This is a genomic window from Blastococcus sp. TF02A-26, from assembly GCF_003319125.1.
Classification (GTDB): domain Bacteria; phylum Actinomycetota; class Actinomycetes; order Mycobacteriales; family Geodermatophilaceae; genus Trujillonella.
Genome location: NZ_QOHG01000008.1, coordinates 1 through 56001, shown reverse-complemented (window position 1 = coordinate 56001; position 56001 = coordinate 1). Strand labels below are relative to the sequence as shown.

The window sequence follows — 56001 nt, the reverse complement described above, 5'->3', positions numbered from 1 at the left end:
AGGTGTCGCGGCGACGGTGCCGCGACGGGTGGACGGTGCGGGTCAGGCGCTCGCGTCGGCGAGCAGGAGGGCGCGGTGCTCGGGGAGCAGCAGGTCGGCGAGCACCTGGTGGGGGCCGTTCATCTCGCCGAGGTCGACGCCGAGCTGCGCGGCGACCTGCTTGACCACGGCGACGTCCTTGCCGACGAACTCGCCGACCGCCTTGCCGAAGGTGGCGATCGACCCGGCGTGGGCGGCTCCGGCCAGCGCCCTGCTGGTGCCGCTGCCGTTGGTGATGCCGCGCAGCACCGCCGCCTCGTCGAGGCCCAGCTCGCCGGCGAGGCGGACGGCCTCGGCGATGATCCCGATGTTGGCCGCGAAGACGGCGTTGTTCAGCAGCTTCACCTGCTGGCCGGCACCGGTCGTGCCCAGGTGCACGATCGGCTCGCCGTAGGCCGACAGCACCGGACGGGCCCGCTCAAGACCCGCCTCGGTCGCCCCGGTGTACAGGGTCACGGCGCCGGCCTCGATGTCGTGCGGCCCGCCGCTGATGGGGGCGTCCACCACCTCGACGTCCTTGGCCCGGCCGCGTTCGGCGATCGCCGTGGCCGTCAGCGGGCTGCCCGTCGTGTGGACGACGATCAGCGTGCCGGGCTCCAAGTGGTCGACCAGGTCGCCGTCGACGGCGATCTCGCGGACCTGGGTGTCGCTGTAGGGGCACAGCAGGACGGCCTGCGCGCCCCGCGCCACCGCGGCGACGTCCTCGACGGGGGTGGCGCCGAGCGCGGCCACGGCCTCGCGCGCGGCCTCGGACCGGTCCAGGACCTGCACCTGGTGACCGGCGCCGACCAGCCGGCCGATCATGGGCCGGCCGATGCGGCCGGCGCCGATGAAACCGAGCTTCACGCGTGCTCCTCGAAGTGGGGGTGGGTCAGGCGGGGAAGCGGAAGAGGCGGCGGGCGTTGACCTCCGCGATCAGCCGGGCCTCGTGGTCGGGGACGTCGACCAGCTGCTCCGCCAGGACCTTGCGGGTGTGCGGCCAGTTGGAGTCGGCGTGCGGGTAGTCGCCGGCGAAGAGGATCTGCTCGACGCCGATGGCGTACCGCTGGTCGATGCCGGCCTGGTCGGAGGTGAAGCAGCCGTAGACGTGGTCGCGGAAGAGCTCCGACGGCCGGCGCTCGGCGTCCACGCCGCACCAGAAGCGGTGCCGCTCCCAGGAGTAGTCGGTCCGTTCGAGGACGTAGGGGATCCAGCCGATCCCCGCCTCGGACAGCACCACCTGCAGCTGCGGGAACCGGTGGAACACCGGCGACATCAGCAGCTCGACGCACGCGACGACGGAGCTGACCCCGAACAGCGCGATGCTGACGAACGCGTCGGCGTCCCGGGCGACCCCCTGCGGGGCGCCGCAGGAGGCGAGGTTCATCGAGACCGGGAGCCCGGCCTCCTCGCACACGCGCAGCAGCGGGTCCCAGTGGTCGGTGCTGTACGAGGGCAGGCCCAGTCGGTGCGGGGCCTCGGGCAGGCTGACCGAGCGCGCACCCCGCGCCGCCGTCCGCTCGACCTCGGCCACCGCGGCCGGCACGTCCCAGAACGGCGTCAGCACGAGCGGGATCTGCCGGTCGGGGGCGTGGTCGCACCACTCGTCGAGGACGAAGTCGTTGTAGGCGCGCACGCACGCCGCGCCGAGTTCGGGGTCGCGGGCCCGGGAGAAGGTCGTGCCCGCGGCGCCGGCCAGGGTGGGGAAGCACAGCTGCGCCCACACGCCGTCGGCGTCCATGTCCCGGATCCGCTCGGCGATGTCGTGGCAGCCGGGGCGCATGTCCCGGTAGCCGCGCGGGCCGAGGTCGATCTCCCGCGGGTCCTCGCCGGCGACGACGTCCAGGCCGAAGTCGGTGACCGGCTCCCCCTCGAGGAGCCAGACGTCCCGGCCGTCGGCGCCGCGGTCGACCTGCGGGGCCACCTCGCGGTAGCGCAGCGGCAGCCGGTCCAGCCACACACGGGGGTGCTCGACGACGTGGTCGTCGGCGGAGACGACCTTCGTGTCGTCGGGCAGCATCGTCAGTCCCCCAGGATCGAGGAGCGGGTGGAGCGGTGGCGGGGAGCCGGCCGGGCGGACCCGGCCGGCTCCTCCTCCGGGGTCGTGCAGGTCACCGCTGGCAACCCATGGAGTCCAGCGCCGCGTCGGCGGCGACGAGGACCGTGCCGGGCTCCGCCCCCGCGGCCGTGGCGAGGTCGACGACCAGCCGGGCGTCCTTCTGCAGGAGCGGGCCGGCCATCGCGCCCAGCGGGCCGAGGACGAAGTCCGGGGTCCGGAGGACGTTGACCGCGAAGCTGTTGCCGCTGCCGTGGCTCAGCACGGTGCTCAGCTGCCCGGGGTCGACCTCCAGCGCCTTGGCCAGCGCGTACGCGCTCTCCAGGACGCCGAGGTTGGCCGTGAGCATCAGGTTGTTGATCAACTTCGCGCGCTGGCCGGCGCCGACCGGACCCAGGTGCACGATCGGGTCGGCGTAGGTGGCGAACACCGGCCGGACCCGCTCGAGGGTCTCGGCGTCCCCGCCGACCATGACCAGCAGCTTGCGGGCCTCCGCGGCCATGCCACCGCCGCTGACCGGGGCGTCGACGAGCGCGATGCCCCGCGCCCGCGCCTGCTCGGCCAGCCGCCGGCAGGTGTCCGGGTGCACGGTGCTGTGGATGACCACGACCCCGCCGGAGGCCATGGTCGACAGCAGCCCGTCGGGCCCGGCGACGACCTCCTCGACACCGGCGTCGTCCACCACGCAGACGCAGGCCACGTCCACCCGCGAACCGAGCTCGGCCGGGGACGACGCGTACTCGGCGGCGGTGTCGGAGTAGGCGTCCAGCGTCTCCTGCCGGCGGGCCCACAGGACGGTCGGGATGCCGTCCTCGACGATCCGGCGGGCCATCGGGCCGCCCTGGCTGCCCAGGCCGATGAAGCCGACCCGGTCGGCGGTGGGGGCGGTCACGTGACGGCGCCGGCGATCTTCAGCTGCAGGGCCTCCTCGTCGGAGAGCCCCAGCTCGGCCAGGATCTCGTCGGTGTGCTCGGCGAAGAGCGGGCCGCGGGTCAGCTTCGGGGCCTCCCGGTTGAAGTGCACCGGGTTGGTGATCAGCTTGCGCGGGTTGCCCTCGGCGTCGGTGACGTCGGCGACGTTGCCGGTCGCGACCAGCTGCGGGTCGTTGCCGACCTCGTAGGTGTTCTGCACGACCGCCCACTGGCCCTCCATCTGCTGGAAGGCGGGCAGCCACTCGTCCTTGGTCTTCGACGCGATGATCTCGGCGACGATCTCCCCGGCGACCTTCGAGTTCTGCATCAGCTTCTCGGCCGTGTCGAACCGCTCGTCGGTGGCCAGCTCCGGGTGACCGACCTTCGTGACGAAGTCGGGCCAGTACCGACCGGGCTGCAGCATGACCAGGGACAGGTAGCGGTCGTCCTTGGTCTTGTAGGTGCCGGTGAGCGGGTTGGAGATGTTGCCCGCCTTGGGGTCGAACTTCGGCAGCGGGCCGCCCGCCATCAGTGCGAGGCCGATGTTCATCTGGCCCGCCCAGGCGCCGACGCCGAGCAGCGAGATGTCGACCGTGGCCGCCTCGCCGGTGCGCTCGCGGGCGAACAGCGCCGCCGAGATCCCGCCGGCGATCGTCATGCCGCCGATGTTGTCGCCGTAGGCGCCACCGGGCTGCTGGATCAGGCCGTCGTAGCCGGGCGGGGTGCAGGTGTCGGCACCGCCGGCGCGGGCCCAGAAGGCCGTGCCGTCGTAGCCACCCTGCTCGGCCTCGGGGCCGGCGTAGCCGAAGGCCGAGCCGACCGCGTAGATGATCTTGGGGTTGATCTTCCGCACGTCCTCGACGTCGATGCCCAGCTTGCGCCGCGCCTCGGGCAGGAAGTTCGTCAGGAAGACGTCGCTGCTCTTGATGAGCTCCTCGAGCACCGCACGGGCCTCGGGCTTCTCCAGGGAGATGCCGAGGCTGCGCTTGCCGCGGTTGGGACCGTCCATGATCGGCGCGAAGCTGTTCTTGCCGGTGACGTCGTGACCCAGCGCCTTGACCAGGCCGCGCTGCGCGTCACCCCGCTCCGCGTGCTCGATCTTGATGACGTCCGCGCCCCAGTCGGCGAGCACGGCGCCGGCGGAGGGCACGAAGGTGAACTGGGCGACCTCGAGGACCCGGACGCCTTCCATCGGTCTCAACACGCGATGCAACCTCAGCTTCTCGACAGGGGGAACCGCCCGGCAGGACCCGCCGGGCGGTCAGGTGAGTCGGGGCATCCGTCCGGCCCTCGCGAGCCGTGCGTCCGCGCAGGTCATCGAGACCTCCCTCACGCCTGAGTCAAAAGGGAGTATATCCATCGAAGTGTCGAACTCAAGGGCCGGATGCGTCCTGGCTCACAGTTCCCCCGGGTGGGCGTCCGGACCGCGCGACGGCACCCTGACCAGGCCGTACGGGTCCCGCGACGGATGACCGGGAACGACGACCGGCCGGCCCCCGCAGCGCGACCGCGGTGCGGTCGAGCCGCCGGCAGCCGGCCGGTGGCGAGGTCCTCCCTCAGGCGGGCTGAGCGCTCGGCTCGCTCACGAGGGCCACCAGCTCGCGACGGACGACCTTGCCGGTGGGCGTGGTGGGGAACTCGTCGACGAACACCACGCGGTCGGGGGTCTTCGAGCCGCGCAGCCGCTCGCGCACCCACTGGCGCAGCTCGTCCTCGTCGACCTGCGCACCCGGGCGCAGCAGCACGAAGGCACCGATCACCTGGCCCCACTCGACGTCGGGCACCCCAGCGACGACGGCCTCCAGCACCGCCGGGTGCCGGCCCAGGACGTCCTCGATCTCGGCCGGGGCGATGTTCTCCCCGCCGCGGATGATCGTGTCGTCGGAGCGGCCGCGGACGAAGATGAAGCCGGCGTCGTCGACGTAGCCGCGGTCGCGGGTCGGGAACCAGCCGTCGGACTGCACCTTGCTGCCCTGCTCGAGGTACTCGCCGGCGACCTGCGGTCCACGGACGACGATGTCGCCGACCACGCCGGGGGCGCAGACGTTCCCCTCGTCGTCGTGCACCTCGATCTCGACCGACGGCAGCGCCCGGCCGACCGACCCGAGCCGGGCGCGCACCGCCGGGTCGTCGGAGGCGACGGCCTCGCGGTGGTCGTCGGGGCCGAGCACGGCGATGGAGGAGGCGGTCTCGGTCAGGCCGTAGGCGTTGACGAACCCCGTCTGCGGGAACAGGCCGAGCGCCTTCTCGATGATCTCGGCGGCGATCTTGGCCCCGCCGTAGGAGACCGAGCGCAGTGACGCCGGCCCCTCGGTGCCGCGGGACTCCAGCTCGGCCACGATCCGGGCCAGCATGGTGGGCACGACCATGGCGTGCGTGATGCCCTGCTCCTCGACGACGTCGAGCCAGTCGCCGGGGGTGAAGACGTCGAGGTAGACGACCCGGCGGCCGGCGTAGAGGTTCGACAGGCAGTTGGCGACCGCGGCGATGTGGTAGGGCGGGACGCTGACCAGGGTCGCGTCGGTCTCGTCCACGGACGCGAACTCCACCGACCCGAACAGGTAGGCCGTGAGGTTGCTGTGCCGCAGCACCGCGCTCTTCGGCGCGGCCGTCGTCCCGCTGGTCATCAGCAGGACGGCGACGGACTCGGAGTCGATCTCGTACGCCTGCAGCGGCGCGGCGTCCACGGCCGGCAGGGAGGCGAACTCCTCGATGCCGATGGTGCGGGCACCGGGCACGCGCTCGGGGGTGTCGGTGACCACGAGCGGCGCCGTCTGACGGCTCATGACCTCGGTGAGCTGCTCCTCGCCGAGCCGGTAGTTCAGCGGGAGGAACGGCACGCCGGCGAGCGTGGCGGCGAACAGCGCGACCGGGAAGGCCGCACCGTTCGGGCCGAGGTAGACCAGCCGGTCGGCCCCGAGGGAGGCCACGTGGGCGGCACCGGCGGTCGCCTTGGCGCGCAGCGTCGTCCCGGTCAGGCCGTCCTCCCGGTTGCCGATGAGGACGCGGTCGGGCATCCCGTCGGCCACCATGTCGAGGATCATCGCGAGGTTCATCGGGGACTCCGGGTGTTCTGCGGGGACGAGGCTGTCGGATGGGTGCCGGTGCGCGGCGGCGACGTGCCGGTCACGACCGTCCGCGCTTGACCTGGTTGAAGGGGACGTCGCGGTCGGCGGCGGGCTCGCGCGGCATGCCGAGCAGCCGCTCGCTGATCTGGTTGCGCGCCATCTCGCTGCTGCCACCGCCGAGGCTGGCGCCCTGACGGCTGAGGTAGGCCACCCCGGCACGGCCCGTGACGCCCTCCTCGGTGCCGACGCCCGCGGCGACCTGCGCGCCCGCGACGTCCATCGCGAGGTCGGTGCCGCGCTGCATCGCCTCGGCGTGGAACAGCCGCAGCAGTGAGGCGGCCGGCGCCGGGAGGGCACCGGTGCCGATGGCCCGGCTGACCCGGGCGACCATCTGGTTCTGCACGGTCTCCACGGCCAGCCACTCCCCCACCCGCTCGCGGACGCCGGGTTCGGCGGCGCGGCCGGTCGCGCGGGCGATGGTGAACGGCGACTGGCCGCCGAGGGCGCGGGGCCGTCCGGCGAGGCCGCTGACGTACGGGGACCCGCCGCCGACGGCGTTGCGCTCGTGGAACAGCTGCCGGGAGGCGACGGCCCAGCCGTCGTTGACCTCACCGACGACGGCCGACGCGGGGAGCTGCACGTCGGTGAAGAACTCCTCGCAGAACTCGCGGGAGCCGTTGACCATCTTGACCCGGTTCATGTGCAGGCCGGGGGCCGTCGTGGGGACCAGGAACATCGTCAGCCCGCGGTGCTTGGGGACGTCCCAGTTGGTGCGGGCCAGGCACAGGCCCCAGTCCGCGGCGTAGGCCGAGGTGCTCCAGGTCTTCTGCCCGTTGAGGATCCAGGTGTCGCCGTCGAGCTCGGCCCGGGTGAGCAGGCCGGCCAGGTCGGAGCCGCCGCTGGGCTCCGAGAGGAACTGGCAGAAGACCTCGTCACCGCGGATGGCGGCGCTGATCCGCTCGCGCTTCTGCTCCTCGGTGCCCATGTCGAGGATCGTCGCGGCGACGATGCTGAACGTGGGGATGTTGAGCTGCACCGGCATCTCGTAGCCGGCCGTCTCCTGCGTGAACGCCTTCTGGTGCGCCAGGGTCAGGCCCAGGCCGCCGTACTCCTGCGGGAAGCAGATCCCGGCGAAGCCACCGGCGTACAGGATCTTCTGCAACTCCCGGGCGCGCACCCACTCCTCGTCGTCGTCGCCCAGCGCGGGCGGCGGCAGGTCGGGGTCCAGGCGCGGCATGTTCTCGGCGAGCCACGTCCGGGCCCGCGCCCGGAACGACTCGACGCTCTCCGTCTCGGCGGTCGTCATCGGTGTCAGCCCTTCAGAGCGAGGAGAGGTCGGCGAGGCGGCGGCGGTGGTCCTCGGGGGTGCCGTAGAGCGCCCGGTCGGAGGTCGCCCGCCGCAGGTACAGGTGCAGGTCGTGCTCCCAGGTCACGCCGATGCCGCCGTGCAGCTGGACGCAGTCCTGCAGGATCCACTGGGCGCGCTCGGCGACGAAGGACTTGGCGACGCTGACCAGGAGGGGGGCGTCGGGCGAGCCCGACTGGACCGCCGCGGCCGCCGCCTGCGTGGTGGCGTGGCAGGCCTCCAGCCAGGTCCGCATGTCCGCGTACCGGTGCTTGAGCGCCTGGTAGGACGCCAGCGGCCGGCCGAAGGAGTACCGGTCGAAGCCCCACTGCACGGTCAGCGCGAACATCTTCTCCAGCCCGCCGCACATCTCGGCGCACTGGATGAGCAGGGCCACCTGCAGCTGCCGCTCCAGCACCTCCGCGGTCCCGGCGGGCGTGCCCACCAGCGCGTCGGCGCCGACGACGACGCCCTCGAGGCGGACCTCGGCCAGCGGGCGGGAGAGGTCCAGCGCCCACTGCGGCGAGGTGGTCACGCCGGCGGCGGCGGTGGGCACGAGGAACTGCGCGAGCCCCTCCGGTGTCGTCGCCGTGACCAGCAGGAGGTCGGCCTCGAGGCCGGCCTCGACGCGGTCCTTGGTCCCGTCCAGGCGCCAGCCCTCGCCGGTGGGGGTGGCGGTGACCCGGGCCGCCTCGGGCGCCCACTGGCCCCCGGGCTCGTACACCGCCCACGTGGCCACCTGCTCGCCCGCGGCGAGGGACTCGATGGTGGCCGAGTGGTCCGGTCCGGTGCCGTGCGCGGCGACCAGTCCGGCGAGGACGACGTTCACCGGCAGGAAGGGCCCGGGGGCGACGCCCGCACCGAGCTCCTCCGCCAGGAGCACGAGGTCGCGGACGCCCTCGCCGGACACGCTGCCGCCGCCGAGCTCCTCGGGGACGATCGTCGCGGCCCAGCCGAGCTCGGCGCCCCGCTGCCACGAGGCGCGGTCCCACGCGGCCTCGCCCACCTCCAGCCGGCGGAGCCGGTCCAGCGGGGAGTCCTTCTCGAGCAGCGACCGGGCCGAGGCCTGGAAGAGCTTCTGGTCGGCCGTGAGCTCGAGCTCCACCGCTTCTCCTGTTCTGGCGTCGAGTGGCTGGTCCAAGGCGCCGCCGACGGCGGGAGCCGGCGGCGTCCGGACGGAGCCGAGCCGGCACCCGGGCGGGCCCGGGCAGACCTCGCGAGCAGACCACGGTGCGAAGAGACTTGTCAATCTATCGAAGGCCGTGCGTTACTCCTCCTGCTCCACGGGCGCCGGGGCACACGCGTCGACCGCACGCGCACCGCCCTCGCGGCTCCCCGCGCCCTCGCCGACCGAGAACGAGGCTGACCTCTCCGCGATGACGTCCACCGACACGAGAAGCGCCGCCGACCCCGCGGCCGCCGGGGCCCCGGGCTCGCGCCCGCCGACGGTCGTGCGCCGCGACCGCGTGGTGATCCGCTTCGCCGGCGACTCCGGCGACGGCATGCAGCTGACCGGCGACCGCTTCACGTCGGAGACGGCGAGCTTCGGCAACGACCTGTCGACGCTGCCGAACTACCCCGCCGAGATCCGCGCCCCCGCCGGGACGCTGCCGGGCGTCTCCTCGTTCCAGGTGCACTTCGCCGACTTCGACATCCTGACGCCGGGTGACCGGCCGGACGTCCTGGTCGCGATGAACCCGGCGGCCCTGCGCGCCAACATCGGCGACCTGCCCAAGGGCGGCGTCGTCATCGTCAACACCGACGAGTTCACGTCTCGCAACCTCACCAAGGTCGGCTACGCGGCGAACCCGCTCGAGGACGACTCGCTGGCCGACTTCCAGGTCCACGCGATCCCGATGGCGACCCTGACCCGGGGCGCCCTGGAGTCCACGGGCCTGCCCAAGAAGGACGCCGAGCGGGCCAAGAACATGTTCGCCCTCGGCCTGCTGTCGTGGATGTACTCCCGGCCGCAGGAGGGCACCGAGCGGTTCCTGCGGGAGAAGTTCGCCAAGCGCCCGGAGCTGGCCGAGGCGAACGTCCTGGCGTTCCGCGCCGGGCACGCCTACGGCGAGACCACCGAGGCGTTCGCCGTGGTCTACGAGGTGGCGAAGGCGAAGCTGCCGGAGGGCACCTACCGCCAGATCACCGGCAACACGGCCCTGGCCTACGGCATCGTCGCGGCCACGCACGTCACCGGGCTGGAGGTCCTGCTCGGCACCTACCCGATCACCCCGGCGTCGGACATCCTCCACGAGGTCTCCCGGCACAAGGCGTTCGGCGTGACCACCGTCCAGGCCGAGGACGAGATCGCCGGCGTCGGCGCGGCTCTGGGCGCGTCCTTCGGCGGCGCCCTCGGCGTGACGACGACGTCGGGCCCGGGCATCGCGCTCAAGGCCGAGACGATCGGTCTGGCCGTCGCCCTCGAGCTGCCCCTGCTGGTCATCGACGTCCAGCGCGGCGGCCCCTCGACCGGCCTGCCCACGAAGACCGAGCAGGCGGACCTGCTCCAGGCACTGCACGGCCGCAACGGCGAGTCGCCGGTCCCGGTGATCGCGCCGCAGACCCCGGGCGACTGCTTCGACGCCGTCCTGGACGCCGTCCGCATGGCGGTGACCTACCGGACGCCGGTGATGCTGCTGTCCGACGGCGCGCTGGCCAACGGGTCCGAGCCATGGCAGGTGCCCGACGTCGCCGCGCTCCCCACGGTGGACCCCGCGTTCGCGACCGAGCCGAACGCACCGGACGGGTCCGGCGCCTTCTGGCCCTACCTGCGCGACCCCGAGACCCTGGCCCGCCCGTGGGCGGTGCCGGGCACGCCGGGCCTGGAGCACCGGGTCGGCGGTCTGGAGAAGGCCGACGGCTCCGGGGCCATCTCCTACGACCCCGCCAACCACGAGCGGATGGTGCACCTGCGGGCGGCGAAGGTCGCCGGGATCCCGGTGCCCGACCTGGAGGTCGACGACCCGAGCGGGGAGGCGCAGCTGCTCGTCCTCGGCTGGGGCTCCACCTACGGGCCGATCGGCGCCGCGGCCCGCCGCGTCCGGGCGATGGGCACGCCGGTGGCGACGGCGCACCTGCGTCACCTCAACCCCTTCCCCGCCAACCTCGGTGAGGTCCTCGCCCGCTACCCCGCCGTCCTCGTGCCCGAGATGAACCTCGGGCAGCTCGCCTCCCTGCTGCGCTCGCGCCACCTCGTGGACGTGCAGAGCTACACGAAGGTGACCGGCCAGCCGTTCAAGGCCGAGGAGCTGCAGGACGTCTTCCTCACGCACGTCCCGGGAGCCGCCTCGTGACCGCCATCGACCTCGGCATGCCGGCCCTCGGTGGCCTGGACCTCGTCCCGCAGGCGGAGTCGCCGCAGACGGCAAAGGACTTCACCTCCGACCAGGAGGTGCGGTGGTGCCCCGGGTGCGGTGACTACGCCGTGCTGGCCGCCGTCCGCTCCTTCATGCCGACGCTGGGCATCAAGCGGGAGAACACCGTCTTCGTCTCGGGCATCGGGTGCTCGTCGCGCTTCCCGTACTACATGGACACCTACGGGATGCACTCCATCCACGGCCGGGCCCCGGCGATCGCCACCGGCCTGGCCGTGGCCCGTCCGGACCTCTCGGTCTGGGTGGTGACCGGTGACGGCGACTCGCTGTCGATCGGGGGCAACCACCTGATCCACGCGCTGCGCCGCAACGTGAACCTGAAGATCCTGCTGTTCAACAACCGGATCTACGGGCTCACCAAGGGCCAGTACTCCCCCACCAGCGAGACCGGGAAGGTGACCAAGTCCTCCCCGATGGGCTCGGTGGACCACCCGTTCAACCCGGTGTCCCTGGCGCTGGGCGCCGAGGCCACCTTCGTCGGGCGGGCGATCGACTCCGACCGCAAGGGCCTGACCGCGGTCCTCCAGGCCGCCGCCGAGCACCGTGGCACCGCCCTGGTCGAGATCTTCCAGGACTGCCCGATCTTCAACGACGGCTCGTTCGACGTGCTGCGCCGGCCGGAGACCGCGCCCCAGCGGCTGATCCGCCTCACCGCCGGCGAGCCGATCCGCTTCGGGCCGGCCGGCGAGGACGGGCTGGGCGCGTACGCCGTCGTCCGCGAGGGCTTCGGCCTGCGGGTGGCCGAGGCGGCGGAGGTGGACCCGGCCGACGTCGTCGTCCACGACCCGGCCGACGTCCACCTGGCCTTCGCGCTGTCGCGGCTGTCGGACCAGGACCTGACCCACACGGTCACCGGCGTCTTCCGGGACGTGCGCCGCACGACCTACGACGACGCCGTCCGGGCCCAGGTCGGGGAGGCCCGCGCGGCCGCCGACCGGACCGGCGGACCCGACCTCCAGTCGGTGCTCCGCGGCCGGGACACCTGGACCGTCGGCGACTGAGCGTGCACCCGTCCCCGGCCCGGCCCCACGAGATCCCGGACTGTGGGACGGTTCACCGCGCTCCCGGCTGGGCAGAAGGACGTCGAACCGTTAGATTGACGTTCGTTGAACTACTGAGCGTGATCGGAATCCGGAGGGGCCCGCGTCATGACCCGTGAACCCGTCGCTGCGACGGAGGTCTTCAAGGCACTCGGAGACCCCATCCGGTGGAACATCGTGCAGCAGATGGCGCAGCAGGAGGAACTGGCCTGCAGCATCCTCGAGGACACGCTGCCGGTGTCGAAGCCGACCATCAGCTACCACACCAAGATCCTCACCCAGGCCGGGCTGATCGAGGTGCGCAAGCGGGGTCGCAACTACTTCTACTCCTTGCGTCGCGAGGTGCTGCGGTCGCTGATGGACGAGATGTGGCTGCTCGCCCCGGGCCCGCGCCTGGTGGCCGACGGCGGCGAGGAGCCGGCCGAGCGCTCCGAGCGGCCGGCGCTCAAGGCCGCGGTCGGGGACGACTCGTCCCGCTCCGCCGCCCTGCTGACCTGGTAGCCCACTCCTCTCCTCGACGGCGCGTGCCGCCCGCCCGGGTCCTCCCGGGTGGGCCGGCACGCGCCGTCGCCGTTGTGCCGTTGCCGTAGGGTCCACCCGCTCTCGGCAGGAAGGACGACCCATGGCGACCGACTCCGGCGACGCGGTGCTGGTGAGCGAACCGGCGACCGGCGTCCGGCTGATCACGCTCAACCGGCCCGGCGTGCGCAACGCGATGACCGCGGAGATGACCGTGGCGTGGGACCGCGCCCTCGACGAGGTCACCGCCGACCGCGACACCCGCGTCGTCGTCGTGACCGGCGGGGGCAGCTCGTTCTGCTCCGGCGCCGACCTCTCCTGGCTGGACCAGGGGTCCGACGAGGACGTCACCATCGACCGGCTCCGCGACCGGATGCTGCCCTTCTACCGCAGCTGGCTGCGGCCCCGGCAGCTGCCGTTCCCCGTGCTCGCCGCCGTCAACGGCGCCACCGTGGGGGCCGGCGTGTGCCTCGCCCTGGCCTGCGACCTGCGCTTCGCCGCCACCGGCGCACGGTTCAGCACCCCGTTCATCTACCGCGGCACGCACGGCGGGATGGGCGCGACCTGGCTGCTCCCGGAGGCCATCGGCGTCTCCCGTGCCCGCGAGATGCTCTTCACCGGCCGCGAGGTCGCCGCCGCGGAGGCACTGGACTGGGGCCTGGTCACCGAGGTCGCCGACGACGTGCTGCCGCACACCCTCGCCGTCGCCGAGCGACTGGCGCAGGCCGCGCCGATCGCCGCCCGTCTCACCAAGACCGGGCTGGAGCAGTCGGCCGCGGGGCTCGAGGCCTCCCTGCAGTGGGAGGCCATGGCCCAGCCGGTGACGATGACCACCGACGACCTGCACGAGGGCATCGCGGCGTTCCGGCAGAACCGGCCGCCCCGCTTCCTCGGCCGCTGACCCTGCGCCGGGGCGGCGCGCGTCGGCCGCGGCGGCCTCAGCCGACGGAGCGCAGGTGGCCGCGGCGCGGCCGGCCCACGGCGGCGGCCCGACCGGCCCGCCGACCGGCGGCGACCAGCAGCGCACTGTCCTCCGTCGGCACCGGTGCCGGTCCCGTCCGCTCCGCGAGGGCGGCGTAGAGACCCGGCACCTCGCCGGCGTCGCCGACGCACAGCTGGGCGGTGGCCGGGTCCACCCGGAGCTCGGCCAGCGCCTCGACCGAGGTCCCCGCACCGGTCGCGCGAGCGCACCACGCCCGGACCTCGAGCTCCGGAGTGGGAGCGGGCGCCCCGTCCCCGACCAGGCTGAGCCGTCGGCGCGGTCCGACGCCCGAGGGCCGCCGGGCCACCCCGGCGGCCCAGACCGCCGGCCCGACGAAGTCCCAGCCGGCCCGGTCGGTGCCGAGCACCACGGCGGACGCGGTGACGGTGCCGACCTCCGAGGCGTCGTGCCACACCGCCTCGGCGGCCCGGCGCAGCGTGCGGGCCAGCCCGGCCGACCACCGCGGCGTCCAGGAGCTCAGCCGGTCCAGCCACCAGTAGCGGGCACCGGACGCGGTGCACAGGTCCATCGCGGCGTACCCGACCCCGGCGACCCGGCCACCCTCGACGACGAGCTCGTGCACCGCCGTCTGCCGGCGCACCTCCACGCCCGCGGCCACCGCCTCGGCGCGCAGCGTCGACAGCGGGGGGACGGCAGCACCCGGACGCGACCGGAAGCGTCGGCGCACGCGCAGCGCGGGACGGTCGGCGACGGCCGGCACCACCGGTCGGACCCGGAGGCCGCGGCGGTCCAGCACGAGGACGCGAGCCCCGGCCCGGGCCGCCTCGAGCGCGGCGGCCGCACCGGCCACACCGAACCCGACGACCACGACGTCGTAGTCCTCCGTTGCCGACATCGGCCAGCCTCCTCGCCAGCGCGCCACGCCCTCCGGGGGACCCGGCGGTGTGGGCCGGATCACCCGGCACGGCGACCGTACGGAGCCCGGTGACACGTGTCAACGGTCACGTGGCACTTTGTGCCATCGTTACCGGAAAGGTCTCGGTACGGGCCTCGCCACGAGACCGGGCAGGTCAGGTCGTCTCGCCCTGGAGCACCGTGAACGTGCCCTCCGGAACGCTCCCCGCAGGCTCCTCCGCCCCACCGAGGGCGTGCCCGATCGCCTGCCGGATGGAGCTGACGGAGGTGCGGACGTCGAAGGTGACGGTGCTCAGCCGTGGTGTCACCAGCTGCCCGACGCTCCCCCCGCCGACGCCGACCACACCGACGTCGCCCGGGACCGCCGCCCGGAGCGCCAGCGCCGCGAACGCCACGGCGACCGCGACCTCGTCGTTCGAGCACGCGATGCCCACCGGGGCCCCGCGGGTGCGCAGGAGCTCGCACACCGCGGTCTGCGCGCCGGCGGCGTCCAGCGGCACGCTGATCGTGGCCGGCGCGGCCAGCCCGGCATCGGCGCAGACCTCGGCGACCACCGAGGCCCGCATCCGGCCGAACGGGTCGTCGCGCCGGTCGACGAGGTAGGCGTAGGCCAGGGTCGTGTACCCCCGCTCGAGGAGGTGCTCGGCCTGCCCTCGGGCGATGGCGTAGTTCCCCTCGTCGACTCCTCGCACGTTGCGCGGCCGCGGCGACAGCAACGGGCAGCCCTGCTCCTCGAGCGCGTCGAGGGCCGCCGGCGAGAGACTCCCGAGGTCCACCAGGCCGGCCGGCCGCAGCGTGTCGACCAGGTGCTGGAGGCGGGCGAGGTTGTCGGCCGGACCGCCACCGCGGTCGAAGTGGACGACGGTGTTGTAGCCGACGTCGTCGAGGTCGGCGGCGATCGCCTCGATGATGTCCTGCACGTTGGTCAGCGTGGTGTTGGGCACCGCGAGGACGACGAGGTCGCTGCGGCCGAGGACCAGCGAGCGGCCCGCGGCGGACGGCACGTACCCCAGCCGGGCGGCCGTCTCCCGCACCCGCTCGACCGTCTCCTCGGAGAAGCGGGTCACCTGGCCGTTGAGGATGTGGCTGACCGTGGACCGCGACACTCCGGCCACGCGGGCGACGTCCGCACTGGTCGCTCCCGGACGCCGGGACGTCGGGGGCAGCACCGCCAGACGCTCCGACTCGATCGACACCGACGACTCCCGGACGCTCGGGGCTCCCGCCTGGGTTCGCGGCAGCCGTACAGCGGCCCGGCACCGGTCGGGGCCGGCCGCGCGACGGCACAGTGTGACCTACGTCGTCGATTCGAAGTATTTACGACCTTCCACCGCTCGTCTACCTTCGGGGCAGCGTTCCCTCCGGAGCAGGTGGGCGCCTGGGCAGAACTGCGAGGTGAGCCGTGCCGGGACCGAGGCTCCCCGTACCCCAGGACCCCGTCGCGGCGTCCCTCCCCGGACCGCTCCCCGCGCGTGCCGACGCCTCCTCCGCCGTCGCCGCACCCGGCTGAGCCCCGCGTCCCCGCCGACCGGCACGCCGCGGCCCCCCGTCCCCGACCCCGGAACCCGAGGAGCACCGTCATGGCCCAGGGCCTGTTCATCGCCCACAGCAGCGCCGTCCCCGGCCGGGAGGCCGAGTACGAGCAGTGGTACGACGAGATCCACGTCCCGGACGTCCGGGCGGCGATCCCGTCGGTGACCGCGGTGCACCGCTACCGCCGGGTGGACCTGGCCGGCGGCGGGGGCGCTCCGCGCTACGTCGCGGTGTACGAGCTCGCCGACGCCGACGTCGCCACCGCGGCGGCCCAGCTGGGCGCCGCGGGGGCCGAGGGCCGGCTGCGCATGACCGACGCGATGGACGTCTCGGACAACCCGCCGGAGCTCCAGTGGTACGCCGCCACCGGCGCCACCGCGGTCTGAGTCCCGGTGCGGCAGCAGGCCCGGCGGACGGGTGACCACGGCATCGGCCAGATGGTCCACGTCATCCACGTCACCGAGGACGCGCAGGCGCTGCGCGAGTTCTACGAGCGCGTGCTCGGCGGATTCGTCTACAGCGGCGTCGACGGACCGGACTACCTCGACTGGGAGGACCGCTACGCCACGCTGCTCGTGGTCGGCGACCTCTGCGTCGAGACCATGGCGCCGAGGCTCCCGCCGGACCCCCGGTTCTCCGTGGCCCGCTTCCACACGAAGTACGGCCGCCACCTGCACTCGGTGGGCTACAAGGTCGACGACCTGGAGGGCCTGCAGCAGCGCCTCCTGGACCGCGGCATCTCGATCAGCAGTCCCGGTGGCGGGAAGCTCTCGGCGGTCGACCCCGACGCCGCCTACCTCTTCCCGAGCCCCCGTCAGACCGCCGGCCTGCTGGTGGAGCTGACCACCCACGACATGCGCGGCGACCCCCGGCTGCTGGACACCTGGTCGTCCCTGGTCGGCATGTGGCGCACGCACCCGCTCACCCTCGAGTGCCTGAGCTCGGTGGTCCTCGCCGTCGAGGACCTGGCCGCGGCCGTCGGCACCTACGTCGACGCGCTCCAGGCGGTCCCGCTCGCCTCCGGCACCGACGCGGAGCTCGACGCGCAGTTCCAGGTCCTGCAGCTGGGCGACTGCCTGCTGGAGATCGTGCAGCCCCGCTCCCCCGACTCCGACCTGGGCCGGCACGTCGCCCGGTGGGGCAACATGATCTACGGCCTGCGCTTCCTCGTCCGGGACGTCGACGCCGCCGAGCGGTGGCTGGCGCACAACGACGTCCGCACCACCCGGGTCCGCGACGACCTGCTGGTGACCCACCCCGACGACAGCCACGGCGCGCCGCTGTTCTTCGGCACCGCGCACGCGCACGACGGCCGGGCCGCGACGCGACCGGCCCCTCCCACGGACCCGCACACGACAGGGAAGAAGGACCAGCAGTGAAGAAGCAGGTGAAGGTCACCGGGGACTTCGGCCTCGGTCAGATGGTGCACGTCGTCCACATGGCCGACGACGCCCAGAAGCTGCGCGAGTTCTACGAGCGCGTCTTCGGCGGCTTCGTCTACATGGGCATCGAGGAGCCGAACTACCTCCCGGTCGAGGACCGGCACGCCACCCTCCTCATGATCTCCGACCTGTGCATCGAGACCATGTCGCCGGCTCAGCCGGTCAACGCGGAGCTGCCGGTCGGCAAGTTCTTCACGAAGTTCGGCACGCACCTGCACTCGGTCGGCTACAAGGTCGAGGACCTCGGCGGGCTCGTCGACCGGCTGGTCTCGAAGGGCATCTACATCGGCCGGCCCGGCGGTGGCCGGGTCGAGCACGCCGAGCCCGACCTCATCTACTGCTACCCCAGTCCCCGCGACACCTACGGGCTGATGGTCGAGCTGTGCATGCACGACATGCCCAACGACCCCCGTGACCAGGAGACCTGGTCGTCGCTGCACAAGATGTGGCTGTCGCACCCGCTCACCATCGAGCGCTTCTCGTACGTGACCCTGGGCGTGAAGAACCTGGACAAGGCCGTCGAGACCTACGTCGACGAGTTCCAGGCCATCCCCATCGAGCACGGCGTCGACCCGGACCTGCAGGCCCGGTACGCGACCCTGCAGCTCGGCGACTGCCTGCTGCAGATCGCCGAGCCGCAGTCCGCCGACTCCGACCTGGGCCGGCACGTCGCCCAGTGGGGCAACATGATCTACGGCCTGCGGTTCAAGGTCACCGACCTGGACTCCGCCGAAGCGTGGCTCACGACGCAGGGCGTGCGCTCGACCCGGCTCCGCGACACGCTGCTGATGACCGACCCCGAGGACTCCTTCAACGCCCCGATCTTCCTGAGCACCGAGGAGATCCACGGCGACCCCTTCGCCTGAGCGGGCTCGACGGGCCCGGGCGACGCGACGTCGTCCCGGGCCCGTCGCACGCCGGTGGCCGGGCGGACGACGTGCCTAGGATCCGCGGCGTGCAGGAGGATCCGCGGGACGTCGTCGCCCGCTACTGGGACGGGCTGTGGCACCGGCGGGACCTCGCGGTCGTCGACGAACTCATCGGCGACACCTACGTGCGGCACTCCTCGGCGGGCACGCTGACCCTGAGCCGGGCGGAGTTCAAGCGGGAGATCGCCGGCGCCTGGCGGCTGCTGCACGACGCGACCACCACCGTGGACGACCAGATCGCCGAGGGGGACCGCGTCTGGACCCGCGCCACTACCCAGGGGATCAACCTGGACACCGGTGCCATGACGGTGGTGACGTGGTTGACGGTCCACCGCCTGGACGGCGGCCGGATCGTGGAGTCCTGGACCGCGTCGCTGCCGGGGGTCGACTGGCGGCGGTGACCGGTCCGCGGGGTCAGCCGAGGTCGCGCAGCCGGTCGGTCCGCGCCAGGCGGCCCCGGGTCGCGAGCACGAAGACCGCCATCACGAGCAGCGTCACCAGCCCCATCCCGCCGAGCACCCAGCGCAGCCCCACCGCGTCGGCCAGCGCCCCGAGCGGCAGCGCGGCGATGCCGAAGGCGCCGAAGCTCAGCATCACCAGGCCCTGGATCCGGCCGTGGTAGGCCATGTCCGACAGGCCCAGCAACAGGGACTGGTTCGCCGTCTGGAACCCCAGGTTGGACCCGCCCACCACCAGCAGGACGACCACGGCCAGCCAGAACGTGGGAGCCAGGGCCAGCGCGCCCACGCCCGCGCCGAAGACGACGCCGGCGACCACGAAGGTCCGGGTCTGCGACCCGCGGTGCGACCGCCGTCCGAGCAGCAGGCCGGTGACGACGGCCCCCACGGCGGAGGTCGCCGACAGGACGCCGTAGCCGGCCGACCCCATGTCGAACAGCTCGCTGGCCACGGTCGGCAGGAACGCCAGGTAGGGCAGACCGGCCATCGTGACGCCGAAGCCGCACAGCAGCAGGGCGCCGAGCTCGGGCCGCCGGGTGACGTAGCTCAGGCCGTCGGCGAGCTCCCACAGCGGCGTGCCGACCGCGACGTCCCGCTGCCCGCCCGCCTTCGGCAGCGCCGCGGTCAGGACCAGCCCCAGGGCCGCCAGGGCGGCGCTGGCGAGGAAGACCGCCTCGAGCCCGATGCTGACCGAGCCGACCAGCACGCCCGCCGCCGCCGGGCCGACGACGCGGCTCACCTCGCCGTTCACCAGGAGCATGGAGACCGCCCCGGGCAGGGACCCCCGGGGGAGCACCTCGGCGAGGTAGGCCATGCGCGCGGGGCCGAAGAGGGCGAAGGCAGCGGCCTGGATCATCGACGAGCCGAGCAGCATCCAGTACGCGATGACGTCGAACGCCACGGCCAGCCCGATCCAGGCGCTGGAGGCGGCCAGCATCGCGATGGACACCTGGAGCACCAGGCGCTTGGGCAGCCGGTCCGCGGCCACCCCGCCCCACGGCGTGGAGACCAGCATCGCGACACCGAAGGCCAGCAGCACCCCACCCAGGGCGGCGTTCGAACCGGTCAGCTCGTAGGCCAGCCAGCCGCGGGCGATGGTCTGGGCCATGACGCCGAGGAAGATGACGGTGGCGTTGAGGTAGAGGACGGCGAAGGGCCGGATCCGCAGCAGCGCCATCGGCCGCAGCGGCGCCGGCGGCGCCTCGACCGGCTGTGCGGTCTCGCTCATCGCGTCCCTCGCAGGTGGGTGGGCGGGGGCCGCTCCGCGGAACGCCGCCTCGGCGGGAGCCCTTCGATACAGCAGTCATAACATGGTCGAAGGATCGCGGCCGGAGCCCCGGGCGTGCCGAGCGAGGAGGTCCCGTGGCGACAGCGGCCGAGCGAGCCGACGAGGTGCTCCCCGGGGATCCCGACCCGGCCGCCGGCCCCGGCGCTGACACCGTGATCACCGGGTCCCGCGTGGGCGGCGCCGACGGCGCCTCGGTCCGCGACATCCGCCGCCGGGTGGCCCGCCACCTCGTCGGCCGCGACCGCGAGCTCGACCTGCTGCTGGCCAGCGTCTCCGCCGGCCGGGACGTGCTGCTCGAGGGGCCGCCGGGGACGTCGAAGTCCACGCTGCTGCGCTCGATCACCACCGAGTGGGGCATCCCGCTGCTGTTCGTCGAGGGCAACGCCGACCTCACCCCGACCCGGCTGGTCGGCCACCACAGCCCCGCCCGGGTGCTGCGCGAGGACTACACCGCGGACAACTTCGTGCCCGGCCCGCTGGTCGAGGCCATGCGAGCCGGGGGGTTCCTCTACGTCGAGGAGTTCAACCGCGCGCCGGAGGACACCCTCAACACGCTGCTCACGGCGATGGCCGAGCGGCGCATCACCGTCCCCCGGGTCGGCACGGTCGAGGCGCTCCCGTCGTTCCGCGTGGTCGCCTCGATGAACCCCTACGACAACATCGGGACGACGCGGCTGTCGACGTCGGTGTACGACCGGCTGTGCCGCCTGGCCATCGACTACCAGGACGCCGAGGCCGAGCGCGGCATCGTCGGCCGGCGCACCGGTGTGGAGTCGCCCCGGCTGATCGCCGACGCCGTGGCCCTGACCCGGGCCACCCGGGAACGGGACGACGTCCGCCAGGGCAGCAGCGTGCGCGGGGCGATCGACCTCGCCCTGGTCGCCGCCCAGCTGGCCACCATGCGCGCGGTGGCCCTGCCCGACGAGCCGTCGGTCGCGCCGCCCCGCGGGCTGCCCGAGGCGTACACCGCGGTGGTCCTCGACGCGCTGATGCTGGCGCTGTCCGGCCGGATCTTCCTCGACGAGGCGCTGGAGTCCACCCCGGAGACCGTCCTGCGCGAGATCTGGGAGGACCACTTCCTCCTCCGGCCGTCGGCGGCAGAGCCCGGTTGAAGGACGATCGCCGCCGACTCCCCCGTCGAGCGGCGCACCGGCAACCGGCGTGAGGGGCCGGGCCGTACCCGGCCGCTGAAGCGCAAGCCGAAGCAGCTGACCGAGCAGCCGTCGCTGTTCACCCCGAGCTCGGGCGGCGGTGGCCTCACGTTGACCGGCGGGGACCGCCGCCGGACCAGGCAGGGCGCCACTCCCCCGGGTCGGACCGCCCGCGGCGCCACCGACGACGACGGCACGGTCATCGCCCTGGCCGACCTCGCCGCGGCCGACGCCGCGGAGGCGCGGGTGCGGCAGCGCGCGCGGGAGATCGCCCGCCGGCTGGCGGTGGCCCGGCCCCCACGGGAGCGCCGTCCCCGCCGCGGTGTCGGCGAGCTCACCAGCCTGCCGTGGAGCGGCGGCTCCGACGAGCTCGACCTCGAGCGCACCCTGGACGCGCTGGTCACCAAGCCCCTGCCCGACGACGACGACGTGGTCGTGCGCGAGCGGGTGCGCCGCCGGCGGTCGGTCGTCCTCGTGGTCGACGTCTCCGGGTCGATGCGCGGCGAGCGGATCCGCACCGCGGCCGCCACCGTCGGTGCGCTGGCCGGGGAGCTCGCCCGCGACCGGCTGTCCGTCGTCGCCTTCTGGTCCGACGCCGCGGTGCTGGTGCGGATGGGCGAGCCGGCCGATCCCGCCACGGTCCTCGACCTGCTGGTCCGGATGCCGGCGCAGGGGCTGACCAACGTCTCCTTCGCGCTGGAGACCGCCGCGGCCCAGCTGGCCGGCGTCCCGGCCCGCGACGGCCGGGTGCTGCTGCTGTCGGACTGCGTGCACAACGCCGGGCCCGATCCGCGGCTGGTCGCCGCCCGGCTGCCGCGGCTCGACGTCCTGCTGGACACCACCGGCGAGGACGACGTCGACCTGGGCCGCGATCTCGCGCGGGCCGGTCGCGGCCGGTGCCGGCTGGTCGCCGGTCACCGGGAGGTCGCCGCGGCGCTCACCTCGGTCTTCGCGCCCTGAAGAAGGACCTCCTCTCCCCCCACGCCTCGCACGCTCGGCGCGGGCCCCTGAGAGGAGGCCGTTCCATCCTCACGTGGCCCGAGGCGTCCCGAGCTTGCGGAAGTCCCAGCTGACCAGCTTCTCCGGGGTGATCCGCAACCACGCGTGCCGCCCGTCGGGGACGTAGGTGTCGGTGCCCCCGTACTTGCGGGCGAAGGCCTGCTCCACCGGGGCCAGCTCCGGGTCCTCGGCCTCGCTCCGGGGGACGTCGCCGACGACCTCGGCGCGGCCGGTGACCTCCACGCCGCGCAGCTCGGTGTACTCGACCCCGGCGTCGACGACCACGGCCACGCGGGGGTCGCGCGCCAGGTCGGTCCACCGCTGGCTGCGGGTGAGGGAGTTCAGCCACAGCGCGGCGCCGTCCCAGACGAACCACAGCGGGGCGACGTGCGGCCGGCCGTCGCCGCCCACGGTGGCCACGCGGCAGGTGCGCTCGGCGCCCAGGAAGTCGTCGACCTCCGCGGCGGTCATGGCGATGGCCCGGCCGCGGCGCTGCCCCTCCGGCGCGCTCATCGGCCCAGCACCAGCGACATGGCCTCGGCCCGGGTGGCGGCGCTCTCGCGGAACAGGCCGCGGACGGCCGAGGTGGTGGTCACCGCTCCCGGCTTGCGGATGCCGCGCATCCCCATGCACAGGTGCTCGGCCTGGATCACGACCAGCACGCCGCGCGGCTTGAGCACGTCGTGCAGCGCGTCGGCGATCTGCCGGGTCATCCGCTCCTGCACCTGCGGCCGGCGGGCGTAGACGTCGACCAGCCGGGCGAGCTTCGACAGGCCCGTCACCCGCCCGTCCTCGGACGGGATGTACGCGATGTGCGCCACGCCGTGGAAGGGGACCAGGTGGTGCTCGCAGGTGGAGTACATCGGGATGTCCTTCACCAGGACGAGCTCGTCGTGGTCCTCCTCGAACGTCGTCGCCAGGACCTCGGCCGGGTCCTGGGCGAGGCCGCCGAAGGTCTCCGCGTAGGCGCGGGCGACGCGTCCGGGGGTGTCCCGGAGCCCCGGGCGGTCGGGGTCCTCCCCCACGGCCAGCAGCAGCTCACGGACGGCCGCCTCGGCCCGGGCGGCGTCGAACGGGGGCCGCTCCCGGCGGTCGGGCCCGACGGTCGAGCGGTCGATCGCGGTCATGGGCGCCTCCTCGGCGTCGTGGCGCCGGCCGTGGGGCCCGGCGCTGGTTCGGCGTACGGCTTACCAGAGCCCGGGGGTGCGACAGGGCGCTCGCCGCGGACGACGACGGCCCGCCGGGAGGGATCCCGGCGGGCCGTCGTCGGAGGCGGTCGGCGGTCAGGCCGCCGTCGCGCCGCCCAGGTAGGCGTGCAGCAGTTCCTCGCCGGCCTCGTCGGCGCGGCCGGCCCAGGTCACGCTGCCGCGCTGCAGGATGATCGCCTGGTCGGCGAACCCGAGTGCCCGGCTCGCGAACTGCTCGATCATGACCACCGCGATGCCGGCGTCGCGCATCTTGCCGAGGCTGTCGAACACCACGTCGACGAGCTTGGGCGCCAGGCCCAGCGACATCTCGTCGGCGATCACGAGCTTCGGCGACACCATCAGCGCGCGGGCGAGGGAGAGCATCTGCTGCTCACCGCCGGACAGCGTGCCGGCGAGCTGCTTGCGCCGCTGGCCGAGCACCGGGAAGAGCTCGAAGGCGTGCTCGAGGCTCTCCTCCTTGCCGCTGCGCTGGGTGGTCAGCGCCATCCGCAGGTTCTCCAGGACGGTGAGCCCCGGGAAGACGCCGCGCCCCTCCGGCAGGTGCACCAGGCCGGCCCGGCGGATCTTCGTCGGCGACCACTTGGTGACGTCCTTGCCGTCGAACCAGATCTTCCCGCCGCACGACGGCACCAGGCCCGACAGCGCCCGGGCGAGCGTGCTCTTTCCGGCGCCGTTGGACCCCAGCACCGCGAGGGCGCTGTTGACCGGCACGTCGATGCTGACGTCGAACAGCGACTGGGCCGCGCCGTAGCGGACGGCCAGGTTCTCCACCCGCAGCAGCGACCCCGACCCGGTCCCCGACTCGTTCGTGGTCACGCCAGCTCCCCCTGCTCGATCTCGGCCTCGGCCCGCTGGACGGCGGGCTTCTCGATCTCCTCGCCGAGGTAGGCGGCCCGGACGGCGGGGTCCCGGCGGACCTCGGCCGGCGTGCCCCCGGCGATCTTGACGCCGAAGTCCAGGACGTGGACGGCGTCGGACATGCCGAGCACCAGCTCGACGTCGTGCTCGACCATCAGCAGCGAGACACCGTGGTCCCGGACGACGGACTTGAGCACCTCGGCGACCTCCTCGGTCTCCCGGACGTCGAGGCCCGAGGAGGGCTCGTCCAGGAGCAGCACCCGCGGCTCCCGCGCGAGGGCACGGGCGATCTCCAGCAGCCGGGCCGACCCCAGTGGCAGGCCCGCCGCCGGCCGGTGCTGGATCGCGCCCAGCTGCAGCGACTCGACGAGCTCGTCGACCCGCTGGTCCTCCGCCTTCGGGGAGCTCGCGAAGCCGCGGAAGTTGAGCAGGTCGGTCCAGATCCGGCTCTTGGCGTTCTTCATCCGGTAGGCCAGCACGAGGTGCTCGCGGACCGAGAGGGACGAGAACAGCTCCGGGTGCTGGAAGGTCCGCGCCAGGCCACGGGCGGCCCGCTTCTGCGGCGACGTCCCGGTGACGTCCTCGCCGTCCATGAAGACCCGGCCCGACGTCGGCCGCAGCAGCCCGGAGAGGACGGCGAAGAGCGTGCTCTTGCCGGCGCCGTTCGGGCCGACGAGACCGACGATCTGCTGGCTGCCGACCGCGAGGTCGACGTCCTTGTTCGCCACCAGGCCACCGAACCGGACGGTCACGCCGCGGGCCTCGAGACGCGGGGCCTCGGTGCCCGGGGTGGCCGCCTGGGGCGCGTGCAGTGCGGTGCTCATGCCTGTCCTCCGGCGGTGATCGTGGCGGCCTCACCGCGGGTGGCGGGCGTCAGCAGGGGGTCGTCGGTCTCGCTGCGGACCGGCCCGGAGGCGCCCGGGGTGCCCGGCGGGACGGGGGTCTCGCCGTCCGAGCCGCGGCGGCCGGTGATCTTCCGGACCAGGCTCATGATGTTGTTGCCGGTCTGGGCGACGACGCCCTCCGGGTGCAGGGCCAGGCCGAGGGCGCCGAGACCGAACAGGATGATCGGGATGTCGGCGTAGTCGTGGTCGACGTAGGTCTGGAAGACCTGCGGCATCATGATGAACATGACGCCCGCGATCAGCGCGGCGATGTTGGACCGGGCGCCCATGGTCACCAGGACCGCGAGCCACACCAGCCCACCGGCCGGGTCGAACGAGTCGGGCAGCGTGGACCCGTTGCTCATCGCGATGAACCCGCCGCCGACCGCGGCGGTGAAGGTGGCCAGGCCCGAGACCAGCACCTTCGTCTGGACGACGCTGATGCCGAGGGTCTTGGCGCCGTTCTCGCTGAAGCGGACCGCGCTCATCGCCAGGCCCGCCGTCGAGCGGCGGACGTTGACGATGAGGATCGCCAGGATCACGAAGACCGCCAGCGCCAGGTAGGCGAAGTCGTCGTTCGTCGTCGAGTACTCCGGCCGCGGCATCGGCTGCCCGGACCCGAAGTTGTAGTACGGGTCGCGGCGGAAGACGAGGGTCGTGATCAGCGACCCGAAGGTGAGCGTCACGAGGGCGACGTACAGGTTGCCCAGTCGGATGGTGAGCAGACCCAGGATGACGCCGACCGGCACGATGAAGACCGCCGCGACGAGCACCGCGACGAGCGGCTCCCAGCCCCAGTTGCGGACCAGCTCGGCCGACAGGACGGCGCCACCGCCGGCGAAGGTGATCTGGCTCAGCCACACCATGCCGCCCTCACCGGTGACGAGCGTGTAGGACAGCAGCGCGATCGCGATCGCGATGCCGGTGGCGAGCAGGCCCGACCAGAACTTGTCGAGCATGCCGGGCATCAGGAAGACGATGCCGACGATCACGACCCCGGCGAGGACCGACGGGTTGAGGATCCGGCGGTTGGAGCCACCGGTCACCGCCGAGACGACGCTCGGATCGCCGCCCTGCGTGGCGATCGCCCGGTCGAGGGCGCCACCGGCGACGAGGTCACCGGCCTGCCCGCGGAGGGCGTAGAAGAGCAGGAACAGCAGCATGAAGATGAACGGGATGGCGGGCTTGATGACCGCGCCGAACTCGCTCGAGGGGTCGATGAACTTCTCGAGGACGTTCGTCGTGACGCCCATGACCAGCGCGACGGCCACGGCCAGCGGCAGGCTGCGCAGCTTCGCGGCGACGACCGCGGCGAAGGCGGCCGACATCAGGAAGGTCATCGACTGGACCGAGAGGCCCTGCGTCGGCGCGAGCAGGATGCCGGCGAGCCCGGCGAGGGTGGCGCTGGCCGCCCAGACGCCCAGCGACACCCGGCCGGGGCTGGTCCCGCTCAGGCTGGTGAGCGCCTCGGAGTCGACGAGGGCCCGGACCTTGAGGCCCACGTTGGTGAACCGCAGCAGACCGACCCCGACGACGAGGACGACGACCAGGCCGATGTAGGTCGCCAGCTGGTCGGCGTTGATGGTCGAGCCGAAGACCTTGAAGACGTCCAGCGGACGCGGGGCCAGACCGGGCGCCTGCGTGTTGGTCGGCTGCTCCAGGACCAACTGCACGAGCGGCGGGAGGGCCACCGAGAGACCGACGGTGGCCATCAGCTTCACCAGCGTCGAGCGCAGCCGCAGGTGCCGGAACAGCACCGCGTACAGGAACATCCCGAGCGCCGGCGCGAAGACGAACAGCGACACGAGCGCCGAGGGGACGATCCCCCAGCCCTCCTCGACGAGGAGCCAGTAGTAGAAGCGCGCGACCGAGTAGGCCATGGCCGCGAACGCGAGGTTGAAGATGCCGGAGGCGACGTAGGTGATGACCAGGGAGCCGGCCGCTATCGCGTAGATGGACCCGAGGCCCAGGCCGGCGAGGACGTACGAGAGCACATCGACTCCATAGAACCGGGAGCAGCGGTGTGCCGGCACGACCTACGCCCCGCCGACATCACACAGGATGTGGGGCAGGGTGCTGGACTGTTCGATGCACGTCAACACCTCTACGCGTGTTGGGTGCCGACGCCGCCGATCCGAGACCCGACAGGTCCGACCGGCGCAGGTCGCTCAGCAGGTCAGATGGGACGTCACCTCACGTGGAACGGCGCTCGGCCGGGTCGCCCGGGCGGCGCCGCGGGACCGCGTCTCCATCACGACGAGATAACGATCTGGCAGTAACTGCCGCGTGGAACGGCCCCCCGGCGGTGACACCCACCACAGGGTCGTGCATGGTGCCGGGGGCGATCCTGCGATCGTTCGACAACTTTCATCGGATGGAGGCACCGAGGTATGCGCAGAAGAGGCGTGGCGCTGGTGGGCATGGCGTGTGCGACCGCCCTCGTCCTGTCGGCTTGCGGCAGCGACGACGAGGAGACCGGCGGCGGGGGCGGGGGCGGCGGTGGCGGCACCCTGAAGGTGGGCGTCCTCACCTCGCTCAGCGGCCCCGCGGCGACCGCGGCCGCGGGCTCGATCCGTGGGGCGGAGGCCCGCTTCGCCGCCTACGAGGAGGCCGGCGAGGGCTGCGCCGGTGACCTGGACTTCGAGCTGGTCCAGGCCGACGACACCACGAGCGCGCAGGGTGCCCTCGCCGGTGCCCAGAAGCTGGTCCAGCAGGACGAGGTCTTCTCGATCCTGACCATCAGCCCGTTCTTCGCCGGTGCCGCGCCGTACCTCACGACGCAGGCCAGCGACGTGCCGGTGTTCGGTGGGGCCTGGGACGGCGCGGAGCAGTGGACCGGTGAGGACAACAACCTCTTCAACTCCGGTCCCGTGCCCGACTACGAGACCGTGTACAGCTCCTACGGCGAGTTCTTCTCGGAGCAGGGTGCGACCAAGGTCGCCGGCATCGCGTACGTGAGCCCGAGCTCGCAGGCCGGCCTCGAGGCGGGTCTGGCCTCCATCGAGGACGCGGGCCTGGAGATCGGCTACACGAACAACAGCGTCCAGTTCGGCAGCACCGACGTGGGCCCGCTGGTGCTCGGGATCCTCGACTCCGGGGCCGACGCGGTCTACACGACCATCAACTTCGACACGTCGCTGGCGCTGGTCGCGGGCCTGAAGCAGGCCGGCTGGGACGGGACCTTCGTCTCCCCCACCGGCTACGGCGCCGACCTGCTGTCGTCCGAGCCGGCCGTCGAGATCGGCCAGGGCGTCATCTTCTCCAACGCCTTCACGCCGGTCGAGGTGGGCAGCGAGGCCACCCAGGCCATGCAGAGCGCGCTGCAGGCGGAGGGCAACGAGTCCGGCATCCCCGGCTTCTACGAGAGCCAGGGCTGGTTCGGCGCCGACCTCTTCCTGCACGGCCTCGAGGAGGCCGGCTGCGACACCGACCAGGCCGGCCTGATCTCCACCCTGCAGGGCGTCGACGACTGGGACGCCAACGGCCTGTACCCGCGCCCGGTCAAGCAGAGCACCACCGAGGTCGACGAGCAGTGCTCGTACTACGTGACGCTCGAGGGTGACTCGTTCGTGCCGCTCAGCGACGAGCCGCTCTGCGGGACCCCGGTCGACTGACCGACACTGGCACTCCCGGACGGCCCGGCACGCTCCCCGCGGAGCGGCCGGGCCGTTCGTCGTCAGCTGACACTCTCTGCCACGAGAAGTGGGCCAGATCACAGCGCTGTAACGATCCGCGGAGCAGACGTTAGGGAGATCACGGCACCTAGTGACACGCACCACACGAGGGGGCATCGTGCGCCAGGCGGTCCTGCGATCGTTCGACAACCTTCGTTCCGATGGGAGCTCTGGGGAATGCGCAGAAGAGGTATGGCAGCGATCGGCATCGCGTGCTCGGTCGCGCTGGTGCTGTCGGCGTGCGGCAGCGACGACGAGGAGGGCGGCGGCGGTGGCGGGGGCGGCGGGGGTGGCGGCGGGACGCGCGCCGAGGGGCCGGTCAAGGTCGGCATCCTGACCGCGCTCAGCGGCCCGGGGGCCACCGCGGCCCAGGGCGCGATCCGTGGGGCGGAGGCGCGGTTCGCGTCCTACGACGGCGAGTGCAGCGACGTGGAGATCGAGCTCGTCGAGGCCGACGACACCTCCAACCCGCAGGGCGCACTGGCCGGCGCGCAGAAGCTCGTCCAGCAGGACGAGGTGTTCGCGTTGATCAACGTCAGCGCGTTCTTCTACGGCGCCTCGCAGTGGCTCACCACGCAGGGCAGCGACGTGCCGGTGATCGGCGGCGCCTGGGACGGCGCGCAGGAGTGGGAGGCGACCGACGACAACCTCTTCACCTCCGGTTTCGTGCCGAACTACGACGTCGTCTACTCCGGCGCGGGCGAGTTCCTCGCCGAGCAGGGCGCGACGAAGGTCGCGGGCGTGGGTCTGTCCAGCCCCAGCTCGCAGGCCGGCCTCGAGGCCGGCATGGCCTCTGTCGACGCCGCCGGTCTGGAGCGCGGCTACGTCAACGACAGCGTGCCGTTCGGCAGCACCGACGTCGGCCCGCTGGTGCTGGGCATCCTCGAGTCGGGTGACGACGCGGTCTACACCACGATCAACTTCGACACCGGGCTCGCGCTCGTCGCGGGCCTGCGCCAGGGCGGCTGGGACGGCACGTTCATCTCGCCCACCGGCTACGGCGCCGACATCCTGCAGTCGGAGCCCGCGGTCGCCATCGGCCAGGGCGTGATCTTCTCCAACGCCTTCACCCCGGTCGAGGCCGAGACCGAGGCCACCGAGGCCCTCCGGACGGCGCTGCAGGAGAACACCGACAACGAGTCCGGCATCCCCGGCTTCTACGAGAGCCAGGGCTGGTTCGGTGCCGACCTGTTCCTGCACGGTCTCGAGGAGGCCGGCTGCGACGCCGACCAGGCGTCGTTCATCTCCACGATGCAGCAGGACGAGGACTGGGACGCGAACGGCCTCTACCCGCGGCCGATCCCGCAGACCACCACGGAGTACGACGAGCAGTGCTCGTTCTACGTGACCCTCGAGGGCGACGGCTTCGTGCCGCTCAACGACGGCGAGCCCTTCTGCGGCACGCCCGTCGAGTGACGCCGGTCCGCCGGCGTCCCGGGCACCCCTGACCGGACGCCGGCGGACTCCCGGCTCCCGCCGGCCGGCCCGGTCGGTCCCCCGTGGACCGGCCGGGCCGGCCGGGCGCCCGGGCCCGGCCGACGCGCCGCGGCGCGTACGGGGTCGGGCGGGGAGCATGGGTGGTCCTCCGGATGGGGCAGGGGTTCCGTCCGTTCGTGGCAGTTTCTGCCACACGGCAGACTATGCCATGTTTTGATGAGCTTCGACAGACCGGCTGAGGCCGGTCCGACACGACGAGGTGGCCGGCCATGGAGGGACTCCGCGAGCGCAAGCGCGCCCACGCGCGCGCCGCGACGGTGGACGCGGCGCTCCAGCTGTTCGCCGAGCACGGGTACGAGAAGGTCACGGTCGCCGACATCTGCGCCGCGGCGGCCATCGCCCCCCGCACCTTCTTCCGCTACTTCCCCTCCAAGAGCGACGTGCTCGCCGCGCCCGTCCAGGACCTCGCCGACCGGCTGGTGGAGACGGTGATGGCGGCACCGGCGGAGCTGGACGACATGGAGGTCCTGCGCCGGGCCCTGCGCGAGGTCGGTGAGCGCATCGTCGCGCAGGAGGGCCCGATGGGGGTGCTCTTCCGCCTGGTGCGCAACGCCGAGGAGGTCCGCACCTCCCCCTGGATGTCGCTCGAGGACCACGAGCTCCGGATCGCCGGCTACCTCACCTCACGCCGCCGGGAGGAGGGCACGCCCGACTGGCGCACCCGCGTGGACGTCGCCCGGCTGCTGGCCTCGTTCCGGGTCTGGCTGCACGACTTCGCAGAGCAGCGCACCCGGGATCCGCTCGGCTACCTCGACGAGGTGCTCGCCCACCGCTGAGGGGCTCACCCGGCGTCGCCGGTCGCGCGGCGGGCGACGCACTGCTCGGCGAAGGCGAGCACGCGCAGGTGGTAGGCCCGGGCCGTCCACCCGAGGCTGATGTTGTGGCCGGCGCCGGTCTCGATCGCGGTCTCGACGACCGGCGCGGCGGTGAACAGGGCGGCCACCTCGGCCAGCGCCCCGCGCCCGGGTGCCCACCACGCCTCGTGCTCGGCCAGCGCGTACCGGGTCGGGATCCGGACGTCGGCGGCCAGCCGCGGCAGCTCCTCGCCCCAGCCGTCGATGTCGGTGCCCTCGCTGGGCGTGCCCGGGACGGCCCGCCGCACGGCCCGGTGGCTGCCCGCCGGGTACAGCTCCTCGTGGCCCCAGATGAGCTGCCGCAGCGAGGACCCGCCCAGCCGGCCGTCCCCGGCCGCGGTGGCCTCGTGCACCGCGGGCGACCAGTGCAGGCCGGTGCCGGAGAAGTCCAGGCCGAGCAGCTCGCGCCCGCGGAGGTCGGCCGCCATCCGGATCCCGGAGATGCAGCCCATCGAGTGGGCCAGCACCAGGACGCCGGCGCCGCGGTCCCCGGTCCCGAGGACGCCGTCCAGCAGGGCGTAGAGCAGGTCGGTCCGCTCCGCCGCGGGCATCGCGCCCGCCCCGTCCCCCGGCACGTAGCCCGGCCGGTCGGGGGCGACGACGGTCCAGCCGAGAGCCGGCCCGAGCCGCAGCAGCGACAGGTCCGGGGCCAGCGGGTGGTCGAAGTACTCCTTGCCCGACGCGCCGCCGTGCAGCGCGAACACCACACCGCGCGGCCGCTCCGCCGTCGCCACCAGGACCGACACCGGGATCCCGAGCACCTCGGCCTCCACCAGCCGGGGCGGAGCCGGCGGCGCCGTCGCCGTCACGCCCAGAACTCCCGCACCCCGGCGAGCACCGCGTCGGCCTGCGCCCGGCCGGCGCGGGCCGAGGGCTCCCGCGTCCGCGGGTCGAGCGGGTTTGCGCCGAAGGCGGCGCGAGCGAGGTCGTCGGCGACCACGAGGTGCACCGCGGAACCGCGGCGGAGCTCGTCGAGCTCGGCGGCGAGGCCCGGCCCGAGGGGGCTGTCCGCGAAGCCCTCGACAGGCGCCACGACCAGGACCCGGTCGCAGCCGACGGCGAGGTCGGCGTTGGTCGCCGACCGCATCCCGCCGTCCATGTAGCGGCGCCCGCCGACGGTGATCGGCGGCCAGACCCCCGGCACCGCGCAGCTGGCGGTGACCGCGTCGAGCAGCGGGACCCCGGATCCGGCGTCGAAGGTGGTGAACGCACCGTCGGCGGTGTCGACGGCGGTCACCACCAGGCGCTCGGCCGGCCACGCCGGTTCGCCGATGCGCGAGGCGATGGCGGCCCGGCGGTCGGCCTCGGGAACGGTGTCGGCGTGCAGGGCGAGCTCGCCCACGCGCGCCCGCGCCTCCTGCTCCCCCGCCGCGCCGGCCAGCGCCGCGCCGATGCCGGTCATCAGCGCCACCAGGTCGACGTCGACGGTCGGCTCGTCCGGCGGCACCGGCTGCAGCTGCGTGGCGTAGAGCTGCTCGAGGTCGTGGCCACCGCGCACCAGCGCGCCGACGACGGATCCGGCCGACGTCCCCACGACGAGGTCGGCCGAACGCACGTCGACCCCCTGCACGGCGAGGCCCGACAGCAGGCCGATCTCCCAGGCCACGCCGGCGATGCCGCCCCCGCCGAGGACCAGCGCCCGGCTGGTCGTGCTGCCTCCGGCCATGCCCCGCCGCCCTCCGGCCTTCCTCCGTCGTCCGCGCCCGGGTCACGCTAGGGGGCGGCTTGCACCCGGTGCAAGCCACGTCCGGACCCGGGACCGCCTAGGGTCCCGGACCATGTCCGAGCCGACGCGGGAAGCCCAGCGGCTCCAGACGTGGCGCGGCATCCAGGCCGCCGCCATCCGCCTGGTCGCCGAGCGCGGCTTCGCGGCGGTCACGGTGGAGGACGTCGCCGCGGCGGCCGGCACCTCGCGGCGGACGTTCTTCAACTACTTCCCGACCAAGGTCGCCGCGCTGTTCGACCCCGACCCGGAGCTGGCCGACCGGTTGCAGGAGCTGGTGGACCGCGCCCCGCGGACCGGGGACGCCTGGGCCGACCTGTGCTGGATCTGCCGGGGCGTCGTCCCCCGCGGGGACGACGAGACCCTCGCCCTGCGCCGGCGGCTGGTCGGCGACTTCCCGGAGTTCACCGAGTACGTCGGTGCGGCCCACCGCTACGTGGAGCGGGCCCTCGCCACCTGGGCGCAGAGCCGCTTCCCCGCCGACCCGTTGCACGTGCGGCTGCTGACCGGCACGGCCGGGGCCGCCCTGAGCGCGGCGTTCCTCACCTGGCAGCCGGACGGGTCGACCGGGGAGTTCGCCGACCTGCTCGACCGGGCGCTCGCGTCGGTGCGGGTCGACCCGCCGGAGCCGGCTCAGCGGTAGCGGTCGACGAACGCGGCGAGCACCCGGGCCGGTTCGGTCACCACCGCCGCCGACACCCGGGCGACGAGCGCGTCCAGCTCGGCCGGCGGGAAGTAGCCCGCGTGCTGGTACACCCGCGCCCGCGTCACCAGTCCCGGGACGTCGAGCTCGGGGTGGAACTGGGTGGCGTAGACGTTGCGGCCGATCCGGAACATCTGCACGGGGCAGGTCGGCGACGAGGCCAGCAGGACCGCCGCCGGCGGGAGCACCCGGCAGGCCTCCTTGTGGCCGACCAGGGCGTCGAAGACCTCCGGCATGCCGGCCAGCAGCGGATCGGCCCGGCCCTCGGCGGTCAGGGTGACCGGCACGCACGACACCGGCTCGCCGTACGTGCGGTCCACCACCCCGCCCTGGTGGACCCCGAGCGTGCCGATGCCGTAGCAGGCGCCGAGGAACGGCTTGTCCGCCGGCACCACCCGGTCCAGCAGCGCGCAGAGCTCGGCCTCGACCCGCAGCTGCACCGCCGACTTCCCGGCGACCGGGTCGCTGGAGGTGAACGGGCTGCCGCCGACCAGGACCCCGGCGTAGTCGTCGAGGTCGAGGTCCGGCATCGGCCCGGCCTCCAGGCGCACCCGCCGCAGCTGCGCCTCCGGCAGATCGGTCGCGCGCAGGAAGGCGGCGTACTCGTCGTCGGCCGCCTCGTCCTCGGCCCGGGTGGCCAGGAGGAGGAAGGGCCGGGTCACGCCAGGGATGCTAGGTCCGTGCCGACGACCGGGCAGACCGCGCCGGCCGCGCCCTCCGCCGGTCCGTCGCCTCCTGACGTACCCTGCCGTCCGGTCCCCTGCCGCAGCGGCCTGCGGACGTGAGGGGAGCCCAGGGTGAGCGCACCGGCCGCGGACGGCTCCGTCCCCGCCGGGCTCGCCGCGCTGCTGGCCGAGGCGCTCGCCGGCGGCACCGGGCTCCCGGTGACCTGGCACGCGACGCACCCGGTCACGGGCGAGCCGATCGCGGTCACCGCCGGGGCGCTCCCCGCCCCGCCGTCCGAGGGGGTGCCCCCGGCGTCGGTGGACGCCCTGGCCGGCAGCCTCGACGTGACGGAGGCGGCCGGGCAGCTGGCCCGGCTCGTCGTCCCCGGGCTGGCCGACTGGGCGACGGTCACGGTCCTCGGTGACGACGGCGCCCCGGCCCGCTCGGCCGTCGCCCACCGCGACCCCGCGCTGGTCCCGGCCGTCGCGACCTACATCTCCCGCCGGGTCACCGCTCCCCGCGACCAGGCCTCCCTCGCCACCGCCCTGCGCTCGGGCGAGCCGGTGCAGATGCGCGAGATCGGCAGCGACCTCGGTCCCGACGCCCAGCCCGATCCGGAGGTGCGGGCCGCCTGGCGCGCCCTGGACCCGACGTCGTCGCTGTTCGTCCCCCTGGTGGCGCGCGGCGAGAGCTTCGGCGTGCTCTCGCTGGTCAACGGCGCCGACCGGCCTCCGCACGACGCCGCGGAGATCGCCGCGGCCGTGCGGGTGGCCCGCCGCGCGGCGGTGGCGCTGGACAACGCCCGCCTGTACGAGCGGCAGCTGCAGGTGGCCGAGACCCTCCAGCACAGCCTGCTGACCCCGCCTCCGCAGCCCGCCGGCCTGGCCCTCGCGGTGCGCTACCGGCCGGCCAGCCAGCACGCCCTGGTCGGTGGTGACTGGTACGACGCCTTCGAGCAGTCCGACGGCGCGACGTCGCTGGTGATCGGGGACGTCGTGGGCCACAACGTCGAGGCCGCGTCGGCGATGGCCCAGCTGCGCAGCGCCGTCCGGACGCTGGCCTACGACCGGCCCGACAGCCCCGCCGGCACCCTGGAGCGCGTCGACCGGGTGCTGGCCGGACTGCACGTCGGCACCCTGGCCACCGCCCTCGTCGCCCGGCTCGAGCGCCCCGGTGCGGACGGCAGCCGCACGCTGCGCTGGTCGTCGGCCGGGCACCTGCCGCCCCTGCTGGTGCACCCCGACGGGCGCACGCGGCTGCTCAGCACCCCGCCGGAGCGGATGCTCGGCACCGACGAGCCGGCGCGGCGCACCGACCACGAGGCCACCGTGGCGCCCGGCGACACGGTGCTGCTGTGCACCGACGGCCTGGTCGAGGCCGGCCGGGTGGGCATCGACGAGGGGCTGGCGCGGGTCGCCGACGCCGTGGTCGACCTCGCCGGCCTCGCGCCCGGCGCGCTGTGCGACCGGCTGCTGTCCCGGCTGGTCCCCGACCGCGCCGAGGACGACGTCGCCGTCCTCGCGGTCCGCTGCCTGCCGACCGGGGAGGACTGAGCGGCGGTCAGCCGGCGATGCGGGAGCACTCCGGGCAGCGCGCGTCCTCGCCGATGCGGTGCCAGGCGAGGTCGGCCACGGCGGTGACCAGGAGGCCGCACTCGGAGGCGGCCAGCCCGTCGACCACCGGCCGGGACACGGCGTGCGCGCGCCCGACCACCCGGTCGCTGTCAGCGGTCCCCCGGCGACCGGGGACGGCGGTCGGCGTGCCCGCGACGTAGAGGTCGGCTCCCATGGCACGACGATGCACCCCCGGAACGACACCGCGGTGTCCGCGCGGTGACCTGCCGGTGACGACACAGGCACGTCCGCGCGCCGGGGTGCGGTGCGGCCGTAGGGTCGGCGGGGTGAGTCGCGCGGCAGCCGGGTACCTCGCCGCCGAACTGCGCCGTGCCGGCCTGACCGACGTCGACGACTCCGGCCTGGCCCGGGCGCTGTACTCCTCCGACGGGTCGCTGTACCGCGTGCTGCCCCGCGCCGTCGTCCGGCCCCGGCACCCGGACGAGCTGGCCGGCGCGCTCGAGGTCTGCCGGTCGCTCGGCGTGCCGCTCACCGCCCGCGGCGCCGGCACCTCGATCGCCGGCAACGCGGTGGGGCCCGGCGTCGTCCTGGACACCAGCCGGTACCTGACCCGGGTGCGCGCCGTCGACCCCGAGGCGCGGACGGCGACGGTCGACCCCGGTGTCGTGCAGGCCGCGCTGCAGGCCACGGTCCGCCCGCACGGTCTGCGCTTCGGCCCCGATCCCAGCACGCACAACCGGTGCACGGTCGGCGGGATGATCGGCAACAACGCCTGCGGCTCCCGCGCCCTGGGCTACGGGCGGACGTCGGACAACGTCGTCGGCCTGGACGTGGTCACCGGCGGCGGGGAGCGGCTGACGCTCGGCCCCGGTGGGACCACCGGCGGCGCCACGCTGGACCGGCTGCGCGACCTGGTCGCCGGCGACCTGGCAGCCATCCGCACCGAGCTGGGCCGCTTCGGCCGGCAGGTCTCGGGCTACTCGCTGGAGCACCTGCTGCCCGAGCGCGGGTTCGACGTCGCCCGGGCGCTGGTGGGCAGCGAGGGCACGCTCGCGCTGGTGCTCGGTGCCACCGTGCGCCTGGTCGCCGACGCACCGGCCCGCGGGCTGGTCGTGTTCGGCTACCCGTCGATGGCCGAGGCGGCCGACGCCACCCCGGCGCTGCTCCGCCACTCCCCCACCGCCGTGGAGGGCCTGGACGAGCGGATCGTGCAGCGGCTGCGCGACGTCCCCGCGGCGACCGTGCCGGACCTGCCGCGCGGCGCCGGGTGGCTGGTCGTGGAGCTCACCGGCGACTCGGTCGCCGCGGTGGAGTCCACGGCACGCGGCGTCGTCGCCGACGCCGGCGCGGTGGACTCCCTCGTGGTCACCGACGTCGCCGAGGCGGCGGCGATCTGGCGGATCCGGGAGGACGGCGCGGGCCTGGCCGCGCGCACCTCCGACGGCCGCCCCGCGCACGCCGGCTGGGAGGACGCCGCGGTCCCGGTCGAGCGCCTCGGGACCTACCTGCGCGAGTTCGAGGCGCTGCTCGTCGACCACGACCTGCAGGGCGTGCCCTACGGCCACTTCGGCGACGGCTGCGTGCACGTGCGGATCGACTTCCCGTTCGGCCGCGAGCCCGACCGCGGCCGCGCGGCGTACCGGGCGTTCGTCACCGACGCCGCGGCCCTGGTCGCCCGGCACGGGGGGTCGATCTCCGGCGAGCACGGGGACGGCCGGGCCCGCGGTGAGCTGCTGGCCACCATGTACTCGGGCCGGGTCCTGTCGCTCTTCGAGCGGGTCAAGGCGGTCTTCGACCCCGACGACGTGCTCAACCCCGGCGTGCTGGTGCGCCCGGCACCGGTCGACGCCGACGTCCGCGTGGCCGCCGCGCCCCGGCTGACCACCGGCCTGGCGCTGGCCTACCCGCACGACGGCGGCGACTTCTCGAACGCCGTCCACCGCTGCACCGGTGTCGGCAAGTGCCGGGCGGACCTGACGGCGTCCGGCGGGGTGATGTGCCCGTCGTTCGTGGCGACCCGGGAGGAGAAGGACAGCACCCGCGGCCGCGCCCGCGTGCTGCAGGAGATGCTCGCTCCCGGCGGCCCGGTCACCGGCTGGCGCTCGCCGGAGGTGCACGAGGCGCTGGACCTGTGCCTGTCGTGCAAGGGGTGCTCGCGGGACTGCCCGACCGGCGTCGACATGGCCGCCTACAAGTCCGAGGTCCTGCACCAGACCTACCGCCGGCGGTTGCGCCCGCGCAGCCACTACGTGCTGGGGCGGCTGCCGTTCTGGTCCGACCTGGCCGCGCGGGTCCCCCGCCTGGCGAACGCGCTCACCGGCTCGCGACTGGGCGGCCGGCTGGCGCGCTGGACCGCCGGGGTGGACCAGCGGCGCTCGCTGCCCTCCTTCGCGCCGCGCACCTTCCGGGCCGAGTGGGCCGCCCGTCCGGCCGCGACCCACGACGGGCCGCCGGTCGCGCTCTGGGTCGACTCCTTCACCGACCACTTCGCGCCGTCGGTGGCGCACGCCGCGGTGGCGGTGCTGGAGGACGCCGGCTACCGGGTGCAGGTGACCGGCGCCGACACCTGCTGCGGGCTGACCTGGATCACCACCGGCCAGCTCGACGCCGCCCGCCGGGTGCTCGGCCCGACCGTCGCGGCGCTGACCCCGCTCGCCGCGGCCGGCGTGCCGATCGTGGGCCTGGAGCCCTCCTGCACCGCGGTGCTGCGCGGCGAGGCCCGGGACATGGTGACCGGCGGCGAGGCGGTCGCGGCGGCCACCCGGACGCTGGCCGAGCTGCTGCGCGAGACCCCGGGGTGGACGGCGCCGGACCTCACCGGGCTGCCGGTCGTGGCGCAGCCGCACTGCCACCACCACTCGGTCATGGGCTGGACGGCCGACGAGACGCTGCTGCGCGACGCCGGCGCCGACGTGCAGCGGCTGGGCGGCTGCTGCGGGCTGGCCGGCAACTGGGGCGTCGAGGTGGGCCACCACGACGTGTCGGTCGCGATCGCCGAGCACCAGCTGCTGCCGGCGGTGCGGGACCTCGGCGAGGACGGCGTGGTGCTGGCCGACGGCTTCTCCTGCCGCACGCAGCTCGACGACCTCGCCGGCCGCCGCGGGCTGCACCTGGCCGAGCTGCTGGCGCAGCGCCTCGGCCGGTAGCGCTCAGCGGCGGACGGCGCGCACCACCCGGCGGAGCCCGAGCCAGGTCACCGCTGCTCCGGCCACCCACGGGCCGGCGACGAGCACCGGGTCGATCGTCTGGTGCCGGGCGTCGACCCGGCCGCGGCGGGAGGCGACCGGGTGCGCGCCGGCCTCGGCGAGGACGCCGGTCTCGGTGACCGGGTTGTCCGGCCGCAGGGTGGCGAACGACCGCAGGTGCGCGCCGGTCGCCTCGACCCGGTCGCCGGCGATCAGCAGCAGCCAGTGCGCGAGCCGGGCCTCGCTGAAGCGCGCGTACGCGTGGCGGCGGATGGCGCCGGAGACCCCGTGCAGCGGCTGGGCGGTGCCGAAGACCGGGGTGATCGACGCGTGCTCGATGGAGCGCTCGCGGGGGCCGTGCCGCTCCGGCTGCTGGTCGGGGACCTCCCAGTGCGCGCCGGAGAGGTCCTCCTGCCACTGCAGCTTGGGCACCGAGGGGCGGTCTGCGGGGTCGAGGTCGACGCCCCAGAAGGGGATGCGCGCCTTGAGCTGCTCGGTCGTCTCGGGCAGCGGGGGCTTCTGCGGGGTGTAGGCCATGGTCGCTCTCCTCGCTCAGGCCGCGCCCGGCACGACGAGGGGCTTGATGACCCCGTCGAGCTTGGCGGAGAAGACGTGGTACCCCTCGGCGACGTGCTCGAGCGGGAACCGGTGGGTGACCAGCTCGGACGGGGTCAGGTGGCCGTTGCGCACGTGCTCGAACAGCCGCGGCCACTGGCGCTTCACCGGCGTCTGGTTCATCCGCAGCGTGAGCCCCTTGTTGAGGGCGTCGCCGAACTTGACCATGTTCGGGATCGGGCCGTAGGCGCCGACGACGGAGACGGTGCCGCCCTTGCGCACCGAGTCGATGGCCCAGTTGAGCGCGATCGGCGAGCCGCCCTGCAGCTTGAACTTCACGCCGCTGAGGTGCATGAGCAGGTTGCCGTCGGCCTCCGCGCCGACCGCGTCGATGGCGACGTCGGCACCGAGGTGGCCGGTCGTCTTCTTCATCTCCACGACGATGTCGTCGTACTCGGCGAAGTTGAACGTCTCGGCCTTGGCCCACGACCGGGCCGTCTCCAGCCGGTACTCGAGGTGGTCGACCACGATGACCCGGCCGGCGCCCATGAGCCAGGCCGACCGCGCGGCCACCAGGCCGACGATCCCGGCGCCGAAGACGACGACGACGTCGCCCTCGACGATCTCGCCGAGCTGGGCGCCGAAGTACCCGGTGGGGACGGCGTCGGTGAGCAGGACGGCGTCCTCGTCGCTCATCCAGTCCGGGATCCGGACGGGCCCGACGTCGGCGAACGGCACCCGCACGTACTCCGCCTGACCGCCGTCGTACCCGCCGGTGGTGTGCGAGTAGCCGTAGATGCCGCCGACCGCCGTGGCGTTCGGGTTCACGTTGTGGCAGTTGGAGTAGAGCCCGCGGGCGCAGAACCAGCAGGTGCCGCAGAAGATGTTGAACGGCACCATCACGCGGTCGCCGACCTGGAGGTTCTCGACCGACGGGCCGACCTGCTCGACGACGCCGATGAACTCGTGGCCGAAGGTGTGCCCGATCCGGGTGTCCGGCATGAGCCCGTGGTAGAGGTGCAGGTCCGAGCCGCAGATGGCGGCCAGGGTGACCCGCACGATCGCGTCGTTGGGGTGCTCGATCGTCGGGAGGTCCTTCTCCTCGACGCGGAGCTTGTACGGGCCCCGGTACACCATCGCTCGCATCGGCGGACGGACCTCCTCGTCGGACCGGGGGGTCCCGGCGCGCACGTATGTCGCCGGGTTGGCTCCCCGACGTCTCCGACCCTGCGCCGGTCACCGCCGCGCTGCCACTCGAGACGGGTCAGCGGCCGGCCAGCACGTCGTCCAGGGCGAGCCGGTCGGCGTCGTCGCGGTCGATCCGCCGCACGTCCTCGCCGCCCGCGATCAGCAGCGCCGGCCAGCGGAGCGCGTGCCGCCGCATGGCGCGGGAGGAGAGGCGCCGACCCCGTGCGGACTGGCCCTCCAGCGCCACCTCCGGCGGGACGTCGAGCAGCAGCACCCGGACCGTCCGGCCGGCGGCGCGGGCGGCGCGGAGCACCACGGCCCGCCAGGCGGGGCTCGTCCAGGGGTCGGTGAGGACGACGACCGGCGTGGGCCCGCGCACCGCGCGCAGCACCCGCCACCGGTGGGCGAGGTGGACGACCGGCCGCAGCAGGCGGTACGGCACCCGCACCCCGGCGTCGCGGAGCCGGGCGGCGACGTCCTCGGAGTCCAGCCCGGCCACCTCCGGTCCCTCGTGGGAGGACCACCGCCGCAGCACCGTCGTCTTCCCGCTCCCGGGCAGGCCGCCCACGACGACCAGGGTCTCCCCGTCGCGTGGCGGGCGCGGCAGCAGCAGCCCGACCGCGGGCGCCGTCGATCCGTTCGTCATGGCGGTCCCCTCTCCCCGGCGTCCACGCTCGGCGGTCCGCGTGCGAGGGAGCCGGGAGACGGCTGGGCGGCAGCTGTGAGTGGTGGGCGCGGCAGCGGTCGTCCCGATCGCCGCCCGCGGGACCCACAGCGGCGCCACGGGTGCGTGCCAGGTGGCGCACAGGCAAGGGACCGAACCTCCTGGCGACGGCTGGACGGTCCGGCCGACAGGAGGACATCGTGCGCAAGAAGCTGATCATCGCCGGCGCCACCGGGGCGCTGACCCTGGCCGGTCTCGGCGTCGCCCTGCCCGCGCTGGCCGACGACGACACCCCCGCCGCCGGGGCCACGTCGCCGGAGGACCGCATCCGGGACGCGCTCTCGGGCCTGGTCGACGACGGCTCGATCACCGCCGAGCAGGCCGACGAGGTGGCCACCACGCTGAGCGACGCCGGGCTGGGCGGCCACGGCGGTCCGGGCGGCTTCGGCGGCCGGCTCGCCCTCGACACCGCCGCCGAGGCGCTCGGCATGACCGAGGACGAGCTGCGCACCGCGCTGGAGGCCGACGACACCAGCCTGGCGGACGTGGCCGAGGCGCAGGGCGTGCCGGTCGACGACCTGGTCGCCGCGCTCGTCCAGGCCGCGCGGGACCACGTCGCCGAGGAGGTGGCGGAGGGCGACCTCACCCAGGAGGAGGCCGACCAGCGCCTCGCCGACCTCGAGCAGCGCGTCACCGAGCGGGTGAACAGCACCGACCTGCCCGGCCCGCGCGGCGGCCACGGCGGTCACGGCGGGCCCGGCGGGGAGGACGACGGCGACTGAGCCACCCACCGGAACGCGGCGGTCACCCCGGTGAGGTGACCGCCGCGTCGTCCGGCTCGGCTGCCGTCCCGGCGGGGATCGCACCCCGCGGACGGGCTGCGTCAGTGCGTCTGGGTCTGCCGCGCCATGTGGGCCTCGAAGCTGCCCGTCGCGTAGTTCTGCCCGTTGATGCGGGTGACACCCGGCTGGTACGGCGCCGTTCCGCCGCCTCCGCTGAACAGGCCCAGGAGTCCGAGGACCCCCCACATCGCCGCGAGCATGCCGATCGTCGCGCCCTGGGCCACGAGCCCGATGTTGATGAGCGCGCCGCCCAGCGCGGTGCCGAGGAACGAGGTCGTGAACTTGTGCTCGCGCATGAAACGCAGCACCCGCCGTACGCGGTACATGGTGGATCCCTCCCGTCGCGCGGACGCCGTGTCCGCGGCCGGGCTCATGGTGAGCGGCATCCGCTCCCCGGCGTCGACGCCTCGCCCGGAGGGGGACGGCTGGTGCTGCTGGGGCCGACGGCGTCCTCCGGACACGGCCGGCGCGGGCCCCACCTGCCTCGGTGGTCGGAGGAGATCCGTCGGCGTCACGCCCACGGGTCTCCTCCACACCTCGTTGACGGATGACGCTAACGATGTATCGTTAGCGTCATCCGATATCCCAGGAGGATCACCATGCACCCCATGCGAGGACACGCCGGCCATCCCGGCTCCCGACGCTTCCACCACCCCCGCGGCGGCTCCCCCGGCTTCGGCGAGGGCCGCCCCCTCGGCTCGCACCGGGGCGGCCCGCACCCCCGCGGCCGCCGTCCCCGCGGCGACGTCCGCACCGCTGTCCTGCAGCTGCTCACCGAGCAGCCCATGCACGGCTACCAGCTCATGCAGGCCATCGCCGAGCGAAGCGGCGGGCGCTGGACCCCCAGCCCCGGCGCGATCTACCCGACGATCAGCCAGCTCGAGGACGAGGGCCTGGTCACCGTGACCGCCGAGGCCGGCCGCAAGCTGGTCACCCTCACCGACGCCGGCCGCGCGCACGTCGAGGAGCGGCGGTCCACCTGGGCCGACCCCTTCTCCGGCGAGCAGGGCGCCACTGCCGGACCGGACCTGCGCGGACTGGTCATGAGCCTGCACGGCGCGGTCAAGGAGGTCGCCCGCACCGGCACCGACGCCCAGCGCGCGGCTGCCGCGGAGCTCCTGGCCGAGACCCGCCGGTCGCTGTACCTGCTGCTCGCCGACGGCGCGGCGCCCGGAGGTGCCGAGTGACCGCCCCGCTCACCGCCCGCGCCGACGTCGGCACCGCGACCCCCGAGCGGTACGCGAAGCAGCTGGCCGCCCACCTCGGCCGGCGCAGCGAGATCCGCGAGGAGGCCGACGGCGTCCGCATCGTGCTCGCCGTCGGCGACTGTCTGCTCCGGTCGCAGGAGGGCAGCCTCGAACTGCTGGCCACCGCGCCCGGGCCCGAGGAGCTCGAGCGGGTCCAGGCCGTCGTCGGCTCGCACCTGGAGCGCTTCGGTCAGCGCAGCGAGCTCCAGGTGGTCTGGCGGCGGGACTGAGCGGTCAGCTCCGCCGGGCCAGCGCCCGGTCGAGGAAGGCGGTCACGTCGGCGAGGACCTCGTCGGCGTTCGTCTCGTTGAACACCTCGTGCCGCGCTCCCGGGTAGACGCGCTCCTCGTGCCGCCCGCCGCCGAGGTGGGCGATGCCGACCCGGCTGCCTTCAACCGGCACCAGCTGGTCGTCCGCGCCGTGCACCCACATCAGCGGCAGGTCCCCGAGGTCCGGTCCGGCGTCGACGGCCGCGAGCGCCCGCTGCCACGCCTCGAGCATCGGCCGCTTGAACGGCCCGTGCCAGACCAGCGGGTCGGCGACGTAGGCCTCCCCCACCGCCGGGTCCCGGGACAGCGTCGTGCTGTCCAGCGGGACGTCGGGGATCTCCGGCAGGGCCAGCAGCGCGTCGGCCGTGGCGAAGGCGCCGACGACCGGCCCGGACAGGACGAGGGCCGCCAGGGTGGCGCCGTACCGCTGCGCGTACCGGGCGGAGATCAGCCCGCCCATCGAGTGCCCGACGAGGACGACCGGCAGCCCCGGGCGCTCGGCCCGGGCGCGCTCGTCGACGGCGTGGAGGTCGTCGACCACCCGCTCCACGTCGCCGAAGACGACCCGCTCGCCCTCGCTGCGGCCGTGGCCCATGTGGTCGAGGCCGTACACGACCGCGCCGTGCGCCACCAGCGCCGCGGCCACGTGCTCGTACCGGCCGACGTGCTCGCCGTAGCCGTGGGCCAGCAGCGCGACGTAGCGAGGGTCGCCGTCCCCCTGCCAGGTGCGGGCGGCCAGCCGGCCGGTCGATCCGTCCAGCGTCCAGTCCCGGGCCGTCGTCACGGCCCCGAGCCTAGGGCTGCCGGGCTCGGCAGGCAGGGCAGGCGGGCAGCCGCTTGGATGCGGGAGGGGCGACGCCGGAGTCGTCCTCGAGGCGGGACGGTGCCCCGATGTACATCTGCATCTGCCGGGCGGTGAGCAGCACGACCGTGCGGGCGGTCATCGCCGACGGCGCGCGCACCGTGCGCCAGGTCGCCGATGCCTGCGGGGCGGGGACGGACTGCGGGCGCTGCACCGCCCACGTCCGCGCCCTGCTCGAGGAGCGGCACGGCCCGCGTCCCCGGGGCCGGCTGCAGTCCGGCGAGACGACGGACCGTGACCGGTGACGGAAGGAGCGCAGCGATGGTCTACCTGGTGACGATCTTCCCGGTGGAGGACTACGACTCCTACGTCGCGGAACTCGAGCGGTCCGCCGACCGCTTCGCCCGTCTGGACGTGACCGCGTACTGGGTCTACCGGGCCACCGACGACGGCCGGGAGGTCATGAACGTCTTCCAGTTCCCGAGCACCGAGCACGCCAAGCGGTTCCTGCGCTCGCCGGAGGTCGACGTCCCCCGCTTCCTGGACTCGCTCACGCTCGAGATCTACCCGACGTTCTTCCTCGGCGAGCAGACGGTGTCCCGCGAGCTGACTCCTCCGCCCGGGACCGGACCGGCGTGACCCGGCCCCGGACGGCGAGGGTCAGACGTTCTGCGGGAAGCCGAGGTCCAGGCCGCCGTGGCTGGGGTCCAGCCAGCGGGAGGTCACGACCTTGCCGCGGGTGAAGAAGGAGATGCCCTCGGTCCCGTGGGCGTGCGAGTCGCCGAACAGCGAGTGCTTCCAGCCACCGAAGGAGTAGTAGGCCATCGGCACCGGGACCGGCACGTTGATGCCGATCATCCCGACCTCGACCTCGTTCTGGAACCGCCGGGCGGCGCCACCGTCGTTGGTGAAGATCGCGGTGCCGTTGCCGTACTCGTTGCCGTTGACCAGCTCGAGCGCCTGCTCGTAGGTGTCGACCCGCAGCACCGACAGCACCGGACCGAAGATCTCGTCGGTGTAGACGCTCATGTCGGTCGAGACGTTGTCCAGCAGCGTCGGCCCGAGCCAGAACCCGTCCGCGGCACCGTCCGGGCGCACCTCGCGGCCGTCGACGACGACCTTGGCCCCGGCGGCCTCACCGGCGTCCACGTAGGAGGACACCCTGTCCCGGTGCTCCCGGGTGACCAGCGGCCCCATGTCGCAGCCGCGCCGTCCGTCGCCGGTGCGCAGCGTGGCGGCCCGCTCGGCGATCCGCGCGACCAGGTCGTCGCCGATCCCGCCGACGGCGACCAGCGCGCTGATCGCCATGCACCGCTCCCCCGCCGACCCGAAACCGGCGTTGATGGCGGCGTCGGCGGCGAGGTCCAGGTCGGCGTCGGGCAGCACGACCATGTGGTTCTTCGCCCCGCCGAGGGCCTGCACCCGCTTGCCGGCGCGGGTGCCGTTCTCGTAGACGTACCGGGCGATCGGCGTCGACCCGACGAAGGACACCGCCTTGACGTCGGGGTGCTCCAGCAGCCGGTCGACCGAGACCTTGTCGCCCTGCACCACGTTGAACACGCCGTCGGGCAGGCCGGCCTGCTTCCACAGCTCGGCGATCCAGAGCGCCGCCGACGGGTCCTTCTCGCTCGGCTTGAGGACGACGGTGTTACCGGTGGCGATCGCGATGGGGAAGAACCACATCGGGACCATGGCCGGGAAGTTGAACGGGCTGATCACCGCCACCGGCCCGACGGGCTGGCGGACCGAGTGCACGTCGACGCCGGTCGAGGCGTTCTCCGTGAAGCCGCCCTTGACCAGGTGGGGCACCCCGCAGGCGAACTCGACGACCTCCTGGCCGCGGCTCACCTCGCCGAGCGCGTCGGAGAGGACCTTGCCGTGCTCGGCGGTGATGATCTCCGCCAGCTCCCCCTTGCGGGCGTTCAGCAGCTCCCGGAACGCGAACAGCACCGTCGTCCGCTTGGCCAGCGACATGTCCCGCCAGAGGGGGAACGCCCTCGTCGCCGCGGCGACCGCGGCGTCGACCTCGTCGACCGACGCCAGCACGACCTGACCGGTGACCTCGCCGGTCGCGGGGTCGGTGACCGGCGCGGTGCGGCCGGAGGTGCTCTCCCGGAGAGCTCCGTCGATCCAGTGCGGGATGGTTCCGGGCATGGCTGTACCTCGGTTCTCGGCGGCGTGGCTGCCGCGAGACTAGTGCTCGGCGCCGCGAAATGGACCAAAGGTTCGCTCCGCGCGACCGTCAGGCGCCCGGCCGGTAGGGCGGCGCGACGCCCCAGCCCCAGCGCGGCACCGGGGCGTGCTCGACGACGTCGGCGCCCTCGGCGGAGTTCTGCACCGCCAGCCGCGTGCCCCACTCGGCGTAGCCCATGAGCGCGGCACGGAGCTCGGGGTCGTCGGGCAGCCCGGCCTCGTCGGCGGCACGGGAGAGCAGGGTGACGAAGCGCAGCCGCTGCTCCGCGGTGATCCCCAGGTCGCGGTGGTGGCGCAGCATGTTCGCGTAGCCGCCCAGCGAGGCGGTGTACTCGGCCGGCCCGCCCATGACCTCGCACCACCAGGTGACGACGTCGCGCCGGTGCTGGTGCGACACCCGCCCCCCGAAGACCGGCGACAGCAGGTCGTCGTCCTCCACCAGGTCGTAGTAGCGCCCGAGCCAGCGCTCGAAGGCGGGGCGGCCGCCCGCCCAGTCGTGGATGGTCGGCGGATCTGCCGTCATGCCCTCCTCCTCCGGTCGCGGTGGCCGGACCCTTCCTGGCGCGCGGCGACCGCGGCGGACAGGACTAGGCCGCCGCCTTCTCCAGCACGTGGACGCCGCAGGCCGAGCCGAGGCCGATGACGTGCGCCAGCCCGACCCGCGCGCCCTCGATCTGCCGGTCGCCGGCCTCGCCGCGCAGGTGGGTGGCGACCTCCCAGACGTTGGCGATGCCGGTGGCGGAGACCGGATGCCCCTTGGACTGCAGGCCACCGGAGACGTTCACCGGGGTGCTGCCGTCGCGCCACGGAGCGCCGGACCGGAAGAAGTCCACCGCGCCCCCGGGCTCGCAGAGACCGAGGTTGTCGTAGTGCACGAGCTCCGCGGTGGCGAAGCAGTCGTGCAGCTCGACCAGGTCGAGGTCGCCCGGGCCCACGCCGGCCTGCTCGTAGGCAGTCGCCGCCGCCCGGCGGGTCAGGGTGTTGATGTCGGGCAGCACCTGGCAGCCGTCGGTCCACGGGTCGCTGGTCAGCACCGAGGCGCTGATCTTCACCGCCCGGCGCTGCTGCTCCAGCGACAGCGTGCGCAGCTTGGTCTCGCTCACCAGCACCGCAGCGGCCGCGCCGTCGCAGTTGGCCGAGCACATCGGCCGGGTGTTCGGGTAGGCGATCATGACGTCGTTCATGATCTCGTCGAGGGTGAGCCGCTTCTGGTAGGCGGCCATCGGGTTGAGCGTCGAGTGCGCGTGGTTCTTCTCGGAGATCCGGGCGAACAGCTCGAAGTCCGCTCCCCCGTACCGGTGCGCGTACTCCATGCCGATCTGGGCGAAGACGCCCGGCATGGTCTCGGTGCCGATCCGGCCGTCGAGCGGGGCGACCGCGCCGTAGCGCCCGTCCCGCACCCAGTGCCCGCCCTCCTCCCTGCGCGCGTTGCCGGTGAGCAGGCCGGCGCCGGACAGTTTCTCGACGCCGACCGCCATGCCGGTGTCGACCTCGCCGGACTTGATCGCCATGACCACGACCCGGAGCGCCGTGGCCCCGGTCGCGCAGGCGTTGGCGACGTTGTAGACCGGGATGCCGGTCTGCCCGATCTGCTTCTGCAGCAGCTGGCCGAAGCCGTTGCCCCCGATGAGGTTCCCGGCCGCGAGCACCCCGATGTCGCCGATGCCGACGCCGGCGTCACGCATGGCTCCGATCGCCGCCTCGGAGCCCAGGTCGAGGGTGTCCTTGTCCCGGTGCTTGCCGAACCGGGTCATCGAGATGCCCAGGATCCACACGTTCTCGGCCACGGAGCGCTCCTCTCAGGGAACCGGCTCGAAGCCGTAGCCCACGGCCTCGGTCCCGGCGGCGTCGGTGCCGACCGGCACCGTGGTCAGGCGCACCCGCATGCCGAGCGTGACGTGCTCGGGGTCGGGCGGGGTGTTGACGACGTTGCCCTTGACGCTGGTGCCGCCGCAGTCGACGACACCGGCCACGAAGGGCACCTCGACGCCCTCGGCGGCGAACTGCACGATCGTGAAGGTGGTCAGCTCGCCCTCGGTCGGCACGTCCGCCGAGCGGAAGTCCAGCTCCCCGCAGCTCGCGCAGGCGCTGCGGCGGTCGAAGTACCGGGCGCCGCAGCCGGTGCACTCGGCGGCCACGAGGTGCGGCTCGTCGTCGAGCACCAGATAGTCGACCAGCGGCACGCGCTGCATGAGTCCTCCACTCGTGCGGATGTGGCCGGGACCATAGCGAGGACGTTCATCGGGGCGACGCGGCGACGTCCCCGAAGTTTTGATTGATTCCGGACTGGGATCGCGCAAGGATGAGGTCGTGCCATCCACCATGGACCTGGAGCGCATGCTCCGGGACGCCGAACTGCGGGTCACCCGCCCCCGAGTGGCGGTGCTCTCCGCGGTGTACGACCACCCCCACGCCGACACCGAGTCGCTCATCGGCGCGACGCGGGAGCGGCTGGCGGACGTCTCCCACCAGGCGGTCTACGACGGCTTGCGCGTCCTCACCTCGGCCGGGCTGATCCGCCGGCTGCAGCCGACGGGATCGGTCGCGAGGTACGAGGCCCGCGTCGGGGACAACCACCACCACGTCGTGTGCCGGTCCTGCGGCGTGATCGTCGACGTCGACTGCGCCGTCGGCTACGCGCCGTGCCTGACCGCTGCCGACGACGCCGGCTTCCAGATCGACGAGGCCGAGGTCATCTACTGGGGGCGCTGCCCGGCCTGTGCGGCCGGGCGTCGTCCCGAACCACCCCACCGCAAGTGAGCAGAGAGAGGGAGACCGTGAGCAAGGAAGAAGACAAGGTCGAGACCGCCAGCACGAGCGAGAGCGAGAACCCGGCGATCCCCTCGCCGACCCAGCACAGCACCGGGCGTCCGCGGAGCAACCGCGACTGGTGGCCCAACCAGGTCGACCTGGACGTGCTGAACAAGCCCTCGAAGGACTCCGACCCGCTGGGTGCCGACTTCGACTACAAGGCGGCCGTCGCGACCCTGGACGTCGAGGCGGTCAAGCGCGACATCGTCGACGTCATGCGCACGTCGCAGGAGTGGTGGCCCTCGGACTGGGGCCACTACGGCCCGCTGTTCATCCGCATGTCGTGGCACGCCGCCGGCACGTACCGCATCGCGGACGGCCGGGGTGGCGGCGGCCAGGGCGGCCAGCGCTTCGCCCCGCTCAACAGCTGGCCGGACAACGCGAACCTGGACAAGGCCCGCCGCCTGCTGCTGCCCGTCAAGCAGAAGTACGGCCGCAAGCTCTCCTGGGCCGACCTGCTCGTGCTCGCCGGCAACGTCGCGCACGACGACATGGGCCTGAAGACCTTCGGCTTCGCCTTCGGTCGCGAGGACACCTGGCAGCCCGAGGAGACCTTCTGGGGTCCCGAGGACACCTGGCTCGGTGACGAGCGGTACGCCGACGAGGTCCCGCTCGACCTGGACGAGGGACCGCTCGCCGCGGTCACCATGGGTCTGATCTACGTCAACCCCGAGGGCCCGCGCGGCAGCGGCGACCCGCTGGCGTCCGGTCACGACATCAAGGTGACCTTCCGCCGCATGGGCATGACCGACGAGGAGACGGTCGCCCTCATCGCCGGCGGCCACACCTTCGGCAAGACCCACGGCGCCGGCAACCCCGAGCTGGTCGGTCCGGAGCCCGAGGGCTGCCCGGTGCACGGCAACGGCCTGGGCTGGATCAGCCAGTACGGCACCGGCAAGGGCGCCGACACCATCACCAGCGGTCTCGAGGGTGCCTGGACGCCCACGCCGACCACCTGGGACAACAGCTACTGGGACACGCTGTTCGGCTACGACTGGGAGCTCACCACGAGCCCGGCCGGCGCCAAGCAGTGGCAGCCGACCAACCCCGAGGCGCAGCAGCTCGTCCCCGACGCCCACATCGAGGGCAAGAAGAACCCCCCGATGATGTCGACCGCCGACATGGCTCTCATCAAGGACCCCGAGCTGCGGGCGATCTCGGAGCGCTTCAAGAACGACCCCGAGTACTTCGCCGACCAGTACGCGCGGGCGTGGTTCAAGCTGCTGCACCGCGACATGGGCCCGAAGACGCGCTACGTCGGTCCCGACGTCCCGGCCGAGGACCTCATCTGGCAGGACCCGGTTCCCGCGGTCGACCACGAGCTCGTGGGCGAGGCGGAGATCGCCGACCTCAAGCAGCGGCTGCTCGACTCCGGGCTGACCGTCTCGCAGCTGGTGCACACCGCCTGGTCCGCCGCCGCGTCCTACCGCGGCACGGACAAGCGCGGCGGCGCCAACGGTGCCCGCATCCGCCTCGAGCCGCAGATCAACTGGGCGGCCAACGCCGGCGTCCAGGAGGTCCTGCCGGTCCTCGAGCGGGTCAAGGCCGAGTTCGAGCAGACCGGCAAGAAGGTCTCGCTGGCCGACCTGATCGTCCTCGGCGGCAGCGCGGCGGTCGAGAAGGCCGCGGCCGACGCCGGCGTGAGCATCACCGTGCCGTTCCACCCGGGCCGCACGGACGCCACGCAGGAGCAGACCGACGTCGAGAACTTCAAGTGGCTCGAGACGCGGGCCGACGGCTTCCGCAACTGGATCGCCCCGGGCAGCAAGCTCCCCGCGGAGACCCTGCTGGTCGACAAGGCCTACATGCTGGAGCTCACGCCCAAGGAGATGACCGTGCTCGTCGGCGGTCTGCGGGTGCTCGGCGCCAACACCGGCGGCGTGCAGCACGGTGTCTTCACCGACCGCGTCGGGGTGCTCTCCCAGGACTTCTTCCGCAACCTGCTCGACCTGGGCATCCAGTGGCGGAGCGCGGTCGAGGGCGAGGGCGTCTACGAGGGTCTGGACGCCGACGGCAACGTCGTCCGCACCGCCACCGCAGCCGACCTGGTGTTCAACTCGAACTCCATCCTGCGCGGCATCGTCGAGGTCTACTCCTTCGACGACACCAAGGAGAAGTTCGTCCAGGACTTCGTCGAGGCGTGGGTCAAGGTCATGGAGCTCGACCGGTTCGACCTGCACAACTGATCGGGTCCCGGGGCCGGCCTGCACGGCCGGCCCTGGGCACCACAGCGGCCACACCGGGGCGCCGACGGGACCTCCGTCGGCGCCCCGCGCGCGTCCGGGGGACGCGTCCGGTAGGCAGTGAGCACCCACCCACCCCGACTCAGGAGGCGACCGACGTGACGGTGCGCAGTGCGGTCCGCTGGGCCACGACCCACGGTGCGATGCGACTGGCGATCCGCGCCCAGGTCCGCCGCGGCAACGCCGACGCCGAGGTGCTCAGCGACCCGGCGGTGCGCGAGGACCCGTACGGGCGCTACGAGCGGCTGCGGACGGCGGCCCCGTTCGCCGGCGGCGCGTTCGCGCGGGTCAGCGTCCACCACGACGTCTGCACCGAGGTGCTGCGCAGCGACGACTTCGGGGTGATCGGCGGGAACCGCGCCGACACGCTCCCCCCGGTGCTCGGCAAGGCGCTGCGGCTGGCCGGCCCGCGACCGAGCATCGGCCCGATCGACCCGCCGTCCATGCTCGCCGTCGACCCGCCGGAGCACACGCGCTACCGCAGGCTGGTCAGCCGCGCCTTCACCGCCCGCGCCGTCGCGCACCTGCGCGACCGCACCGGCGAGATCGCCGCGGAGCTCCTCGACGACCTCGAGCGCGACGCCGCCGGCGGGCAGCCGGTCGACCTGGTGGCGCGCTACGCCAGCCTGCTGCCGGTCACGGTCATCTCCGAGATGCTGGGCGTCCCGGTCGCCATGCGCGAACAGTTCCTCGCCTGGGGCGACGGCGCCACGCCGAGCCTCGACATGGGCCTGTCGTGGACGACGCACCGCAGCGTCGAGCGCAACCTCACCGAGCTGGACTCCTGGTTCCGCGGGCACCTGCGCCGGCTCCGGCAGGACCCCGGCGACGACCTGCTCTCCCAGCTGGCGGTCATGGCCGACGACGACGGCAGCGGGCTCACCGAGCAGGAGCTGGTGGCCACCGCCGCCCTGGTCTTCGGCGCCGGCTTCGAGACGACGGTCAACCTCATCGGCAGCGGCGCTGCGCTGCTGTTCGCGAACCCCGACCAGCGCCGGGTGCTGGTCGACGACCCGTCGCTGTGGCCCAACGCCGTCGACGAGATGCTGCGCGTCGAGTCACCGGTGCAGCGGACCGGACGGCGGGTCAAGCGGGACACCACCGTGCGGGGCGTGCAGCTGCGTGAGGGCGAGCTGGTGCTGCTCGGACTGGCCGCCGCCAACCGGGACCCGGAGGTGTTCGAGGACCCGCACCGCTTCGACGTCACCCGTGCCAACGCGCGCGACCACGTGGCGTTCTCCAGCGGCATCCACTTCTGCCTCGGCGCCGCACTGGCCCGGATGGAGGGCGAGGTGGCGCTGCGCGCGCTGTTCGAGCGGTTCCCCGACCTCGCGCCCGCCGGCAGGGGGACACGGCGGCGCACCATCATCCTGCGCGGTTACGAGCACCTCCCGGTCACGCTCGGCCGACCGGCCGAGCGCTCTACTGCTGTGCCGGCCGGTCCCGCCGCCACCTCGCCATGACGTCGAGGAAGTCGGGCACGCCCAGCAGGTGCGTCCCGCCGTCGGCCTGCAGCACGACACCGGTCACCCACGCCGCTGCACGGGAGCAGAGGAAGGCCACCACCTCCGCGATGTCCGACGCCTCCGCGACCCGGCCCAGCGGCGTGCGCTCCGCGAACGCCTGACCGAGCGGCCCGTCGACGACGGCGTCGGAGAACGTCTCGCTGCGGGTGGCGCCCGGGGCGACGCTGTTGACGCGGACCCCGCGCGGGCCGAACTCGGCCGCGGCCACGCGGGTCAGCTGGTCGAGGGCCGCCTTCGCCGCGGAGTAGGCCGCGTGCCCGGGGGTCACCCCGCCGAGACCGCCGTTGACCGAGCTGATGTTGACGATCGCCCCGGCGGCCTGCCCCTCGGGGCGGCGGCGGATGTACTCCCGCATGGCGAGGAACGCGCTCGTGGTGTTGCCGGTGAAGACCTGGGCCCAGGTGTCCTCGTCGAGGACCGCGATCGGCCGCAGCGGCCCACCACCGGCGTTGTTGACCAGCACGTCCACCCGTCCGAAGGCCCGCTCGGCCGCGTCGAAGGTGGCCGCGACATCGGCCGACGAGGTCGCGTCCCCGGGGACGGCGAGGACGCGGTCCTCCCCCACCTCCGCGCCGATCGACCGGGCGGCCTCCTCGAGGACGTCGGCCCGCCGGCCGGTGATCACCACCCGGGCGCCGTGCCGCGCCAGGGACCCGGCCACCCCGCGGCCGATCCCGCTGCTGCCACCGGTGACGACGGCGACGTCGCCCACGAGCTCGGTCACGGTCGCTCAGCTCGTGGCGTAGCCGCCGTTGACCGGGATGGTCTGCCCGGTGACCCAGGAGGCCTCCTCGCTGACCAGCCAGGCCACCGCGGCGGCGACGTCGCTGCCCTTGCCCAGCCGCGGCACCGCGTAGGCGCGGAGCTGCTTGAGCGCCATGTCGGACGCCTCGTCCATGCCGGCGTTGTTCTGGGTGGCCAGCGAGATGCTGTTGCAGGTGATGCCGTGCCGGCCGACCTCCTTGGCCAGCGAGCGCATCAGCGCCGGCCCGGCGCCCTTGGAGGCGGCATAGGTGGCGATCAGCTTGTCGCCCACCCGGGCCGACTCCGAGCTGATCGTGACGACCCGCCCCCAGCCCCGCTCGAGCATCCCGGGCAGGGCGGTGTGCGTGCAGTTCATCGGGCCGTAGACGTTGAGGTCGACGAACGCCTTCCAGGTGGCCGGGTCCTCGTCGACGAACTTCTTCATCTGGATCCCGGTGATCGGGATCCCCGCGTTGTTGACCAGGATGTCGATCGGCCCGAAGAGCCCGAACGCCTCGCGGACGGCATCGAGGTCGGTCACGTCGGCGACCACCGGCTCGGCCTTGCCGCCGGCGGCGCGGATCTCCTCGACCACGCGCTCGGCCCGGTCGGCGAACAGGTCGTTGACGCCGACGGTGATGCCGCGGGCGGCCAGCACCCGGGCCGTCTCCGCGCCGACGTTCTGCCCGGCCCCCGTGATCAGTGCGGTCTGTCCGGTCTGCTCAGCCACAGCGTCGTCCCTCTCGCTCGCCTCCGTCGGCCGGTGTGTCGCCGATCACCGGCACCCTAGGGCCGGGGAGCGAGCCGTCCCGGCCGGACGGGCACCGACGACCCCCGGGACGGACGTGGGCCGCTCTCCGGCGCGCGCAGGCACGACCGGAGCATCACGCGCACGTGACCGCAGGCCCGGCCACACCGCGCCCGGTCGCGACCCGGGTGTCGCGACGTCGTCCGGGTCACTCCGGGGCGATCAGGTCTGCGTTCAGCGAGTGCCGGGGCCGGCCGGCGAGCGCGTCGACGAGTTCGCGGGCGCCCTCGGTCCCGGCGGCGCGACGGGCTTCGGCGGTCTGCCCGGCCAGGTGGGAGTAGACCGTGATGCCGTCGACACCCCGCAGGGGGCTGTCCGCCGGCAGGGGCTCGGTCGCGGTGACGTCCAGCGCCGCGCCGGCCAGCCGCCCGGCGCGGACCGCGGCCGCGAGGGCGGCCTCGTCGACGATGCCGCCGCGAGCGGTGTTGACCAGGTGCGCGGTGGGCTTCATGAGCGCCAGCGCGTCGGCGTCCAGCAGTCCCCGGGTGGCCGGTGTCAGGGCGGTGTGCACGGAGACGAGGTCGGACGCCGCCAGCAGCTCCGGGAGCTCCACGAACCCGACCTCCGCCTCGCCGCGCTCCCCGGCCGGCACGCCCGTGGTGCAGAGGACGGTGAGCCCGAAGGCCCGCGCGAGCGGGACGACGGCCCGGGCGGAGGCCCCGTAGCCGCTGAGCCCGAGGACCTTGCCGCGCAGCTCGGAGCCGTCCTCGCGCGGCCACCCACCGTCGGCGACCCCGATCGCCACCGGCACCAGCCGGCGCGCCTGTGCCAGCAGCAGCGCCATCGTGTACTCGGCGACGGCGACGGCGTTGATCCCGGGCAGGTTGCTGACGGAGACGCCGGCCTCGGTCGCGGCGGCCACGTCGACGGAGTCGTATCCCACGCCGGTGCGCACGAGCGCCCGGAGGTCCGGCGACCGCCGCAGGACGTCGGCGGTGACCGGCTCGTTGGCGATGAGCGCGCCGACCGCGCCCTCGAGCGCGGCCACGAGGTCCTCGGGGTCCCGCCGACCGCGCAGGGGCCGGTGGCGGGTGGCGTACCCCGCGGCGCGCAGGATCTGGTCCACCTCGTCACCGGGCTGCAGGTAGTCGGTCGTCACGAGGACGGTGGGCGCGGTCATCCGCACACCTCGACACGACCGCGCAGTCCCAGCTGATGGTCTACTCCGCCGCCGCGGGGCTCGGCACCCCACCGCGGCGGATCGGCCACGAGGAGGCCACCGTCACCCGCGGCCAGGTCGGCTACGAGTTCGCCGGCTGGTTCCAGTTCCAGCCCATCTGGGAGCGGATCAGCC

The 56001-nt window shown here is 73.9% G+C and carries 55 protein-coding genes and 1 pseudogene; 24 read left to right on the top strand and 32 right to left on the bottom strand.

Going from position 1 to position 56001, the window contains the following annotated elements; all coding sequences use genetic code 11:
* Positions 1-42: 42 nt before the first annotated feature.
* The 8 genes and pseudogenes from DQ240_RS24260 to DQ240_RS10795 form a co-directional block, all read right to left on the bottom strand.
* Positions 43-417, bottom strand: coding sequence for an NAD-binding protein (locus tag DQ240_RS24260; RefSeq protein ID WP_255410894.1), 375 nt, complete (start codon positions 415-417; stop codon positions 43-45).
* A pseudogene (locus tag DQ240_RS24255) lies at positions 418-894 on the bottom strand (NAD(P)-dependent oxidoreductase); the annotation flags it as partial.
* Between the two features lie 16 nt (positions 895-910).
* Positions 911-2038 (bottom strand): amidohydrolase family protein, encoded by a 1128-nt coding sequence (locus tag DQ240_RS10820; RefSeq protein ID WP_113839623.1) that lies wholly within the window; start codon positions 2036-2038, stop codon positions 911-913.
* A gap of 91 nt (positions 2039-2129) precedes the next feature.
* Entirely contained in the window at positions 2130-2966 is an 837-nt protein-coding gene (locus DQ240_RS10815; protein WP_199589239.1) for an NAD(P)-dependent oxidoreductase, read from the bottom strand.
* Positions 2963-4189: a CaiB/BaiF CoA-transferase family protein gene (locus DQ240_RS10810; RefSeq protein WP_199589238.1), complete on the bottom strand. Its 1227-nt coding sequence runs from the start codon at positions 4187-4189 to the stop codon at positions 2963-2965. The genes DQ240_RS10815 and DQ240_RS10810 overlap by 4 nt, the downstream gene beginning before the upstream one ends.
* A gap of 352 nt (positions 4190-4541) precedes the next feature.
* Positions 4542-6041: a class I adenylate-forming enzyme family protein gene (locus DQ240_RS10805; RefSeq protein WP_113839621.1), complete on the bottom strand. Its 1500-nt coding sequence runs from the start codon at positions 6039-6041 to the stop codon at positions 4542-4544.
* Between the two features lie 70 nt (positions 6042-6111).
* Positions 6112-7359: an acyl-CoA dehydrogenase family protein gene (locus DQ240_RS10800; protein ID WP_113839620.1), complete on the bottom strand. Its 1248-nt coding sequence runs from the start codon at positions 7357-7359 to the stop codon at positions 6112-6114.
* 13 nt (positions 7360-7372) lie between these two features.
* The gene (locus DQ240_RS10795; RefSeq protein WP_113839619.1) at positions 7373-8503 is read right to left on the bottom strand and encodes an acyl-CoA dehydrogenase family protein; all 1131 of its coding nucleotides are present in this window, start codon (positions 8501-8503) and stop codon (positions 7373-7375) included.
* Between the two features lie 271 nt (positions 8504-8774).
* Between DQ240_RS10795 and DQ240_RS10790 the strand changes: the two genes are divergently transcribed.
* The 4 genes from DQ240_RS10790 to DQ240_RS10775 all read left to right on the top strand — a co-directional run bounded on the left by DQ240_RS10790 (position 8775) and on the right by DQ240_RS10775 (position 13232).
* Entirely contained in the window at positions 8775-10691 is a 1917-nt protein-coding gene (locus DQ240_RS10790) for a 2-oxoacid:acceptor oxidoreductase subunit alpha (RefSeq protein WP_113839618.1), read from the top strand.
* A complete protein-coding gene (locus tag DQ240_RS10785; RefSeq protein ID WP_113839617.1) occupies positions 10688-11773 on the top strand; it encodes a 2-oxoacid:ferredoxin oxidoreductase subunit beta in 1086 nt (361 codons plus the stop codon). The genes DQ240_RS10790 and DQ240_RS10785 overlap by 4 nt, the downstream gene beginning before the upstream one ends.
* Positions 11774-11920: 147 nt before the next feature.
* Entirely contained in the window at positions 11921-12313 is a 393-nt protein-coding gene (locus DQ240_RS10780) for a helix-turn-helix transcriptional regulator (RefSeq protein WP_113839616.1), read from the top strand.
* A 121-nt stretch (positions 12314-12434) separates the two neighbouring features.
* A complete protein-coding gene (locus DQ240_RS10775) occupies positions 12435-13232 on the top strand; it encodes an enoyl-CoA hydratase/isomerase family protein (protein WP_113839615.1) in 798 nt (265 codons plus the stop codon).
* A gap of 37 nt (positions 13233-13269) precedes the next feature.
* Here the strand turns inward: DQ240_RS10775 and DQ240_RS23595 are convergent, their stop codons facing one another.
* Together DQ240_RS23595 and DQ240_RS10765 are read right to left on the bottom strand one after the other, a co-directional pair.
* Complete coding sequence (locus DQ240_RS23595; protein ID WP_199589237.1) at positions 13270-14169, bottom strand: FAD-binding protein; 900 nt, start codon at positions 14167-14169, stop codon at positions 13270-13272.
* 175 nt (positions 14170-14344) lie between these two features.
* Positions 14345-15385, bottom strand: coding sequence for a LacI family DNA-binding transcriptional regulator (locus DQ240_RS10765; RefSeq protein WP_113839614.1), 1041 nt, complete (start codon positions 15383-15385; stop codon positions 14345-14347).
* A gap of 384 nt (positions 15386-15769) precedes the next feature.
* Here DQ240_RS10765 and DQ240_RS10760 point away from each other — a divergent pair, with 384 nt between their 5' ends.
* From DQ240_RS10760 to DQ240_RS23260, 4 genes are all read left to right on the top strand, one after another.
* Positions 15770-16108, top strand: a complete 339-nt coding sequence (locus tag DQ240_RS10760; protein ID WP_113839613.1) for a DUF4286 family protein — start codon at positions 15770-15772, stop codon at positions 16106-16108.
* A 6-nt stretch (positions 16109-16114) separates the two neighbouring features.
* Positions 16115-17101: a VOC family protein gene (locus DQ240_RS10755; protein WP_113839612.1), complete on the top strand. Its 987-nt coding sequence runs from the start codon at positions 16115-16117 to the stop codon at positions 17099-17101.
* On the top strand, positions 17098-18030 hold the full coding sequence (locus DQ240_RS10750; protein ID WP_113839611.1) for a VOC family protein: 933 nt from the start codon (positions 17098-17100) through the stop codon (positions 18028-18030). Before DQ240_RS10755 ends, DQ240_RS10750 begins: the two co-directional genes overlap by 4 nt.
* Before the next feature lie 89 nt (positions 18031-18119).
* The gene (locus DQ240_RS23260) at positions 18120-18494 is read left to right on the top strand and encodes an ester cyclase (protein ID WP_158548636.1); all 375 of its coding nucleotides are present in this window, start codon (positions 18120-18122) and stop codon (positions 18492-18494) included.
* Between the two features lie 13 nt (positions 18495-18507).
* Here DQ240_RS23260 and DQ240_RS10740 read toward each other — a convergent pair whose 3' ends face one another.
* Complete coding sequence (locus DQ240_RS10740; protein WP_113839610.1) at positions 18508-19779, bottom strand: MFS transporter; 1272 nt, start codon at positions 19777-19779, stop codon at positions 18508-18510.
* 134 nt (positions 19780-19913) lie between these two features.
* Between DQ240_RS10740 and DQ240_RS10735 the strand changes: the two genes are divergently transcribed.
* Together DQ240_RS10735 and DQ240_RS10730 are read left to right on the top strand one after the other, a co-directional pair.
* Positions 19914-20951, top strand: coding sequence for a MoxR family ATPase (locus tag DQ240_RS10735; RefSeq protein ID WP_233498635.1), 1038 nt, complete (start codon positions 19914-19916; stop codon positions 20949-20951).
* Positions 20952-21101: 150 nt separating this feature from the next.
* On the top strand, positions 21102-21950 hold the full coding sequence (locus DQ240_RS10730) for a vWA domain-containing protein (RefSeq protein WP_233498634.1): 849 nt from the start codon (positions 21102-21104) through the stop codon (positions 21948-21950).
* Positions 21951-22019: 69 nt separating this feature from the next.
* Here the strand turns inward: DQ240_RS10730 and DQ240_RS10725 are convergent, their stop codons facing one another.
* The 5 genes from DQ240_RS10725 to DQ240_RS10705 all read right to left on the bottom strand — a co-directional run bounded on the left by DQ240_RS10725 (position 22020) and on the right by DQ240_RS10705 (position 26933).
* The gene (locus DQ240_RS10725; protein WP_113839608.1) at positions 22020-22502 is read right to left on the bottom strand and encodes a pyridoxamine 5'-phosphate oxidase family protein; all 483 of its coding nucleotides are present in this window, start codon (positions 22500-22502) and stop codon (positions 22020-22022) included.
* Positions 22499-23116 carry a GTP cyclohydrolase I FolE gene (gene folE, locus DQ240_RS10720; protein WP_113839607.1) on the bottom strand — a complete coding sequence of 206 codons (618 nt, stop codon included), beginning with the start codon at positions 23114-23116 and terminating at the stop codon, positions 22499-22501. The genes DQ240_RS10725 and folE overlap by 4 nt, the downstream gene beginning before the upstream one ends.
* A gap of 156 nt (positions 23117-23272) precedes the next feature.
* On the bottom strand, positions 23273-24013 hold the full coding sequence (locus tag DQ240_RS10715) for an ABC transporter ATP-binding protein (RefSeq protein ID WP_113839606.1): 741 nt from the start codon (positions 24011-24013) through the stop codon (positions 23273-23275).
* Positions 24010-24879 (bottom strand): ABC transporter ATP-binding protein, encoded by an 870-nt coding sequence (locus DQ240_RS10710; protein ID WP_113839605.1) that lies wholly within the window; start codon positions 24877-24879, stop codon positions 24010-24012. The genes DQ240_RS10715 and DQ240_RS10710 overlap by 4 nt, the downstream gene beginning before the upstream one ends.
* On the bottom strand, positions 24876-26933 hold the full coding sequence (locus DQ240_RS10705) for an ABC transporter permease (protein ID WP_113839604.1): 2058 nt from the start codon (positions 26931-26933) through the stop codon (positions 24876-24878). The genes DQ240_RS10710 and DQ240_RS10705 overlap by 4 nt, the downstream gene beginning before the upstream one ends.
* A 396-nt stretch (positions 26934-27329) precedes the next feature.
* Here DQ240_RS10705 and DQ240_RS10700 point away from each other — a divergent pair, with 396 nt between their 5' ends.
* The 3 genes from DQ240_RS10700 (at position 27330) to DQ240_RS10690 (ending at position 30886) form a co-directional block, all read left to right on the top strand.
* A complete protein-coding gene (locus tag DQ240_RS10700; protein ID WP_113839603.1) occupies positions 27330-28553 on the top strand; it encodes an ABC transporter substrate-binding protein in 1224 nt (407 codons plus the stop codon).
* 252 nt (positions 28554-28805) lie between these two features.
* Complete coding sequence (locus DQ240_RS10695; RefSeq protein ID WP_158548634.1) at positions 28806-30029, top strand: ABC transporter substrate-binding protein; 1224 nt, start codon at positions 28806-28808, stop codon at positions 30027-30029.
* Positions 30030-30319: 290 nt separating this feature from the next.
* Complete coding sequence (locus DQ240_RS10690) at positions 30320-30886, top strand: TetR/AcrR family transcriptional regulator (protein ID WP_113839601.1); 567 nt, start codon at positions 30320-30322, stop codon at positions 30884-30886.
* A 5-nt stretch (positions 30887-30891) separates the two neighbouring features.
* On the opposite strand, the gene DQ240_RS10685 is transcribed toward DQ240_RS10690, so the two are convergent.
* Complete coding sequence (locus tag DQ240_RS10685) at positions 30892-31773, bottom strand: alpha/beta hydrolase (protein ID WP_113839600.1); 882 nt, start codon at positions 31771-31773, stop codon at positions 30892-30894.
* Positions 31770-32630: a patatin-like phospholipase family protein gene (locus DQ240_RS10680; protein ID WP_113839599.1), complete on the bottom strand. Its 861-nt coding sequence runs from the start codon at positions 32628-32630 to the stop codon at positions 31770-31772. The genes DQ240_RS10685 and DQ240_RS10680 overlap by 4 nt, the downstream gene beginning before the upstream one ends.
* 112 nt (positions 32631-32742) lie before the next feature.
* On the opposite strand from DQ240_RS10680, the gene DQ240_RS10675 reads away from it, so the two are divergent.
* Complete coding sequence (locus tag DQ240_RS10675; protein ID WP_158548632.1) at positions 32743-33330, top strand: TetR family transcriptional regulator; 588 nt, start codon at positions 32743-32745, stop codon at positions 33328-33330.
* Here DQ240_RS10675 and DQ240_RS10670 read toward each other — a convergent pair.
* Positions 33321-34052, bottom strand: coding sequence for a glutamine amidotransferase (locus DQ240_RS10670; protein WP_113839597.1), 732 nt, complete (start codon positions 34050-34052; stop codon positions 33321-33323). The genes DQ240_RS10675 and DQ240_RS10670 overlap by 10 nt on opposite strands.
* A 135-nt stretch (positions 34053-34187) precedes the next feature.
* Here DQ240_RS10670 and DQ240_RS10665 point away from each other — a divergent pair, with 135 nt between their 5' ends.
* Positions 34188-35609 (top strand): PP2C family protein-serine/threonine phosphatase, encoded by a 1422-nt coding sequence (locus DQ240_RS10665; protein ID WP_113839596.1) that lies wholly within the window; start codon positions 34188-34190, stop codon positions 35607-35609.
* Positions 35610-35616: 7 nt separating this feature from the next.
* Here the strand turns inward: DQ240_RS10665 and DQ240_RS10660 are convergent, their stop codons facing one another.
* The gene (locus DQ240_RS10660; RefSeq protein ID WP_113839595.1) at positions 35617-35844 is read right to left on the bottom strand and encodes a hypothetical protein; all 228 of its coding nucleotides are present in this window, start codon (positions 35842-35844) and stop codon (positions 35617-35619) included.
* A 112-nt stretch (positions 35845-35956) separates the two neighbouring features.
* Here DQ240_RS10660 and DQ240_RS10655 point away from each other — a divergent pair, with 112 nt between their 5' ends.
* On the top strand, positions 35957-38776 hold the full coding sequence (locus tag DQ240_RS10655; RefSeq protein WP_233498633.1) for an FAD-binding and (Fe-S)-binding domain-containing protein: 2820 nt from the start codon (positions 35957-35959) through the stop codon (positions 38774-38776).
* Between the two features lie 3 nt (positions 38777-38779).
* Here DQ240_RS10655 and DQ240_RS10650 read toward each other — a convergent pair whose 3' ends face one another.
* From DQ240_RS10650 to DQ240_RS10640, 3 genes are all read right to left on the bottom strand, one after another.
* Entirely contained in the window at positions 38780-39352 is a 573-nt protein-coding gene (locus DQ240_RS10650) for a hypothetical protein (RefSeq protein WP_113839593.1), read from the bottom strand.
* Between the two features lie 15 nt (positions 39353-39367).
* Entirely contained in the window at positions 39368-40516 is a 1149-nt protein-coding gene (locus DQ240_RS10645) for a zinc-dependent alcohol dehydrogenase (RefSeq protein WP_113839750.1), read from the bottom strand.
* A gap of 118 nt (positions 40517-40634) precedes the next feature.
* Positions 40635-41204 (bottom strand): AAA family ATPase, encoded by a 570-nt coding sequence (locus DQ240_RS10640; protein WP_113839592.1) that lies wholly within the window; start codon positions 41202-41204, stop codon positions 40635-40637.
* A gap of 218 nt (positions 41205-41422) precedes the next feature.
* Between DQ240_RS10640 and DQ240_RS10635 the strand changes: the two genes are divergently transcribed.
* Positions 41423-42004, top strand: a complete 582-nt coding sequence (locus DQ240_RS10635) for a hypothetical protein (protein ID WP_113839591.1) — start codon at positions 41423-41425, stop codon at positions 42002-42004.
* A 101-nt stretch (positions 42005-42105) separates the two neighbouring features.
* Here DQ240_RS10635 and DQ240_RS10630 read toward each other — a convergent pair whose 3' ends face one another.
* Entirely contained in the window at positions 42106-42390 is a 285-nt protein-coding gene (locus DQ240_RS10630) for a hypothetical protein (protein WP_147261974.1), read from the bottom strand.
* A 282-nt stretch (positions 42391-42672) separates the two neighbouring features.
* Here DQ240_RS10630 and DQ240_RS10625 point away from each other — a divergent pair, with 282 nt between their 5' ends.
* Positions 42673-43251 (top strand): PadR family transcriptional regulator, encoded by a 579-nt coding sequence (locus tag DQ240_RS10625; RefSeq protein WP_199589236.1) that lies wholly within the window; start codon positions 42673-42675, stop codon positions 43249-43251.
* A complete protein-coding gene (locus DQ240_RS10620) occupies positions 43248-43541 on the top strand; it encodes a DUF2218 domain-containing protein (protein WP_113839588.1) in 294 nt (97 codons plus the stop codon). The genes DQ240_RS10625 and DQ240_RS10620 overlap by 4 nt, the downstream gene beginning before the upstream one ends.
* 4 nt (positions 43542-43545) lie before the next feature.
* Here the strand turns inward: DQ240_RS10620 and DQ240_RS10615 are convergent, their stop codons facing one another.
* Positions 43546-44364, bottom strand: a complete 819-nt coding sequence (locus DQ240_RS10615; RefSeq protein WP_113839587.1) for an alpha/beta hydrolase — start codon at positions 44362-44364, stop codon at positions 43546-43548.
* A gap of 107 nt (positions 44365-44471) precedes the next feature.
* Between DQ240_RS10615 and DQ240_RS10610 the strand changes: the two genes are divergently transcribed.
* Positions 44472-44687 (top strand): bacterioferritin-associated ferredoxin, encoded by a 216-nt coding sequence (locus DQ240_RS10610; RefSeq protein WP_113839586.1) that lies wholly within the window; start codon positions 44472-44474, stop codon positions 44685-44687.
* A 16-nt stretch (positions 44688-44703) separates the two neighbouring features.
* Positions 44704-45021, top strand: a complete 318-nt coding sequence (locus DQ240_RS10605; protein WP_113839585.1) for a hypothetical protein — start codon at positions 44704-44706, stop codon at positions 45019-45021.
* Positions 45022-45042: 21 nt separating this feature from the next.
* Here DQ240_RS10605 and DQ240_RS10600 read toward each other — a convergent pair whose 3' ends face one another.
* From DQ240_RS10600 to DQ240_RS10585, 4 genes are all read right to left on the bottom strand, one after another.
* Complete coding sequence (locus tag DQ240_RS10600; RefSeq protein ID WP_113839584.1) at positions 45043-46536, bottom strand: CoA-acylating methylmalonate-semialdehyde dehydrogenase; 1494 nt, start codon at positions 46534-46536, stop codon at positions 45043-45045.
* Positions 46537-46624: 88 nt separating this feature from the next.
* Positions 46625-47098, bottom strand: coding sequence for a group II truncated hemoglobin (locus DQ240_RS10595; RefSeq protein WP_113839583.1), 474 nt, complete (start codon positions 47096-47098; stop codon positions 46625-46627).
* 64 nt (positions 47099-47162) lie between these two features.
* Positions 47163-48362 (bottom strand): thiolase family protein, encoded by a 1200-nt coding sequence (locus DQ240_RS10590; protein ID WP_113839582.1) that lies wholly within the window; start codon positions 48360-48362, stop codon positions 47163-47165.
* A 12-nt stretch (positions 48363-48374) separates the two neighbouring features.
* Entirely contained in the window at positions 48375-48767 is a 393-nt protein-coding gene (locus DQ240_RS10585; RefSeq protein ID WP_113839581.1) for a Zn-ribbon domain-containing OB-fold protein, read from the bottom strand.
* A gap of 118 nt (positions 48768-48885) precedes the next feature.
* Between DQ240_RS10585 and DQ240_RS10580 the strand changes: the two genes are divergently transcribed.
* The 3 genes from DQ240_RS10580 to DQ240_RS10570 all read left to right on the top strand — a co-directional run bounded on the left by DQ240_RS10580 (position 48886) and on the right by DQ240_RS10570 (position 53092).
* Entirely contained in the window at positions 48886-49335 is a 450-nt protein-coding gene (locus tag DQ240_RS10580) for a Fur family transcriptional regulator (protein ID WP_113839580.1), read from the top strand.
* 17 nt (positions 49336-49352) lie between these two features.
* Positions 49353-51572: a catalase/peroxidase HPI gene (gene katG, locus DQ240_RS10575; protein WP_199589235.1), complete on the top strand. Its 2220-nt coding sequence runs from the start codon at positions 49353-49355 to the stop codon at positions 51570-51572.
* Between the two features lie 155 nt (positions 51573-51727).
* A complete protein-coding gene (locus DQ240_RS10570) occupies positions 51728-53092 on the top strand; it encodes a cytochrome P450 (protein WP_233498632.1) in 1365 nt (454 codons plus the stop codon).
* On the opposite strand, the gene DQ240_RS10565 is transcribed toward DQ240_RS10570, so the two are convergent.
* The 3 genes from DQ240_RS10565 to DQ240_RS10555 form a co-directional block, all read right to left on the bottom strand.
* Positions 53052-53879: an SDR family NAD(P)-dependent oxidoreductase gene (locus tag DQ240_RS10565; RefSeq protein ID WP_113839579.1), complete on the bottom strand. Its 828-nt coding sequence runs from the start codon at positions 53877-53879 to the stop codon at positions 53052-53054. The genes DQ240_RS10570 and DQ240_RS10565 overlap by 41 nt on opposite strands.
* Positions 53880-53885: 6 nt before the next feature.
* The gene (locus tag DQ240_RS10560) at positions 53886-54629 is read right to left on the bottom strand and encodes an SDR family NAD(P)-dependent oxidoreductase (RefSeq protein ID WP_113839578.1); all 744 of its coding nucleotides are present in this window, start codon (positions 54627-54629) and stop codon (positions 53886-53888) included.
* 226 nt (positions 54630-54855) lie between these two features.
* The gene (locus DQ240_RS10555) at positions 54856-55827 is read right to left on the bottom strand and encodes an NAD(P)-dependent oxidoreductase (protein WP_113839577.1); all 972 of its coding nucleotides are present in this window, start codon (positions 55825-55827) and stop codon (positions 54856-54858) included.
* Positions 55828-56001: the final 174 nt, after the last annotated feature.

Excerpts from the sequence above, each read along its gene's own strand:
- DQ240_RS10820 (WP_113839623.1), bottom strand. The coding sequence starts at position 2,038 with ATGCTGCCCGACGACACGAAGGTCGTCTCCGCCGACGACCACGTCGTC.
- DQ240_RS10610 (WP_113839586.1), top strand. The coding sequence starts at position 44,472 with ATGTACATCTGCATCTGCCGGGCGGTGAGCAGCACGACCGTGCGGGCG.
- DQ240_RS10740 (WP_113839610.1), bottom strand. The coding sequence starts at position 19,779 with ATGAGCGAGACCGCACAGCCGGTCGAGGCGCCGCCGGCGCCGCTGCGG.
- DQ240_RS10675 (WP_158548632.1), top strand. The coding sequence starts at position 32,743 with ATGTCCGAGCCGACGCGGGAAGCCCAGCGGCTCCAGACGTGGCGCGGC.
- DQ240_RS10700 (WP_113839603.1), top strand. The coding sequence starts at position 27,330 with ATGCGCAGAAGAGGCGTGGCGCTGGTGGGCATGGCGTGTGCGACCGCC.
- DQ240_RS10780 (WP_113839616.1), top strand. The coding sequence starts at position 11,921 with ATGACCCGTGAACCCGTCGCTGCGACGGAGGTCTTCAAGGCACTCGGA.
- DQ240_RS23595 (WP_199589237.1), bottom strand. The coding sequence starts at position 14,169 with ATGTCGGCAACGGAGGACTACGACGTCGTGGTCGTCGGGTTCGGTGTG.
- DQ240_RS10625 (WP_199589236.1), top strand. The coding sequence starts at position 42,673 with ATGCGAGGACACGCCGGCCATCCCGGCTCCCGACGCTTCCACCACCCC.
- DQ240_RS10680 (WP_113839599.1), bottom strand. The coding sequence starts at position 32,630 with ATGGCCGGAGGCAGCACGACCAGCCGGGCGCTGGTCCTCGGCGGGGGC.
- DQ240_RS10790 (WP_113839618.1), top strand. The coding sequence starts at position 8,775 with ATGACGTCCACCGACACGAGAAGCGCCGCCGACCCCGCGGCCGCCGGG.
- DQ240_RS10600 (WP_113839584.1), bottom strand. The coding sequence starts at position 46,536 with ATGCCCGGAACCATCCCGCACTGGATCGACGGAGCTCTCCGGGAGAGC.
- DQ240_RS10800 (WP_113839620.1), bottom strand. The coding sequence starts at position 7,359 with ATGACGACCGCCGAGACGGAGAGCGTCGAGTCGTTCCGGGCGCGGGCC.
- DQ240_RS10690 (WP_113839601.1), top strand. The coding sequence starts at position 30,320 with ATGGAGGGACTCCGCGAGCGCAAGCGCGCCCACGCGCGCGCCGCGACG.
- DQ240_RS10760 (WP_113839613.1), top strand. The coding sequence starts at position 15,770 with ATGGCCCAGGGCCTGTTCATCGCCCACAGCAGCGCCGTCCCCGGCCGG.
- DQ240_RS10710 (WP_113839605.1), bottom strand. The coding sequence starts at position 24,879 with ATGAGCACCGCACTGCACGCGCCCCAGGCGGCCACCCCGGGCACCGAG.
- DQ240_RS10695 (WP_158548634.1), top strand. The coding sequence starts at position 28,806 with ATGGCAGCGATCGGCATCGCGTGCTCGGTCGCGCTGGTGCTGTCGGCG.
- DQ240_RS10775 (WP_113839615.1), top strand. The coding sequence starts at position 12,435 with ATGGCGACCGACTCCGGCGACGCGGTGCTGGTGAGCGAACCGGCGACC.
- DQ240_RS10595 (WP_113839583.1), bottom strand. The coding sequence starts at position 47,098 with ATGACGGCAGATCCGCCGACCATCCACGACTGGGCGGGCGGCCGCCCC.
- folE (WP_113839607.1), bottom strand. The coding sequence starts at position 23,116 with ATGACCGCGATCGACCGCTCGACCGTCGGGCCCGACCGCCGGGAGCGG.
- DQ240_RS10605 (WP_113839585.1), top strand. The coding sequence starts at position 44,704 with ATGGTCTACCTGGTGACGATCTTCCCGGTGGAGGACTACGACTCCTAC.
- DQ240_RS10585 (WP_113839581.1), bottom strand. The coding sequence starts at position 48,767 with ATGCAGCGCGTGCCGCTGGTCGACTATCTGGTGCTCGACGACGAGCCG.
- DQ240_RS10805 (WP_113839621.1), bottom strand. The coding sequence starts at position 6,041 with ATGAACCTCGCGATGATCCTCGACATGGTGGCCGACGGGATGCCCGAC.
- DQ240_RS10555 (WP_113839577.1), bottom strand. The coding sequence starts at position 55,827 with ATGACCGCGCCCACCGTCCTCGTGACGACCGACTACCTGCAGCCCGGT.
- DQ240_RS10645 (WP_113839750.1), bottom strand. The coding sequence starts at position 40,516 with ATGCGAGCGATGGTGTACCGGGGCCCGTACAAGCTCCGCGTCGAGGAG.
- DQ240_RS10725 (WP_113839608.1), bottom strand. The coding sequence starts at position 22,502 with ATGAGCGCGCCGGAGGGGCAGCGCCGCGGCCGGGCCATCGCCATGACC.
- DQ240_RS10660 (WP_113839595.1), bottom strand. The coding sequence starts at position 35,844 with ATGGGAGCCGACCTCTACGTCGCGGGCACGCCGACCGCCGTCCCCGGT.
- DQ240_RS10640 (WP_113839592.1), bottom strand. The coding sequence starts at position 41,204 with ATGACGAACGGATCGACGGCGCCCGCGGTCGGGCTGCTGCTGCCGCGC.
- DQ240_RS10650 (WP_113839593.1), bottom strand. The coding sequence starts at position 39,352 with ATGGCCTACACCCCGCAGAAGCCCCCGCTGCCCGAGACGACCGAGCAG.
- DQ240_RS10630 (WP_147261974.1), bottom strand. The coding sequence starts at position 42,390 with ATGTACCGCGTACGGCGGGTGCTGCGTTTCATGCGCGAGCACAAGTTC.